Genomic DNA, 57,671 nt, shown 5'->3' on the forward strand with positions numbered 1-57,671 from the left:
TAACGTAGAAGTAGAACCATTATTCGAAGATATGGTTGACTTCGAAACATTCAGCAAATCAGATTTCCGTGCTGTTAAGGTAAAAGAATGTGAAGCAGTTCCAAAATCTAAGAAGCTTCTGAAATTCCTTCTTGACGATGGTTCAGGCGTAGATCGTGTGATTTTAAGCGGTATTCATGATTACTACGAACCAGAAGAGTTAGTAGGAAAGACATTACTTGCAATCACAAACCTTCCACCACGTAAGATGATGGGAATTGATTCTTGTGGTATGATCATCTCCGCTACACACCTTGTAGAAGGAAGAGAAGGACTCAATGTTTTGATTCTTGATGATAAGATTCCAGCAGGAGCAAAACTGTATTAAGAGAAGAGTTTAAGCAGAAAAGTAGTAAGTAAAAATGCTAAAAAAGTAAGCCTTTAAGCCAAACTTAAGCCAATTGATGTATGGAAATATGCATTATATTTAAGAAAACAGAAAAGGTGATATTTTATTATGTAGATGAGAGAGAATGTTTGAGGACATTCTCTCTTGTTTTATAGCGGCTTGATATATTGCGACACTTTTCGAAGAATAATACAGATATTTCCTTATATATAGGTGTAAGAAAACGAGGAGTTTCCCAAAAAAGGGATATTAAGAAATAACCTATGTTTACCTGCTTGCAAAAATATAATATTCCAATTAGGGAGAGATACTACGAGATTATCATAGTATCTCTTTTTGATGCAAAACCCTATTACACATAAAATATTGATTAAAGCTATTGTATAGAGCATTAAATTATTTTAATTTGTTTGAATGGAATATTCGATACTCTGTTGGTAAAACATCATAATATTCCTTAAAAGCTTTAGAAAATTTACTTTGGCTTTCATACCCTACTTCTTTCGCAATTTCCTTTATACTTTTTGTTGTCTTCATTAGCAAATGAGTTGCCATTTTCATTCGGTGTTCTTTTATATGTGAGGCAATAGAAGTACCGTATACAGCTTTAAAGACGGACTTTAATGTAGTAGGATTGATAAGATATTTGCGTGCTGTTTCATCTATTGTTATCCGTTGGCTTATGTTATCTAAAAGGTATTTGTGTATATTGCGAACAATTTCAATTTGTTCAGATTGATATTCAGACAATCGTTTTTCTGTATCGAACGATAATTTACTTAGATACAGTAAGAGTTCTATCACTTTTATTTGCCAATACGCAAGTTGAAATTCTTTTGGCTGATGATAGAATGATGAAAAGATAGCGTCTGTTTCTTCATTGCCAATAAAAGCTGAAAAATTTCCATCTTTACAAAATTTATCAAGTATACTATTTCCTGTAATCCCAGTATTTTTTAATAATTCGGGCGGTTCTTCAGAAAGGGTATTTAAGTCAATATAAATGCTAATCCCCTCATAGTATTCATTAGGTAAAGTTATTGTAGAGTTAGAGCAATATTCCATTGTATGTAATGAAAAATCATGTTCACCTAAGTAAACGCTATTTCCATTAGACATTTTCCACCCAATTCTTCCCTTATGACAGTAATTGATTTCTAAAATATTTCTTAATGGCTCATGCGTATCAGTATGTTTGTTGCCAGTTAATGACATAAAAGCAAGCTTTATACCTTCGTATAAATCATAACTAACTATAGGATATTTATGAGAAAGTTCTTGAATACATTTTTCTAATGATGTGATTTTTTTGCTCATAATAATATTTACTCCTTGTGTTCAGGGCAGGTAATCATCAAAATCCTTTCAATCATTTTATGCAATAATACACTCTGCTCTGTATTTGCTGATTTATAGTAAACTTCTTTTCCTACACGTCTGCTAGATACTAAATCTTTGTTTCGTAACTCTCTAAGATGATGGGATATGGCAGGACTTGTCATTTTCATCATTGCAGATAGATTTAGAACACATTCCTCACAATGACATAAAAGCCAAAATAAACGAACACGTGTAGGGTCACTTAATTGTTTAAATAATTCTGAAACTATTTGAAAGTGTTGAATATCATTAAGCTGTTCTAATAACTCAGTATTATCTATTTCGTTATGATGATTATGTGGTAATTTCATATAAGACATATACGATCTTCCTTTCATTTTGCTCTGTTTAGAAATGTGTTTCGCCCATTTAGTAGGTAATCACATATCTCTGTTGACTTTAGGTTATAAGAGAATTATACTGCAGTCATAACAGTTAAACAAGTACTTAATTGTTGAATGGAAATAACAATTATGAAAGGAGATATTATAATGAAAAAAACTTACAAAATCGAAGTTGACTGTGCAAACTGTGCAAATCTTATGGAGGATGCAGCAAAAAAGACAGCTGGAGTAGCAAATGCAACTGTAAACTTTATGACACAAAAAATGATTGTAGAGTTCGAAGATGGAACAGAACCAAAAGCAGTTATGAATGATGTTTTAAAGGCTTGCAAAAAGGTAGAGCCAGATTGTGAGATTGAACTTTAGAAAAACGCACCCCTAAATATAAAAGGGGTGCAAATTTAAAACAAATATATGAATGATTAAACATATATAAAATAAATAGGAGGAATGGACTGTGAATAAAAAGCAGAAAAAAATGTTGACAAGAATTATTATTGCGGCAGTTATGATTATTGCTTTGAATTTGATACAGATAACAGGAATTGCGCAACTATTACTTTACTTGGCAACATATTTAATAATCGGCTATGATATTTTAAAGAAAGCAGGCAAAGGAATTATAAACCGACAAGTTTTTGATGAAAACTTTTTAATGGCGGTGGCAACAGTGGGAGCTTTTGCGCTAGCAATTTACTCAGGAAGTGGGGATTACAATGAAGCAATCGCTGTTATGTTGTTTTATCAAATTGGAGAATTATTTCAAAGTTATGCAGTTGGAAAAAGCCGAAAAAATATTAGCGCGTTGATGGATATTCGTCCAGATTATGCAAATATAGAAATTAATGGGAAATTAGAAAAAGTAGATCCTGATGAAGTTGGTGTTGATAGTACAATTGTTGTGCAGCCAGGAGAAAAAGTTCCATTAGATGGTATTGTAATAGAGGGTTCGTCAAGCCTTAATACAAGTGCATTAACAGGTGAGAGTTTACCTCGTGATGTAAAACAGGGGGATGAAATCATCAGTGGCTGTATCAATATGACTGGTGTTTTAAAAATTCAAACAACAAAAGAGTTTGGTGAATCAACAGTTTCAAAAATTTTAGAGCTTGTGGAAAATTCAAGTTCAAGAAAATCCAAATCAGAAAACTTTATCTCTAAATTTGCAAAGGTATATACTCCTGCAGTATGTTATGGAGCATTGGCATTGGCGTTATTACCACCGTTGGTGCAAATGTTGTTTTTAGGCCAAACAGCACAATGGGGAGTATGGATTTACAGAGCTCTGACTTTCCTTGTAATTAGCTGTCCATGTGCATTGGTTATCAGTATCCCACTTAGTTTCTTTGCTGGTATCGGTGGTGCTAGTAAAGAAGGTGTGTTGATTAAAGGTTCTAATTATATGGAAACTTTGTCAAAAGCAAAGTATGTCGTGTTTGATAAAACAGGAACTTTGACACAAGGTGTATTTGAAGTAAGTGCTGTTCATCACAATAAACTGGAAGAAAAGAAACTTTTGGAATATGCTGCTTTGGCAGAATGTGCATCTTCTCACCCAATCAGCAAAAGTTTGCAAAAAGCTTACGGGAAGGAAATAGACCGTAGCAGAGTTTCTGATATAAAGGAAATCAGTGGACATGGAATTATCGCAAAAGTAGACGGCAATGAGGTGGCTGCTGGAAATAGCAAGCTTATGAAAAAAATAGGTGTAGAGTATCATGATTGTCATAGAGTTGGAACAATCATTCACATGGCAATTAACGGAAAATATGCGGGACATATTGTAATTTCTGATATATTAAAACCTCATTCAAAAGAAGTGATTGCGGAATTGAAAAAAGCTGGGGTAGAAAAAACAGTAATGCTTACAGGAGACGCAAAACGCGTGGCAGACCAAGTGGCACAATCACTTGGGATTGATGAAGTATATAGCGAATTACTTCCAGCAGATAAAGTGTCAAAAGTAGAAGAATTACTTTCCACAAAAGCAGAGAAAGATAAACTAGCCTTTGTTGGAGATGGAATTAATGATGCACCTGTATTGACTCGTGCTGATATTGGAATTGCAATGGGTGCAATGGGTTCTGATGCGGCAATTGAAGCTGCAGATGTAGTCCTTATGGATGATGATCCACTAAAAATTTCTAAAGCAATCAAGATTTCGAGAAAATGTCTTAGAATTGTATATCAGAATATTATTTTTGCATTGGTTATCAAATTTGCATGTCTTGGATTAGGTGCAATAGGTATTGCGAATATGTGGTTTGCTATTTTCGCAGATGTTGGTGTCATGATTATTGCAATATTAAATGCTATTAGAGCATTAAAAGTGCATAATTTATAATTTAGATGAAAATGCAAAAACTTATTATAGAAGATTGCTTGCAATTGGTGGAATTTTTCAAGACGCTGGGAGATTCTACAAGACTAAGGATAGTGCTTGAATTAAAGACAAAAAGATGTGTTGGAGAATTAGCGGAAGAATTAGAGATGTCTCAGTCAGCAGTCTCCCACCAATTAAATATATTAAAAGCTAATGGTATAGTAAAAAGTCAAAGACAAGGAAAATACATTTATTATATAGTGCAAGATGAATATGTACAAAATGCTATTGAAAGATGCAAAATGCTGTTTGATAAGGAGTATTGTTTGTAATATTTAAGATTAAACAAGATGGATATAAGAAATGAATAGAAAGATGGAGTGATCCAGACATGGCGGTGGGAAAATCTCTTAGATTTTTTCACCGTTTTTAGTGGCTGACTTACTTTGGTAGTTAAGCGAGCTTGCGAGAGAACATCAAGCTCTCGTTATCTAACGAGGGGGAAAAATAAGAGACAATAGATATTATTAATTGAAAAACGATGTATTTACAAGGCAAAATCGCTTTTGACAGGGTGTTAGTTGAGAGGAACTCATTTAACACATAAAAATTAAACAAGACATAGGAAAGACAGTTGATTTCAAATAAGAAACTGATTGCCTTATTTGTGGAAATGTAAGTATTGGCAATTATTCAAACTCTATAATTTGATTATTAAGAATTCTTTGCCTAAATTCCGGTACTCGATTGGCGGATTTGGAAACGCAATAACAAACTGATAAAAAGAATGGGAGTTTTCTCGCTTTAATCGTTTTCAATAGTTCTGTAATGTCAACATTTACTGTTAGCCCAACATATGGATATGCCAGACTGTTAAAGTATTCAAAATGGTTTTTTCTTTTGTAATTTTCCATATCTAAATATTTGTAATTCATTTTTACCCTACTCTCTTTTCAATCGTACGTTATCTAATGTGCTATTTCAATTCTATCATAATTCCGGAAGTGTGAAAATAGAGAAATTAATCTATGTTTAAATAGATAAGATACTTCCGACGGTACAAAAAGAACTGGCAGAAAGACGAGAAAGTTTAAATACAGCCTGGAACAGTTAATGAATAGAGGGAGATTTTGACAAGGGAAGAAAAGAATTTATTCTGCCCTTATCATCACCTGCGTAATGTAGTCATCTTTAGAGGAAATAACAAAATCATTTAACCCAAGTTCAAAAGCATAGCCTTTTAAAGTCAGGCGGTTTTCTTTGGCAAAAGCAATCATTTTTTCATACAGATGAGGAAGATTGTCCCAACTCCCTTTCAAATATCCGCAGAGATACCGTCCTTTTGGCTTTAGCAGAGTGTCTTCTGCAGAAACGTTTTGCGGAGCGGGAGTAAATAATCCGTCATAATATGCAAATTCTTTTCTGCGAATCTTTTCTAAACTAATATAACTTCCTATTCCCATTCTGCACTGCTCAATACCCCATACGTTTTTTATATAAGAAAAAATGTGAGATAAGTCATTTTCGGAAAAAGAAAATGGGGTTACATAAAAATACTCTTCTTCACATTCGACCAAACGTATTTCCTCATTAGAAATGTTTTCGCAGAGTTCTATAAAGTGCTTTTTCTGTTGCAGAATTTCTTTGGTTTTTTGGAGATGTGAAATTTGTTTTTCTACTTCCCCGATTTTTTGTTCGGCCATTTTGATGAAGTCAGCGGGATTTGGGTTTTGTACATATGTCTTAATTTCATTTATACTCATATTTAATTCTTTTAGCATACGAATATATTCAAAATCAATACTTTGACGGGAGTTATAATAGCGGTATTGATTTTCCGATTTTTCCCAAGGAGAAAATAAATCAATTTCATCATAATAATGGAGAGTGCGTTTATTGACTTCGTGTAGTTTGGCGAATTGGGATGTAGTAAGAAATGTTGCGTTTTCTTTCATATAATTACTCCTAATTTAATATTGCTATAGTTTATTATACATGATTTATGATATAATGGACTACAGTAAAATAAATATAAAGAGGGAGTAAGTATGGACGCAAAAGAAAAACGAAAATTACACAGACAAAAAATGAAAGAAGAAGGAAAATATCATAATCAAAATAAGAAACCTAAAAAGAAAAATTCTATTTTCAGCACAATTGTTTTAATCATTGCTATTTGTGTGTTTTGTTTCTCGGCTTTTCAACTGTATCAGATTTTTTCTTCTTATAAAAAAGGAAATGATGAATACGATAAAATCAAAAATTTGGCAATTACTGTAGAGAAAACAGAGAAAGGCGAAGAGAAGTTTAAAGTTGATTTTAACAAATTGTGGGACATCAATCCGGATACAATCGGATGGATTCGTTTTGAAGAACCGTCAAGAATTAATTATCCGGTCGTACACAGTCATAATAATAAAGAGTATTTGACAAAACTTTTTGGTACAGGAAAAAACACATACGGTACTTTGTTTGTGGACAAAGATAACTCCGGAGATTTTCAGGATAAAAACACGATTATTTACGGACATCGTATGAAGAGCGGTTCTATGTTCGGACAGTTGGAAAAATATATGGAAGAATCATTTTATAAAGAACATCCGTATTTCTATATTTATACTCCTGACGGAAAAGAATCAAAATATCAGGTGATTTCGGCAGCGGTTGTAAAAGATACATCGAGAACATATACGAAAACTTTTCAAAATGATGAAGAATTTATGGATTACATAGATTATGTACGTTCTATTTCAAATTATCAGACGGATGCTGAAGTAACGAAAGATTCTCATATCGTCAGTTTGTCTACTTGTACAATCGACAGTAATGAGGATAGATTTGTGTTACAGGCAGTAAAAATCAGTGAGAGATAGGAGGAAATATATTGGAAAAATTGGAATATGAGGTGGGCGATGTAGTCAGATTAAAGAAAAAGCATCCTTGCGGAAGTTTTGAGTGGGAGATACTTCGTGTAGGTGCGGACTTTCGTTTAAAATGTACGGGCTGCGGTCACCAAATTATGATAGCACGAAAAATTGTGGAGAAAAACACGAGAGAATTGAAAAAAGGCTTGAAATAAATTTTTAAATATGGTAGTATATGAAATTGTGATATATTATATAAAATCCTTGTTCTCGCAGACGAGGACCAAAAGACCATAAGGAGGTAAAGACATGAACAAATATGAATTAGCTGTTGTTGTCAGCGCAAAAATCGAAGATGACGCTAGAACAGAAACAATCGAAAAAGTAAAAGAAGTGATTGCTCGTTTCGGTGGTAACGTGACAGACGTTGATGAATGGGGTAAGAGAAGATTGGCTTACGAAATTCAGAAAATGAAAGAAGGATTTTACTACTTCATTCATTTTGAATCTGATTCAACTGTTCCGGCAGAAGTAGAAAGCAGACTTCGTATCATGGAAAACGTAATCAGATTTTTGTGCATCAGACAGGACGCATAGAAAGAAGAAAGAGGCAATCGTATGAATAAAGTAATTTTAATGGGACGTTTAACAAGAGATCCTGAAGTCAGATACTCGCAAGGTGCGAACGCAACTGCAGTTGCCAGATATTCGTTGGCAGTTGACCGTCGTTTTAAGCGTGACGGAGAACCGACAGCAGATTTTATTAACTGCGTTTCCTTTGGAAAAACAGCAGAATTTGCTGAGAAATATTTCCGTCAAGGATTAAAAGTAGTTGTAACGGGACGTATTCAGACAGGAAGTTACACGAATAAAGACGGAGTAAAAGTATATACAACAGACGTAGTTGTAGAAGAACAGGAATTTGCGGAAAGTAAAGCGGCAAGTGAGAACAGTGGTTATCAGGCGAGTCCTATGCCGTCACCAAGTGCAGACATTGGAGATGGATTCATGAATATTCCTGATGGAATTGATGAAGAATTACCATTCAGTTAAAGAACGATTTATTAACGTAGATATACATTACAGGGTAATGAGAAGAAATTAGGAGGTAAATAAAATGGCTTACGATAAAGGTAACAAAGCAGATTCTCCAATGAAGAGAAGAGGCGGACGCAGAAGAAAAAAAGTTTGTGTATTCTGTGGTAAAGAAAACAACGAAATCGACTACAAAGATGTAGCAAAATTAAGAAAATACATCTCTGAAAGAGGAAAAATTCTTCCTAGAAGAATCACAGGAAACTGTGCAAAACACCAGAGAGCGCTTACAGTGGCAATTAAGAGAGCAAGACATTTAGCATTAATGCCATACGTTCAGGACTAATTAAAGTATAGAGAGTTATGATAGAGAAATCTGTCATAGCTCTTTTTTAGAATTTAAAAAGACTCATCTTACCTTTTCCATAAAAGTATTGTAGAAAGGGTATAGAAAAAGAAGGGAGAGGAAGTATAATGAAAAAAGCAGTATTGATTTGGGAAATGCCTCTGATACCGGGAACGCCGAGTAATCCTATATCACATATTCTGTATCACAAAACGGCAGAAAGATATGCGGAGAGATTTACACAGTTCTGTAAAGAAAATAGTTTGGATTGGTGTATAATTTTAGATGAAACGCATGGAGATGTGGAGAAGTTACTCCAGAATGAAATAGATATGCTGGTTTTTGCACCGGGAAGAAGAAGCCGTTCTTTTGCATATAATAAGGAATTGAAGGAAACCTCTGTTCCTATTTATATGCTTACTGAAGAGGAATATCAGAATGGAAGGTTTGAGAAATGGTTAAATATTTAAAAAAGCGGAAACGAAAATACATTTTCGTGCAAAGTATAGATGAAAATATAAAGTTAAAAAAACTTTTTCATAAAAATGATAGTTTTTCTGTTCAAAAGCAGGAAACTATTGTATAATATAGCAAGGTATGACAACCTAACTTTAGGAGAGGAGAAAGAAAATGAACAAGTTTACAAAAGGAACAGCACGTTTTGGAGCAACTTTGCTCACAGCGGTGTTGACAATGTCTTGTTTCTCACCATTAGCTACAGCGAATGCAAGCATAGATGTGAGAACACAATCCCAGACGCAGATGAGTTCGGACAAAGAAGTTGTATATGTGAATACAGTGAACAATGCAACAGAACGTACACAGAACTTTGATGCAAACTGGAAATTTTATTTAGGTGATGCAGGAAGCGCACAGACAAGTAACTTTGATGACTCTAAGTGGAGAAATATTTCTTTACCACATGATTACAGTATCGAGCAGGAATATTCAAAGCAAATGGAAGCAGAGAGTGGATACCTTCCGGGAGGAACTGGTTGGTACCGTAAACACTTCACTGTAGGCAATGAATTAAAAGGTAAAGAAATCCGCCTTGACTTTGACGGTGTTTATATGAATTCAACTGTTTATATTAACGGTGAAGAATTAGGAACACACCCATACGGATACACACCATTCTCATTCGATTTGACAGACCACATCAAATTCGGTGAAGAAAATGTTATTGCAGTTAAGGTTGACCATAAAACACCTTCGAGCCGTTGGTATTCAGGAAGCGGTATTTACAGAAGCGTGAACTTAACAGTGACAGACGCTGTAAATGTTGCTTTAAACGGAACAAAGGTAGAAACACCTGAACTTGCAACAAATAAGACAACAGTAAAAACAACAGTAAAAACAACAGTGGAAAATGACGGAAAAGAAGCGAAAGACGTTGTTTTAACACACAAAGTTTTTGAAAAAGGTAAGCCATCTGCTGTTATTGGAGAAACAACAACACAAAAAACTACAGTTCAGCCGAATAACAAAGCAGATATTAATGCTGAATTTACTGTAAGCAACCCCAAATTATGGGACATTGAAAATCCAAATCTTTACACTGTACGCACAGAAGTAAAAGTGGGAGATAAAGTTGTTGATACATACGACACAGAATATGGTTTCCGTTACACAGAATTTAATAAGGATAGAGGATATTACTTAAATGGAAAACCTGTAAAATTAAAAGGTGTTTGTATGCACCATGACCAAGGCGCTTTAGGTGCAGTGGCAAACCGTCGTGCAATTGAACGTCAGGTTGAAATCTTACAGGAAATGGGATGTAACTCTATCCGTGTGACACACAATCCGGCTGCACAGCATTTAATTGATGTTTGTAATGAAAAAGGTATTTTAGTTGTGGAAGAAATCTTCGACGGATGGCACCATGCTAAAAACGGAAATACGGAAGACTTTGCAAAATACTTTAATAAGCAGATCGGTAAAACAGAACTTATTGGTGCAACATCTACTATGACATGGGCTGAGTTTTCTTTAAAAGCTACTTTAAAGAGAGATCAGAACGCACCATCTGTTATTATGTGGTCTTTAGGAAATGAGATTCAGGAAGGCGCTGGATATAGTGATTATGATGAAAAAGTACCTGATTTAATTAAATGGGCGCAGGATGTAGATACAACGAAAGAATTAACTATCGGAAGTAATCAAGTAAAAAATGAGCCGACTAATAGTGGGGATACAGAACATTCTAAAGTTGCTGATAAAATTACTGCAGCTGGCGGAAGTTCAGGAACAAACTATACTAAAGGAAATGGTTACAATGATTTAAGAAGGAAACATCCTGACTGGAAGATCTATGGTTCCGAAACTGCATCTTCTATTAACAGCCGTGGCGTATACCATACAAAAGGACAAGACAACAATACACAGGAATTAACTTCTTATGATAAATCAGCAGTTAGTTGGGGTGCATTGGCAAACGATGCTTGGTACGATGTAGTTACCCGTGACTTTGTTGCCGGAGAGTATGTGTGGACAGGATTTGATTATATCGGTGAACCGACTCCATGGAACGGTACAGATGCAGGGGCAAAAGGTAAATGGCCTTCACCAAAGAACTCATTCTTCGGTATTATTGATACAGCCGGAATGCCAAAAGACTCTTACTACTTATATCAGAGCCAGTGGAATGATAAAGTAAATACACTTCATGTATTACCTACATGGAATAGAGAAGAAATTCAATTAGACAATGGTAATGCGGAAGTAGTTGTTTACTCGGATGCTCCAAAGGTTGAATTATGGTTAACTCCAAAGGGAAGCACGGAAGCAAAAAAAGTTGGGGAAGAACAGACAATAACAAAGAAAACAACATCTGTTGGGCATAGTTATTATGAAAATGGAGATACAAAGAAACTTTATCGTACATGGAATGTAAAATACGAAGAAGGTACATTGGAAGCAAGAGCATTCGATGAAAAAGGAAATCGTATTACAGATACAAAGGGACGTGCTTCTGTAACAACAGCAGACAAAGAAGCAAAATTACAGGTAAAAGCAGACCGCAGTGAAATTAAAGCAAACGGAACTGATTTATCTTACTTACAGATTGATGTAGTAGATGCAAAAGGCAATATCGTTCCAAATGCAGACGATAAAGTAAAAGTTGAAGTAACAGGTGACGGAACTTTAGTTGGTTTGGACAACGGCTGGCAGACAGACCATGACTCTTACAAAGGAACAGAACGTAGAGTTTACAACGGTTCAGGAATTGCTATCGTACAGTCAACAAAGAATGCGGGAACAATCAATGTAAAAGTTTCGGCAGAAGGACTTGGAGAACAAACAGTTACTTTAAAAACAACAGCAGATACAACAGGCGGACAACAGCAGGTTGTTGTAGATAGTTTCTTTATGGAAAAGAATTACTATGTAAAAGTCGGAAATCAACCAAGTTTACCGGAAACAATCGAAGTGAGATATTCTGACGGAAAGAAAGAACAGAAAGCAGTTAAATGGGATACAATCACAGATGAACAGGTAAATAAAACAGGTGCATTTACAGTGAACGGAACTGTAGACGGCAAACATAAAGTATCTGTTAGAGTGAATATGATTGACGAAGTAGGCGGATTATTAAATTATTCTACAGCAGTACCTGTAGGAACTAAACCTGCATTACCGGAATCAAGAACAGCATATTTAAGTAACGGTGAAGTGATGGATGTTGCATTCCCTGTTAAATGGGAAGACAAAGACGCTTCTGTATATAATCAAGTTGGAACGGTTACCGTAAACGGAACAGCAAACGTATTAGGTAAAGAGGTAACAGTAACTGCAACAGTGCGTGTGGCTAATAAAGATGTTGCAATCGGAGACAGTGTTTCAGGACAGGCAAGTATTTTGAAACAGGATATTCCTGAAAATATGCAGTCAGATACTTTATCAGCGATCAAAGATGGCAAAATAGAAAAAGATGCTAACCTTGACGGCGGAAAAAATGAAAGTGTGTGGACAAACTTTAAAAACTCAAATGACGGAAATGATAATAAAGCTGAAATTACATTTGGATATGATACACAGCAGGTTATCGGAGAAATTGTAATTCATTTCTTTAAAGATAGTTACAGTGCAAGATTCCCAGATGCAAATACAACCAAAATTTCTGTTTCTGAAACAGAAAATGGTCCATGGATACCTGTAGAAACAACAGAGCAAATCGGCACAGAGAAAAATGATATTAAACCATACACATACAAATTAAATGCGCCGGTTTCAGCAACATTTGTGAAATTTGAAATAACAAATAAAGACGAGCAGTTAGAGGGACGTAAACCATGTACAGGTATTACAGAAATTGAATTAAAGAAAGCAACCACTTCCTTTAAGACAAATACGACTGCTGCATTAAGCAAATTAACAGTAAACGGTGTTGAGTTGACAAAACAACAACTTGCATCAGGAAAATATACAACATCTGCAATCTTAGCAGAAGTGAAAGCAGAAGCAAAAGATAACGCAGCCGTAACAGTTCTTCCAAAGAATACAGACAATCAGATTAAAATTATCATGGAATCAGAAGACCACAAAACAACAAATACATTTACAATCTTCTTAAATGATAAAGACCCTGATGTATATTATCCAAACGAAGACATTACACCATCAGCGCCGTTCTCATTACCAAGTCCGGATGCTCATGAAGGTGATGTTAGATATGTCTTGGATGGAGATGTAGATACGCACTGGCATACAAACTGGCGTAATGGTGCTACAGCAAGTGATATTAAGAATCGTGAAATTACATTAACATTAAAAGAAGCAACTACAATCGATGCAATGAATTATCATCCTCGTGTATATGGTGGTGGAAATGGTCGTGTGACAAAATATAAAGTTTTATATAGTGTGGACGGCACAACATTTAAAGACACAGACGTATGTGCAGAAGGAACAATTTCAAAAGATAAAGCAGACTGGACATTACTTACATTTACAAAACCGGTAAAAGCAAAAGCATTCAAATTAATCGGTGTTGAAACATATTCTGACCAAGCAAATGGTATGAATAAACATATGGCAGTTGCTGAGTTACGTTTAAGAATGCACAGAGAAACAACAGATATTTCTGATGCGGCAAACAAAGTAACAATCGACCCTATTGCAAAACAGAAAGTGGATGTTGTAGATGAAAAACATCCTGTAGAACCACAGGTAACTGTAAAACAGAATGGAAAAGCCTTAACATACGGTATTGATTACAAAGTAAGTTACGCAGATAATACAAAAGAAGGTACTGCAAAAGCAATTGTAACAGGTATTGGAAAATACTCAGGAACATTGGAAACTACTTTTGCAATCGAAAAGAACCCTGTAGTTTTAACAAGCATTGCAGTAAAAACATCACCAAAAACAGATTACCATGTAGGTGATACATTCAATCCGGAAGGATTAGTATTAAGTGTATTCTATAGTGACAATACATCATCAGAAGTTGCTTACACAGCAGAAACAAAAGATAAATTTACATTTGCACCTTCTTTGGAAACAGCCTTAAAAGAAACTGACGAAGTTGTAACAGTAACTTATGAAGGTAAAACAACAGAAGTTAAAGTAAATGTAACAGAAAAACAGGAATCTGCTGTAAGAAAAGCATTAGAAGAAAGAGTAAAATTTGCTCAGACAATTACTTCAAACGGATACACAGCAGATAGTTACAGTGCATTTAAAGCAGTATTAAAAGCAGCGGAAGAAACATTAGCAAATGAAAATGCTACAGACGCTCAGTTGCAGTCAGCATTAGATAACTTAAATGCCGGAATTAACGGATTAAAAGAGGAATCGGTAAAACCAAATCCTAATCCAAATCCAAATCCGGATGAAAATGGCGACCGCGATGAACTTCGTGCAAAATTGCAGAAATTCTATGATGAATGCTTAGCATACTATAAAGAAGGAAACTATTCTAAAGACAACTGGAAAGTTTACGAAGATGCAATGGCACAGGCTAAAGCAGTGCTGGATAACGAAAATGCAACAGAAAAAGAATTGAAAGATGCACTTTCAGACTTAATTAATGCAACAAAACGCTTAAATGATGAAGGAAAGGCTGAAGGACAAAATCCTCCAACACCACCGACAAGCATTGAAACAGGCGACCAGGCACCAATCACAATGATTGTTGTGTTAATGGTAGTTGCAGTTGTAGCAATCGTTGGTATCGTTGTTTACAAAAGAAAAAAGAGATAAGTTGTAAAAACTAGATAGAAAAATCCCGTTTCAGAAATGGAACGGGATTTTTTTTGAACAGTATTTGAAAAACATATAATCCTATGTTATAATCAGAACGTTATTTTCGCAAAAAGGAGGGAAGGGAAAAAGTAACTTATTAATTCAAATTTTAAAGACAACAAAAGGAGAAAAGCAAAATGAAATTTATGAAAAAATTACTTGCGGTAACACTTGCTTTCGGTATTGTTTTAAGCGGAGCAAGTCTTACTACTGGCGAGGCAGCAACAGTTAAGGCAGCAGAAGAACAGAACTTGAAAAGTGTTTTCTCAATCGATGCGGGAAGAAAATACTTTAGTGTAGACCAGTTAAAAACAATTATTAATAAAGCATACCAGAACGGTTACACAGACGTTCAAATTTTATTGGGAAATGATGCTCTTCGTTTTTATTTAGACGATATGTCATTAGAAGTAAATGGAACATCATATGCCAGCGATGCGGTGAAAAATGCTCTTACAGAAGGAAATAATGAGTATTACAAAGACCCTAATGGAAACGCACTTACACAGGCTGAAATGGATGAAGTTCTTGCATATGCAGAATACAGAGGATTAAATGTCATTCCGGTTATCAACAGCCCTGGACATATGGACTCTATCTTAACAGCAATGGAAAAATTAGGAATTGAAAATCCACAGTTTGACGGTTCTATCCGTACAGTAGATTTGAATAATGACAAAGCGATTGCATTTACAAAAGCATTAATCGGAAAATATGCAAAATATTTTGGCAATAAAGGCTGTGAAATTTTCAACTTAGGTTGTGATGAATATGCAAACGACAAAAACACAGGTGGCTGGGCAAACTTACAGAAAACAGGTTTGTATAGAAAATTTGTAACTTATGTAAATGATTTATCTGCTATGGTAAAAAAAGAAGGAATGAAACCAATGTGTTTCAATGACGGTGTTTACTACAAAAGTACAGAGGAATTTGGAACATTTGATAAGGACCTTATTATTTCATACTGGACTTCAGGATGGTGGGGATATGATGTAGCAAAACCAATTTATTTTGCAAATAAGGGTCACAAAATTTTAAATACAAATGATGGTTGGTACTGGGTAATTGGAAACTATGATAAAGCAGAGCATGGAAACGGATATATCTATGACAATGCGGTTAAAAATATCAAAGAAAAAGACTTTACTTCAGTAACTGGTGCAAAACCGGGAGAAAATATTGCAATCATCGGAAGTATGCAGGCTGTATGGTGTGATTATCCGGAAGAAGTTTACGAAGAAGATAAAGTTCTTGGACTTATGGATTTATTTTCTACAACACATGGAAAATATTTAGTTCGTCCAGCAGATTATACAAAAGTAGATGAAGCAATCGCTAAAATTCCTTCTGATTTAAGTGTATATACAGAAGAAACAGTAAATGCTCTTAACACAGCAAAAGATGCTGTTGTAAGAAATAAAAGAGTGACAGAACAGGAAGTTGTTGACGGATATGCAGATGCAATCTATGCAGCAATCGATGCTTTAGTTTACAAAACAGCAGATTATACAAAAGTAGATGAAGCAATCGCTAAAGCAGAAGCGTTAAATAAAGCGGATTACAAAGATTTCTCAGCAGTAGAGAAAGCAATCAAAGCAGTAAAACGTGATTTAGACATTACAAAACAAGCAGAAGTAGACGCTATGGCAAAAGCCATTGAAGATGCTATCGCAGCATTAGAGAAAAAAGCACCTACTACAAGCGGAACAACAAATGGGACAACAAACGGTGGAAATACAACAGATGGTACATCTGATACAATTAAAACAGGTGACACAACAAACATGACATTATGGTTCATGATGTTAGTTGTATCTGCAGGTTTAGCAGGAATGTTCTACGCAAGAAAACGCAAAGAAAATAGATAAATATTGAAAGGATGTAGTAAAAAATAACCAAATACTACGTCCTTTTTTTGTGTATTTTATCATATATCATATAGCGGTGATGTTTGATATAATCCATAGATAGTGAAAAGTTATGTAAAATAGAAAGAGAAAGGGAAAAGTATATGAAAAAGAAACAAGTAGTAAGTGGATTGCTATCAGCTGCCATGATTATGAATGTAGCATTGGTTGATATGGGACCTGTACAGGCAGCTACACAGATGAATTTAGCACGTGGTTGCTCAGTTGTGGCAAGTAATGTGGAAGATGCTAATCATGGGGCGGAAAAAGCCGTTGATGGGAAAATGGATACATGGTGGGGGACAGCAAAAGATAAACATTTAAATGAAAATATAGAGGTGACTCTGAAAAAACCTACAAAGGTAAAGCAAGTTAAGGTGTTTTTTGAGAGAACAGACTCAGAATCTAATATCAAAAAATTTAAGGTTGAGTTAAAAAAAGCGGATGGGACATATCAAGTTATAAAAGAAGATGTTGATGATGCAAAAGCAAAGCAAGAAATAACCATTGATATAGAGCAACCAGTAGAAACAACAAAAGTAAAAGTAACTGTAATGGAAGCAGACGGGGGAAAAAACAACTGGAAAAATATTGGCGTTAGGGAAATTGAAGTATATGGCGAAGAAAGTGATATTGAAGCGACAGAAAATAAAAACCATATGAAAACGGCTACAATAACAGTATCTTCACAGGAAACAAATGATTTGGGACCTGATAAACTTAAAGACGGAAAATTAGGAAAACCGAACCGCTGGGCAAGTGCAGCACATACATATCAGAATCAGTGGGTTAAAGCAGAACTTGCAAAACCGACAATGGTTAAAGAAGTAAAGTTTAACTTATTTGAACGAGATGTAAATCCAATGCCTTCTAATATTAAAGCATTTGATTTGAAATATACGGATTTAAATGATAAAGAACATACAGTAAGAATTAATAATACAAAAGAAAATAATAAAAAGGGATATACAACAGAACTTAAACATATCTTCACAGAGCCTGTTTGTATTAAAAAAATGGAACTCTCAGGATTTGATGTAGAAGTTGCTATTACGGGTGATAACGGTTACAACAACATTAGTATAGAAGAAATTGAATTATATTCAAATCAACAGACACAGCCTCCTACAGAAAACACATTAGACAGTGTTATTGCAGGATTAAAAGGCGGAACAGTTGAAAAAGATGCGACAAAGTTTACATTACCGACAGTACCAGAAGGATTTACAATTAAAATCAACGGTGCGGACTTTGAACAGATTATTGCAAAAGACGGTAAAGTACAGCATCCATTGACAGATAAGTTAGTGAAAGTTTCTTTTGAAGTTGCAGACAGCAAAGAAAATAAAAAAGTTACAGGTGATTATGATTACACTGTAAAAGGACTTCATGAAACTGTAGAAGGAAAGAACGCAAAACCGGTTGTAATTCCGGAAATCCAAGAATGGTATTCTAATTCAGACAAAAAAGTAAGCACAGATAAATTAACAAAAGTTGTTTACAACGATGAAAAGTTAAAACCGATTGTAGAAGAGTTTGTAAAAGACTACAAAGATTTCTCCGGAAAAACATTGACAGTTTCTAAAGGGGAAGGACAAGCAAACGCATTTAACTTTACGCTCAAAGCACCTGATGAACTTCTTGGAGAAGAAGGCTATAAAATGGACATCAAAGAAGACCGCATCAATGTGGATTCTGTAAGTGTCACAGGAAATATGTACGGTATGCAGACTGTTTTACAGATGTACAAAGAGAATAGCAAAGAATACAAAGTAGGACAGATGCGTGACTATCCTCGTTTCCAGACTCGTGGTTTGTTGCTTGACGTGGCTAGAAAACCGATTTCTTTAGAGATGATGAAAGAAATCACAAGAACAATGCGTTACTATAAAATGAATGACTTCCAAGCACATTTATCAGATAACTATATTTTCTTAGAAAATTATGGTAAACATGATAAGGAAAATGAAGCGTTTAAGGCGTATGAAGCATTCCGTTTGGAATCAAGTTTAACAAATGATAAAGGAGAATCTCCTACAGCAAAAGATTACTCTATTTCTAAGAAAGAATTTAGAGAATTTATTCAGGAAGAACGTGCGCTGGGAATGAAAGTCGTTCCGGAGATTGACGTACCTGCTCATGCTACATCCTTTACAAAAGTTTGGCCTGAATTAATGGTAAAAAATCAAGTTTCTTCATTGAATGCTAAGCGTCCGTTAATTGACCATTTTGATTTAACAAATCCAAAAGCGGTAGCTAAGATTGAAGAAATTTTCGATGATTATACAAAAGGGGAAAATCCGACATTTGATAAAGATACAACAGTACATATCGGTGCAGACGAATTTTTATACAACTATAAATCTTACCGTGACTTTGTAAACAAATTAGTTCCTCATGTGAAAGAAACGAATCCGGTTCGTATGTGGGGTGGTTTGACATGGATTAAAGACAATCCTGTAACACCGATTAAACCGGAAGCAATTGAAAATGTCGAAATGAACTTGTGGTCTAGTGATTGGGCAGACGGAATTGAAATGTATGACATGGGATATAAATTAATTAATACAATTGATAACTATGGTTATATGGTTCCGGACGGAAGTAAGACTAGAAAAGATGCTTACGGTGACTTACTAAATGTAAACAGAGTTTTTGACAGTTTTGAAGCGAGCAAAGTAAAAACAAAACGTAACGGTTATCAGTCTGTTCCTTCAGGGGATGACCAGATGTTAGGAGCGGCATTTGCAATTTGGAGTGATAACATTGATAAGAATGCTTCAGGTTTGACAGAGTCAGATTTATACTGGAGATTCTTTGACGCTTTACCATTCTATGCAGAAAAAACATGGGCAGCAACAGGTAAAGAAAAGGGAACTGCCGATAAATTAGCAAAACTTGCTCAGGATAAAGGAACAGGTCCTAATACAAATCCATATTATCAGGAAGATAAAAAAGGCGATAATTATGCAGAGTATAAATTTGAAGGAAATTTAAATGACTCTTCTGAAAACAAACGTAACCTTGAAAATGGTAAAAATGCGGAAGTAAAAGACGGAGCACTACATTTGAAAGATAAAGAAAGTTATGTAACATCTCCTATTGAACAGTTGGGAAATGGAAATGCACTTTCATTTGACATCAAATTAGATAAACCTTCAAAACCGGGCGATATTATTTTTGAAGAAACAGCGCCATACGGAACACATGATATTCGTGTGATGAACAATGGAAAACTTGGATTTACAAGAGAATTATATGATTACTACTTTGACTATGAACTTCCTGTTGGAAAACAGGTGAACATTCAGATTGTCGTTCGCCAGCAGAGTGCGAAATTGTATGTGGACGGACAATTTGTCAGCGATGCAAAAGGTAGATTCTTCCATAATAATATGGTAAAGAAAGATAATATTTCTCATGCAACATTTGCACTTCCATTGGAAAGAATCGGTTCAAAATCTGATTCAATTGAAGCAGAAATTGACAATGTTGTTGTGACAACAGCGCCGGAAGTAAAAGATGAGTACAACAAATCAGCATGGACAGGTAAGACAAACTCAGAAACATTAAATGGTGGCGATAAAGAAGGAGAAATCACAAAGGCATTTGATAAAAAAGCAAATACACACTGGCACTCAAACTGGAATGGTGCTACAGATAAAGTAGAAAACATTGACGGTAAAAAAGGAAACTTAAATGAAATCTGGGCAGAAATTGATTTCCATAAAGGTTACACAATCAATCAATTCTCATTCACACCGAGAACAGATACAAACAGCGGTTATGTAACAAGAGCGTCATTATATGTGAAAAATTCTGCTAATGGCGAATGGAAAGAAGTTGCCAAAGACCAGAAATTTGCAAATAATGGTTCAAAGAAAACATTTACATTCGATGAACAGGAAGTATTTGGAGTAAAATTTGTAGCAACACAGTCAAGTGATGGTTGGGTAACTGTATCAGAATTTGATATGGCAAATGCACCACAGAAAACATACACTGTGTTTGTACAGGCAGAAGAAGGCGGTAGAGTAGAAGGCGGCAAAGATGTTGCGGCAGGAGAAAATGTAACGGTAAAAGCAACTGCAAATGAAGGATACAGATTTGCAGGCTGGTACAATTCTTTAGGAACAAAAGTTTCTGATGTGGCAGAGTATACATTCAAAGTAACAGGAAACACTGCTTTAACAGCAAAATTTGAAAAAACAGATGCGCCTGTTGACCCTGTAGAAAAATATACAGTAACAGTACAGTCGGCAGACGAAACAATGGGAACAGTTTCCGGCGGCGGAGAATTTAACAAAGGCGAAAAGGCAACTGTAACAGCAGAAGCAAAAGAAGGATATAAATTTGTAAACTGGACAGTAAACGGAGTGGAAGTAAGCACAGATGCAGCGTACACATTTGAAGTAAAAGAAAAAGTGGACTTAACTGCAAACTTTAAAAAGGTAGAAGAACAAAAACCGGAAAAACCTTCAAAAGATGCTTTGCATGATGCTTTGGCAGCAGCAGGAAAACTGAATGAAAAGGATTATACAGCGGACAGTTGGAAAGTATTTGCGGATGCATTAAAAGACGCACAGAAAGTATATGATAATGAAAATGCAACAGAAAAAGAAATTGCAGATGCATTAAAGGCGTTAAAAGATGCACAGGATAAACTTGTAAAGGCGGATACAGAAAAACCGGAAAATCCACAGAATCCACAAAACCCACAAAATCCGGAAACACCTGATAATAAACCAAATCAGAAACCGAATACAAAACCAAATAAACCTGTGAAAACAGGAGATGAAGCGCCAATTCTTCCGTTGACAGCAACAATTGCGGGACTTGGAGCAGCAATAGCACTTCTGTTTAAGAAGAGAAGATAGTTTGAGGAGAAAAGGATGAAAAATCGAGTATTTAAAACAATATTATGCTCGGTGCTTGCGTTTGGGTTAGTTAGCCCGAACGCATTTCCTGTTTATGCTGAGAAACCAGTAAAAACGGATTTGGCTACCGGGTTAAAAGATTATTGGAATTTTGATTCCCTAACAAGTAGTAAAGGCGATAAAACAACTGCAACATTACATGGAAATGTAAAAGTTGTAGAAAGTGGAGATGCGGTTTTCGGAAAGGTTCTTCGCTTCGGAGCCGGAACAGATAATTATTTGAGATTGAACGATTATATTAATACGGGAAGCGGTTCGACATCTTTCTCTATGTGGTATCGTTATGATACATCTATTACGGGAGATGATGCGAATAAGTCAGCGGTTCTATTACAGCATGAGGGAGAGGGACGTTCCGTTTTAACTCTTAAAGGAGATGGAAAATATAATACATATCTTAATGGACAGGATGTTTCATCGAAAAAATCGGTGGCAAAGGGACAGTGGCAGCATATTACCGTAACATTTGACCAGAAAGCGAAAAAAGTTAAATATTACATTAACGGTGAGTTGGCTGGAGAACAGAATTTAGGAAATAATTCGGTTAATAAAGTTCTTTCATTAAGATTAGGTTCTCATAAGAATGAAGCAAGTATAGACCCACACCCAATGCGTGGAGATGTAGACGAATTTTGTGTATACAATAAAGTCTTAACGGATGAGGAAGCAAAAGCGTTATATAATGAAAAAGCACAAGAATTAAATAAAGTTAGTTTAACAGTAAACTTAGATGAAGTAAATCGTACAATTGAGCCGGACTCTATTTTTGGTATTAACCACCGTTATGCTTTCAACGGATATGGAACATTTGACTCTAAGACAATGAAAATAAAAGAAGATTTCAAAGAGTTATATGAAAATGCAGGATTTGGTTCAATTCGTTATCCGGGAGGAACGATTTCAAACTTATTCAATTGGAAAACCACTTTAGGTCCAAAGGAAAGCCGTAAAAAACAGATTCATGGATTTTACAATTCGGGAAGTCAAGCAGGTATTGAGGCAAACTTTGGAATTAAAGAAATCGCAGACTTTGCAGATGACGTAAATTCAGAAATTGTATATGTATACAGTTTAGGACGTGGAGGTAAAATGGATGCCGCTGATTTAGTAGAATACTTAAATGCTAAAGTAGGAACAAACCCAAATGGCGGTATCGACTGGGCAAAGGTTCGTGCGAATAACGGACATGAAAAACCATACAATGTACGTTATTTTGAAATCGGAAACGAAATGCAGCAGGCATTTGGCAAGGATAATGATGGAAAAACATCTCAAGGATATTGGACGGATTATGTGGAAGGCGGATCAGAGAAAGCCTACACAGAAGGCGGAACCGCAAGTTTTGTACAGAGATACGCTGTTGATGAAGAAAACTGGAATAAAGTTGCATCAAGAACAGACGGAAAACCGAATTTAGTTAGGTATTTAAGATATGCAAATGTAAATCCAGGAAAAATGGAAAACGGAAAAATTGTTGCCGACCCTGATTTTAAAGCGGTAAATGACGGAGTAAAAGTCTTTGTAGGAGTAGATGGAAATTTACAACCATGGACTGTTGTAGATTCTTTTGCAAATTCGGGAGCAAATGATAAACACTGTGTTGTTGATTACAGTACAGGAGCAATTCGCTTTGGTGACGGAAAACACGGTAAAATTCCGGAAGCAAACCAGAATGTGTATGCTACATACAGCGTGGAACGAGATGGATTCATTGATGTATCAAAGGCGATTAAAAATACAACAGATAAAATCAATGAAATCGAAGGTACATCACACGAGGCAAAAGTTTATACAAGTTATGAATCCAAAGGTTTTATTACTCGTATGAATAACTTAAATGCAAATGATTGGTATGACGGAATGACTATACATCCGTATTCAAGTACTGTACAGGGAAATACTTCTGAAGCATTTTATGATGATGCCATGAAGAAAGCAGAAACAAATGGTATTCATCATGTGGAGAACTATGTAAATATGTTACCAAAAGGTAAAGTGCCGGTTATTAGTGAATATGGTATTTTCAGAAATACACAGCCACAAGTTCGCTCACAAACTCATGCTGTATACATTGCAAAAGTTTTGATGGAATATGTGCGTTTAGGAAGCCCTTATATTCAGAAACACTGTTTGTCAGACTGGTATAGTGATGGGGGAGATTTACTTGGACCAACACAGCAGGCTGTTATTCAGGTTGTTCCTCAGGCTGGGGCAGATACAAAAACAGGAGAAGGAGAATTTAAGTTCTTCTCTACACCATCGGCTCATGTATTTGAAATGTTAAATGCAGGATTTGGAGAAAACATCGTAGATGCTCAGTTTAATCGTGTGCCAACAATGAACAATGGAGTAAAAACTTTATCTGCTCTTGCAAGTAAAGACGCTTCTGGAAATGTTTATGTGGCTATGGTAAACGTTGACCGCCAAAATGACAGAAAAGTTACTTTGAATATACCGAACTACGACTTAACAGGACGTAAAGTTGAGTTACAGACATTAAGTTCAAAAACAATTACAGACGAAAATTCATTGGAAAAACCAGACAATGTAAAAATTAACAAAACAGAAATGGTATTGGAAGAAAACCAGAGTATTACGTTACCAAAACATTCATTTGTTGTGGCAAAAATCTGTAATAATGTAGATAAAACAAATTTACAGAATAAAGTTGATGAAATTAATGGTTTGAATAAAGATAACTATATTAATTTTGAATCTATCGAAGAAACTTTAAATAAAGCAGAAACTGTTTTAAATGATATGTTTGCTACTCAGACAGAAGTTGATGAAGTTCTTAAAGAATTAACAGATGCTCAGAATAAACTTGTTTTGAAAAAAGCAGATTATACAAAGGTAGATGAAGCAATCAGCAAAGCGGATGCTTTGAATAAAGATGAGTATGTTGATTTCAGCGAGGTAGAACAAGCGATTAAAGCGGTTGTCCGTGATTTAGATATTACAAAACAGGCAGAAGTAGATAAAATGGCAGAAGCAATTGAAACAGCCATTAAAAACTTGAAACGTAAACCGGACAATAAACCGGATGATAAGCCGGATAACAAACCTGATGTTAAACCAGATGATAAACCGGATGGTAAACCTCAGCAAAAACCAAGCAACAAACCGAATACAAAACCAGATACAACTAATAAACCTGTGAAAACAGGAGATGAAGCACCGATTCTTCCGTTTGCAGTAACAATTGCGGGAGCAGGAGCAGTTATAGCACTTCTACTTAAGAAGAGGAAATAATTAATTGGGGACGTAGTGATTTTATAAATCACTACGTCCCCAATTACAATTTACCGTGTCCCTAATCTCTGGAAGCCCTGTCCCTTTTCTAGATTAAGTGGGAAAAGCCTGTAAAACTGTAGGTTTTCCGTTCTGCTTAAAAATAACATAAATAACTTGAATAATTTCTTCTGATTTAAAACATATTTCCAAGGGTTTTGTGTGGTTGGAGAAGAAGATATATAGATTTATAGTTAAAAAGGGACGGGGGATTTTTAGAAAAGGGACGGGGGTAATCGTGAAAGGGGACGTAGTAAAATCTGATTTTACTACGTCCCCTTTCACAGTTTCTACAAAAATCTTCTTATCGGAAGAACTACAATTCTAAGTATACCATAGAAAATTTTCTTTCCAATTCCTAAATCTTTTTTCTTATAATTATCGCCATAAATATATTTTCCGTCTTTCCCCATTGTTTTGCTGTAAGTTTTATCTTTTTCGGCTTCCTTTCGGATAATTGCATTTAATTCAGGAGAATCAACAGCGAGCATCAATTCTGTATCCTGATAAGTGCTTCGCATATCGAAATTATATGAACCGACAATACTCATGCGGTCATCAAGCAAAAGTGCTTTCGTATGACAGGAATATTCGCCCATAAATTCGTATACTTTCACTCCCGTTTTCCAAATTTTTTCTTTTTGATTTAGGTAGTCCGTACAGCCCCAAGGGTTTGCACCACTTGCGACATCGTTTGTGATGATTTCCACGGGAATATTTTTGGCTTTTAAATCTTCAAGCCCTTGATACATTTCTTTTCCGCAAATAATGTACGGAGTATAAATCGTAACATTTTTTGATTCAAGCATTAATTGTTGTAAAGAATACCAAAGAAGAGGTTCTTTGTTCTCTGTTTCAATTGGATTGCTTAGAAGAGTGATTTTATTAGTAGGCATAGTCAGTTCTTCAAAGTCCCACTCACAATATGCTTTTTCATAAGTTTTTCGTAAATAATTATATCTGTCTTCCAAAACATTTTTTGCTTTTATTACATTGTCAGTTTCTTTCTGACAAAGGTAATCTTTGCTGTCCGGCAATGCCCATACACTCTCGAAATAAGTGCGTAACTGGGAAAGAGAAGAATTTTTATCTTCCTTTGTATTGTAGACGAACAGTTCGCGGTCAATGTTTTTTGAAGAGGAGTAATCTCCTAAAAATAAGTTTGTTGTATTTCGTCCGCCGAGCAGATACATTTTGTTATCAATAATTACATATTTGTCATGGAGGCGTGCCTGCATATCATACGGTTTTAGCAAATTGATTGTGTTATAAATACGAACGGAAATGTTTGGATAAGAGGAGAGTGCCTGAAAATAGTCATTTCCATATAGATCGATAAATCCGCTAGTACCGTCAACGATAATACGGACAGAAACTCCACGTTTTGATGCCTGAATGAGAGAAGCCATTATATCTTTTCCGGATTCGGAAGGATTGAAATCAAAAGTGGATAGAATAATTTCTTCTTTTGCATTTTCAATCATATGAAGTCGGTAAAGAAGAGCATCGTTATTATCGTTGATATAGGCAACCCGTTCGTTTCCTGTGCTATCGCTATAAAGGGAATTGGGGTTGAAATTCTCGCGATAAGAAGAGGGAACTTTTTTGTGTGAAATGTAAGGGACGACTAAAAGTGCAACATAAATAAGAAATAAAAACAACAAAATTTTTCCGACAGATAAATGTTTAAATAGCATAAATTTTTTTTCTTCCATAAATATATTCATTCTCCTTTGTATTCCCAACTTTAAGTGATTAAAACATTATAAGTCTAATAGAATGGAAAGTAAACAGGGAGTTCTGAATTTTTTGTTGACATATGATGCACCTAGAGTTAGAATAAACTAACAAAAAGTAGTTTCGAATTACTTAAGGAGGCGGAAATGAAAATTATTTGGATTACTATCGGTTTTGTAACAATGGCAATCGGCGGCGTGGGTGTTATTCTTCCGGTTTTACCGACAACACCGTTTCTTCTCGTGTCATCTTTTTGTTTTGCTAAAGGTTCTAAACGTTTTCACAAATGGTTTACGGGAACACACTTATATAAGAAACATTTGGATAGTTTTGTTAAAGAGAGAAGTATGACATTAAAAACAAAGTGGTGCATTTTACTGCCGGTATCATTTATGCTCGTTATAGCCATGATAATGATGCAAAATATATATGGTAGAATTTGTATTATTATTTTGATAGGCTGTAAGTACATTTATTTCTTTACAAAAATTCAGACAAAAGAAGAAAAAATATAGGGGAAATGCCTAGGGAAAACCAAGAATAAGACTTGACGGACATTCATCTGTATGATAAACTAAACAAGCGAATGGAAGTAGGTCTTTTTTTTATGCCTAAAATTAGGTAGTCTCGCAAACTACCGGTAACTATGAAATTAAGAACAGAAAAAGCGAGGTGGAAGTTGTGCGCACAAGAATCACATTGGCATGTACAGAATGTAAACAACGTAACTACAATATGACAAAGGATAAGAAAACACATCCTGATCGTATGGAAACAAAGAAATACTGCAAGTTCTGTAGAACACACACATTACACAAAGAAACGAAATAATCGTTTGTGAAAGGACGTGACAGTATGGGCGAAAAGTCTAGTAAGGAAAAGGCTCAGAAGAAGAGCTGGTTCAAAGGTCTTAAAGCAGAATTTAAGAAAATCATTTGGCCGGATAAGAAGACACTTGCAAAAGAAACAACAGCAGTTGTTACTGTTTCACTATTGTTGGCAGCATTAATTTCGGTAGTTGATGTAATCGTAAAATACGGAGTCGATTTCTTAATTAAATAATAACTGTTAATAATAATGAAAGGTGAGTTTTTATGTCAGAGGCAAAATGGTATGTAGTTCATACTTATTCAGGGTATGAAAACAAAGTAAAAGCAAACATTGATAAGACAATTGAAAACAGACACCTGGAAGACCAGATCTTAGAAGTAAGAGTTCCAATGCAAGATGTAGTGGAATTGAAAAACGGAGTACAGAAAGCGGTTTCTAAAAAAATGTTTCCGGGATACGTTATGATTCATATGGTGATGAATGATGATACATGGTATGTCGTAAGAAACACAAGAGGAGTAACGGGATTTGTTGGCCCAGGGTCAAAACCGGTTCCGCTTACAGATGAAGAGATGGCTCCGTTAGGTATCCAGAAAGAAGAAATTGTTGTTGACTTTGAAGAAGGTGATACAGTTACTGTTGTCGCTGGAGCATGGGAAGGAACAGTCGGAGTAATTCAGACAATGAATACTCAGAAACAGAGTTTGACTATCAATGTTGAATTATTTGGTCGTGAAACACCAGTAGAAATTAGTTTTAAAGAAGTTAAGAAAATGTAACAAGAATAAGTGGGAGGGAAATCCCCGCAAATACCACAAGGAGGTACACAAAAATGGCAAAAAAAGTACAAGGTTATATTAAATTGCAGATTCCTGCTGGAAAGGCAACTCCAGCACCACCTGTTGGTCCTGCTTTAGGTCAGCACGGTGTAAATATCGTTGAATTTACAAAACAGTTCAATGCAAAAACAGCAGATCAGGGTGATTTAATTATCCCTGTTGTTATCACAGTTTACAATGACAGAAGTTTTAGTTTTGTAACAAAAACACCACCTGCAGCAGTTCTTATCAAAAAGGCTTGCAATATTAAATCAGGTTCAGGTGTTCCAAATAAAAACAAAGTTGCTACAATTACAAAAGCACAGGTACAGGAAATCGCTGAGATGAAAATGCCGGACTTAAATGCTGCTACAGTTGAAGCTGCAATGAGCATGGTAGAAGGTACTTGTAGAAGTATGGGTGTAAAAGTAACAGAATAATTGTAAACATAGAATGTGGGAGGGCTCGCTCCCGATATTACCACTAGGAGGTTATTTGAAATGAAAAGAGGAAAGAAATATACAGAAGCTGCTAAATTAATCGATAGAGGAAATCTTTATGATAAAGAAGAAGCTATCGCATTAGTAAAAAAATCAGCAGTTGCAAAATTCGATGAGACAATCGAAGCACACATCAGAACAGGTTGTGATGGGCGTCACGCAGACCAGCAGATTCGTGGTGCTGTAGTATTACCACACGGAACAGGTAAAACAGTTCGTATCTTAGTATTTGCTAAAGATGCTAAAGCAGAAGAAGCAAAAGCAGCAGGAGCAGACTATGTAGGAGCAGAAGATTTAATTCCGAAAATCCAGAACGAAAACTGGTTTGAATTTGACGTAGTAGTTGCTACACCGGACATGATGGGTGTTGTAGGTCGTCTTGGACGTGTACTTGGACCAAAAGGTTTAATGCCAAACCCAAAAGCAGGTACAGTTACAATGGATGTTACAAAAGCAATCAACGATATCAAAGCAGGTAAGATTGAGTACAGATTGGACAAAACAAACATTATCCACGTGCCAGTTGGAAAAGCTTCTTTCACAGAAGAACAATTAGCGGACAACTTCCAGACGCTTATCGATGCAATCAACAAAGCAAAACCAGCAGCTGTTAAAGGACAGTACTTAAGAAGTGTAACTTTAACATCTACAATGGGACCTGGAGTAAAATTAAATCCGGTTAAACTGTAAGAAATTACATCGAGAAATAAATAGAACGAAAAAGAACTATTGCGGCTATTTCGGTATCGCAATAGTTCTTTTTTGTGAAAAAAGTGTGAAAGGGGACGTAGTATTTTTAGGTTTTACTACGTCCCCTTTCACACTTTATTTCCAACAATCCGTATTTTTCAATCCGATATTTTCGGCTTTGAAAACAGGATCAATTCCCTGTTTTTTCTGTTTCATATAATCATCAAGTGCCTTGAAAGCGATGCCGCCTAGCACAAAGATAACAAGGATATTTTCGATTGCCATAAATCCCATCAGTACATCCGCAAGATTCCAAACTGTACCGAAATCTGCCTGTGCTCCGAGAAAGATTGCAATTAGGCAAGTTACACGGAAAAGATTTAATAAAATTTTGTTGTCTTTAATAAAAAGAATATTTGATTCTGCATAATAATAATTTCCAACTAAACTTGTAAATGCAAAAGCGAAAATTGAAAAGGTAATAAAATGGATACCTATTTCTCCGACATTTGCTTGAAGAGCCGCCTGTACATAAGGAATACCGTCTAGTTTTCCGGAAACGCCCTCCACATTAGAGAGGAGTAAAATGAAAGCGGTTGTTGTACAAATTAAAAGTGTATCAATAAATACTGAGATAACCTGCACCATTCCTTGTTTTACAGGGTGAGAAACATCTGCGGTTGCAGAAGCATTTGGAGCGCTACCCATTCCCGCTTCGTTTGAGAAAAGTCCTCGCTTAATACCGATTAGAATTGTGCTTCCGGCAAATCCCCCGAAAATTGCCTTGAAATTAAATGCACCTTCTAAAATATGCGAAAACATTTCGGGAATCTGATTGAGGTTCATTAATGTAATTACAATTCCCATAATAATGTAAATTCCAGCCATAACAGGCACAACAACGGAAGTGATAAAACTGATACGGTGTACTCCGCCGAAGATAACAAAAGCAGTTGCGATTGCAATTATCAGTCCGACAATGGCAGGTAAAATTGTTTTACTGTAATTTGGAATGTAATATTCCAAAGCAGACGACATATTATATGTCTGTAAGCCGTTAAATCCGTAGGCGAAGCAGGCAATCAGCAGTATGGAAAATAATACGCCGAGCCAACGTTTTCCCAATGCCCGTTCAATATAATAAGAAGGGCCGCCACGGAAATCCTTCCCATCTTTTACTTTATAAATCTGAGCTAGCGTACTTTCTATAAATGCGGATGCTCCGCCGATAAGCGCCATAACCCACATCCAGAATACAGCTCCGGAACCTCCGGCAACGATGGCGGTTGCAATTCCGGCAATGTTTCCTGTTCCGACACGGGAAGCAGTGGAAATCATAAGTGCCTGAAATGAAGATACAGATTTTTTGTTTCCACTATTTTCCGACTTTTCTTTAAGCGCATGAATGGCGTCTTTGAATAATCGGAATTGTACAAATTTTGTACGAAAAGAAAAATAAAGACCTGCTAAGACAAGCAGAAAAATAAGAATGTAACTGTAAAGAAAGTCATTCAGACTTGATAAAAATTGATTAAACAAAATATTGTCCTCCTTAGTTTTTGTTATCCAGAGTGATAGCATGGTAAAGGGGGATATTCACTTAAGAAAGTAATTTGTTCATTCCATACTTTCTCTGAAAATATGTTCAAGTGTAATATAAAGCGAAAATAAAGTCAAGAAAATTATTTTTAACAGTTGACATGAAGAAGAAAATATGTTAAATTATCATAGTAACTGCCGAAGACAGTAGGTGCCGTAAGGCATAAGTTGGAAACGCCTACCGAGGAGATATGAATTCTTACATTGAATTTACACAATCTCTTTGTCTGAGGATAAAGAGATTTTTTTTATTATCGGCGGTGCAAACAAAATCTATAAGGAGGTGCACCATTCGTGGCAAAAGTTGAATTAAAACAACCAATCGTACAGGCAATCGCAGAAGACATCGCAGGAGCTCAGTCAGCAGTATTAGTTGACTATCGTGGTTTAACTGTAGCAGAAGATACAGAATTACGTAAACAGTTGAGAGAAGCAGGTGTTATCTACAAAGTTTGCAAAAACACAATGATGAAAAGAGCTTTTGAAGGAACTGAATTTGCAGGTCTTGAAGAATACTTAGAAGGACCAAGTGCTTTAGCAATTTCTAAAGACGATGCAACAGCGCCTGCAAGAATTCTTTGCAAATTTGCAAAAGACGCTAAAGCGTTAGAAGTAAAAGGTGGTGTTGTTGAAGGAACAGTTTATGATGTTGCTGGTATTCAGGAATTATCAAAAATCCCTTCAAGAGAAGAATTACTTTCAAAATTACTTGGAAGTATCCAGTCACCAATTACAAACTTTGCTCGTGTTATTAAACAAATCGCTGAACAGGGTGGAGAAACAGTAGAAGTTCCGGCTGAAGAAGCAGCAGAGGCTCCGGTTGAGGAGTAATCAACAATTTTAAAGAAAATAAGGATTAGTGGAGGAAAATCAAATGGCAAAATTAACAACAGCTGAAATGATTGAAGCAATCAAAGAATTATCAGTATTAGAATTAAATGAATTAGTAAAAGCATGTGAAGAAGAATTCGGTGTATCTGCAGCAGCAGGTGTAGTAGTTGCAGCAGCAGGTGGAGATGCAGCAGGAGCAGCAGAAGAAAAAGACGAATTTGACGTTGAATTAGTATCTGCAGGAGCATCTAAAGTTAAAGTAATCAAAGTTGTTCGTGAAATCACAGGACTTGGATTAAAAGAAGCTAAAGAAGTTGTAGACGGAGCACCAAAAGTACTTAAAGAAGGTGTTACTAAAGCAGAAGCTGAAGAAATCAAAACAAAATTAGAAGCAGAAGGAGCAGAAGTTAATTTAAAATAATTTCTGTCGGAAAGGGACGCCTGAGAACTTGTTCTCAGGTGTCTTTTTAGTATATAAAAATTTATTCTTATATATATTCCTGTTTACTCTACGGGGATATGTGATAATGGTTTATAAAAAAAGTGAAAAGTTATGTTTTTTACTTCTATAATCTCCTTGCTTTTTATAAATATAAGAATATATAAAATATATTCTCTTGACTTATCATGTAGGATGTTATAAAATACATTAAAAATGAATAAAAATACATGATAATTCATGAAAGTGGTGGAAAAATAAAAAACTTTCGCGATTTCACTTGACTTCTCGTTGAAGTTCTACTATAATGCCACTTTAAAGAGGTAAAGGAAAAAGGAGGAGAAAATTATGAAAATGAAAAAACTCGTAGCATTATGTCTCGCAGGTGCAATGGCGCTTTCAGTTGTTGCCTGTGGCGGCGGAAACAAGGGCGGAGATTCTAAAAAAGCAGGAGCTTTCCCGGGGACAAAAGACAAAGATATGGTAACTGTTGATGTTAGAACAGAGCCAGCTGAATTGAACTCGATTAAGACATCCGATGTACCTTCAGGTGATATTTTAAGAATGGTTATTTCAGGTTTATACAAACTTGATAAAGATGACAAACCGGTTCCGGATCTTGCAGAAGATACAAAGGTAAGTGAAGATGGAAAAACTTACACATTAAAAATCAGACAGGATGCAAAATGGTCTAACGGAGAACCTGTAACAGCACACGATTTCGTGTTTGCATATCAGACAATTTCTAAAAAAGATACAGGTTCTGTTTATGGATTTATCGTATACCAGAACTTATTAAATGGTCAGGAAGTATTTGATGGCAAGAAAGACCCTTCAGAATTAGGTGTAAAAGCATTAGATGATTACACATTGGAAGTAACATTTGTTAATCCAATCCCATATGCATTACACTTATTCTCATTCTCATCTTTCTATCCAATGAACCAGAAAGGTTATGAAGAAATCGGCGCTGAAAACTACGCAAAAGATGCTGATAAGATCGTTACAAACGGTGCTTACAAAATCGAAGAGTGGGTACACGATGATCACATCACATTAGCAAAAAATGATGAACACTATAATGCGAAGAATGTAAGTATTCCAAAAGTTAAATACTTAATGTTAAGAGATGGAAATGCTCGTATGAATGCTTTTAAAGCAGGACAGATTGACAGTATCAACATTGCTGGTGAACAGTTGGAACAGGCTAAAAAAGAAGGCATGAAATTAACAACATATGTTGATAACAGTAACTGGTACTTACAGTTCAATACACAGAAAAAAGAATTAAGTAATCCAAAGATTCGTCAGGCACTTGGAATGGCACTTGATACAGATTCTGTTTGTAAAAATGTAATTAAAACAGGTGCTGAACCTGCAACAGGCATTGTACCGACATCTATCGCAGGAGCAGATGGAAACAGTTACGCAAAAACACTTGGTGATATTACAGAATACAATCCTGAAAAAGCAAAACAGTTATTTGATGAAGGATTAAAAGAAATCGGAATGAAAGCAGAAGACTTCAAGATTTCATACACAACAGAAGATAGTGCAGGAGCTCAGAAAGAAGGAGCTTTCTATCAGGAACAGTGGAAAAAAGCATTAGGAATTCAGGTAGAAATCAAACCAATGCCATTTAAAGCAAAATTAGCAGCAATGGATGCAGGTGAATTTGATATCGTATTTGCAGGTTGGTCACCAGACTACAATGACCCAATGACATACTTAGATATGTTTGCAACAGGAAATGGTAACAACTATGGTAAATATTCAAGCCCTGAATATGACAAATTAATTGCAGATGCAACTAAAGAAGTTGATAAAGTAAAACGTCAGGAAATGTTAATGGCTGCAGAAAAATTAGTATGCCAGACAGACGCGGCAGTATTCCCAGTATACTTCCAGTCAGTAACATACACAGTATCTGATAAACTTGAAGGAATGACTCGTACAGGATTCCAGGAATTTGACTTTACAGATGGTGCTAAGATTAAATAATTTTTAATCTTACTAAAGTGAATATAGGATAGGAAAAAAAGAGGGAGTTGTTCCCCGTTAAAAAGAGGGAACAACTCCTCTTTATTCCGAAAAGCCGTACCTGTACACTTATAACGGTTATTAAAGTGACATGAAGAACCATGCAAGTTCTTCCTGTTGCTTATGTAAAGTACAAAGAACGGCAATAGAAAGGTACAGGAAGATACTTTGTACCTTACATAAGCAATAAGAAAAAGAAATGAAGGAGATGAAACAGGTGTCGAATCGGGTTAAATTTATATTAAAAAGAATTGTATATTCGTTCATTACAATTGTTGTTCTGATTGGATTCACATTTACATTGATGCATATGTTACCGGGAGATCCTTTCTCAGGCGGTAAGGCTATTCCGGAGGCAACAAAAGCAGCGTTATTTGAAAAGTATGGTTTGGATAAACCGGTACTTGTTCAATTTTTTATTTACTTAGGAAATGTATTTAAAGGAGATTTAGGAGTTTCTCTTCCTGACGGACGTCAGGTTACAGATATTATTGCACAGGCGTTTCCGGTATCATTTGAACTTGGTATGCGTGCTTTAATTTTTGCATTTATTATGGGTATTTTATTAGGAGTAGTTGCGGCTGTAAAACGAGGAACATTTTGGGATAGTGCTTCAATGTTCTTTGCTCTTGTAGGTGTATCTGTTCCGTCATTTATTATTGGTTCGGTATTACAGTATTTCTTAGGGTTAAAGTTATATGAAGTTACAGGTGTAGAAGTATTTGCAATCTTAGGTTGGGGTTCGGAGAATTCTAAAATTCTTCCGGCGTTTGCGTTGGCGTTTGGTTCAATGGCAACGATAAGCCGTTTGATGCGTACAAGTATGCTTGATGTATTGAATTCAGATTATATTAAGACAGCGAAAGCAAAAGGGTTAAGTCAGAAAGCAATTATTTGGAAACACGCAGTTCGTAATGCGATTATGCCTGTCATTACAGTAATGGGACCATTGGTTGCTTCTGTATTAACAGGTGCGTTCGTTGCAGAAAATATTTTTGCTATTCCGGGTCTTGGAAAATACTTCGTACAGTGTGTACAGACAAATAACTACCCAGTCATTGCCGGTACTACGATTTTCTATGGTACATTCTTAATTTTAGCAAACCTTGTCGTAGATTTAATTTACGGTTTCATTGACCCAAGAGTAAAATTGACTGGTGGAAAGGAGTAGTACAATGAGAGTGAAAAAAGAAAAGGCATTGGAAGTAGCACAGATGCCACGTAAAGCATATGATGTCAGCGGGAAAATTCCTGCAGAAGCGTTTGAACATATCGGAACAGATGCAGAGAGCATGGAATCCATTGCACGTCCGTCTGTTAGTTTTTGGAAAGATGCGTTTAATCGTGTAAAGAAAAGTAAAGTGGCTGTTGTCTGTCTTATACTTTTATTATTGTTATTACTTGGATCTATTTTTATTCCAATGATTAGCCCGTTTGATTATTCATCACAGAATGTTGCATTTGCAAATCAACCGATAATGAGCGAAGATCCTGTAACAGGGCAGACACACATTTTTGGAACAGACGCTCTTGGTCGTGATGTATTTGTCCGTGTTTGGATGGGTGCGAGAGTTTCTCTTACAGTTGCGATTGTCGTAGCGTTGATTGACTGTTTTATCGGTGTTATTTATGGTGGTATTTCAGGTTACTTCGGAGGAGCAGTTGATAATGTGATGATGCGTATTGTGGAAATCATCAGTGGTATTCCATATTTGATTATCGTTATTCTCTTGATGACGGTATTACCTCGAGGAATCGGAACGATTATCGTTGCCTACTCTCTGACGGGGTGGACCGGTATGGCAAGACTTGTTCGTGGGCAGGTAGTGAGCCTTGGAGAACAGGAATTTGTTATCGCTGCCAAATCAATGGGAGCAAAACCGGCTAGAATTATTTCTAAACATTTAGTACCGAATATTTTAAGTGTTATTATCGTAAATATTACATTGGATATTCCGGCAGTTATCTTTACAGAAGCCTTCTTGTCTATGTTAGGTCTTGGTATTGCACCGCCGAAAGCTTCATGGGGAATTATGGCGAATGATGGTATTTTGACATTCCAGATGTATCCGAGTCTTTTGATAGTTCCTGCGATATTCATCTGTATTACGATGCTTTCGTTCAACTTGTTGGGTGACCAGTTAAGAGATGCATTTGACCCTAAATTAAGGAGGTAACTAGAAATGGAACATATTTTAAATATAGAAGATTTGCACGTTTCCTTTGATACATATGCAGGAGAAGTTCATGCAGTCAGAGGTGTTTCCCTTCATGTAGATGAGGGGGAAGTGCTTGCAGTCGTTGGAGAAAGTGGTTGCGGTAAGAGTGTAACTGCTCAGACAATTATGAAATTAAATCCAATGCCACCTGCAAGAATTAAAGAAGGAAGCATTGATTTATGCGGAAAAGATATTGTTGCAATGAGCGACAAAGAAATGCAGGAAATTCGCGGACAGTTAGTCAGCATGATTTTCCAGGATCCGATGACTTGTTTAAATCCGACAATGAAAGTTGGAAAACAGTTGACGGAAACATTGAAGAAACATAAAAAAATTTCTAAAGAAGAAGAAAAGGCGGAAGCAATTAAACTGTTGAACATGGTACAGATTCCTAATGCGGAAGAACGTGTAAATCAGTATCCGCATGAATTTTCAGGTGGTATGCGTCAGCGTGCTATGATTGCAATGGCTTTAGCTTGTAAACCGAAGTTATTGATTGCTGATGAGCCGACAACTGCGTTGGACGTAACAATTCAGGCTCAGATTATGAAATTACTTGCAGAGTTAGGAAAAGAAACAAAGACAGCAGTTATTTTGATTACGCATGACTTAGGTGTTGTGGCTAATCTTGCTGACCGTGTATCTGTTATGTATGCAGGTAAAGTTGTGGAAGAAGGAACAGTGGGTGATATTTTCTATCGCTATGCTCATCCATATACAGAAGCATTGTTAAAGAGTCTTCCTACGGTAGATACAAAGAAAGATGAAGAACTTGTTTCTATTCCGGGAACACCACCGGATTTATATGCTCCGCCACAGGGGTGTGCTTTTGCAAGCCGTTGTGAAAAATGTATGAAGATTTGTAAGAAAAACCAGCCTCCTGTATTTGACTTGGGAGAAGGTCATAAGGCTTCATGCTGGCGTTTGCATCCGGATTTTCCAGATAAAAAGGAGGAAAATTAGCAATGGAGAAATTAATCACACTAGAAAACGTATCAAAACATTTCCATGTGGGACGTAAACAGACATTGGTTGCGGTAAATAACGTAAGCATGGATATTTATAAAGGAGAAACTCTCGGTGTCGTAGGTGAATCGGGGTGTGGAAAATCTACACTTGGACGTACGGTAATGGGGATATATAGTGCAACTTCAGGAAAAATTACTTATAACGGTGAGGAAGTAAGCGTAAAAAGAACAAAAGACCGTTATGAATATTCTAAGAAAGCACAGATTATTTTCCAAGACCCATATGCTTCATTAAATCCTCGTATGACAGTAGGAAGCATTATTGAAGAGGGTATGGAAATTCATAATATGTATACGAAGGAGAAACGACGTGAACGTGTATACGAATTACTTGAAACAGTTGGACTGAACAGAGAACACGCTAACCGTTTCCCTCATGAATTCTCAGGTGGACAAAGACAACGTATCGGGATTGCCCGTGCATTAGCGGTAGAACCTGAATTTATCGTTTGTGATGAGCCGATTTCTGCTCTTGACGTTTCTATCCAGAGCCAGATCATTAACTTGTTAAAAAATCTTCAGGAAGAGCATGGATTTACTTATATGTTTATCGCTCATGACTTGAACATTGTAAAATATATTTCAGACAGAATCGCTGTTATGTATCTTGGCAACCTCGTGGAACTCGCAGATAGTGATGAAATCTACGAGCACACGTTGCACCCATATAGTCAGGCGTTATTGGATGCGGTACCAATACCGGATCCGGAAAAGGAGTCTTCGAAGGAAAGAAAACTTTTGTCGGGAGATGTACCAAGTCCAATTAACCCTAAACCAGGATGTCCGTTCGCCGGACGTTGTCCAAAGGCAACTGAAGCCTGCAGGACGACATCGCCTGAATTGAAAGAGGTAAGACCAAATCATTTCGTGGCATGTCACTTATACTAAAGGAATAGAGAAATAAATAAAAACAGAGTTACTTATTTTGGTAACTCTGTTTTTTGTTGCCGTTTCATTGAAAAGTGGGAAAAATATTTCTGAATGATGAAAACTCCGATAATAATTTCATAAATATATAGAAAATATTGAGATAAAGTGTTAAGATGAACAAAATAGTTTGCGTTTGGTTACAAAAAATATGCACTATTCACAAAAAAGGAGGGAACGAAATGAAAAAGAGAAATCGGATCGTATCATTGCTTTTGACAGGTGCGTTAGTTGTGACTCCGATGCTTAGCATGGATGGATTGGGATTAGAAGTTAAGGCAGCGGATAATCAATTTAAAGGCGAAGAGTGGTACGACCAAATCGAAACTGTTGAGGTTAACCGTGAAGCCGCTAGAGCGGCATTTACACCTTATGAATCGGCAGACAAGGCTTTGCAGAATGAGAAATCTGCTTTGGACGAAGCGGATGAAGCAGACTCCAAGTGGTATAGAACATTGAACGGAGAATGGAACTTTAAGTATGCAGAGAAACCTGCCGATAGATTAAACACAGAACGTGGTAAAGAAGCTAAGAATTATAAAGAAAACTGGAATACGGAAGGTTGGGATAAAATCCAAGTTCCAAGCAATATTCAAACCCAAAAAGATGAAAAAGGCAATTTTAAGTACGACACACCAATTTATGTAAACCAAACATATCCGTGGGCGAATTATGAAAAAGTCCAATATCACACAAACGGATTGAATAAACCTGTTGCACCGACAGTGAAAAACAGTGTCGGACAGTACAAAAGAACTTTTGAAATACCGGAAGATTGGGACGGTCGTGAAGTGTTTGTATCTTTTCAAGGTGTAGAATCAGCGTTCTATCTCTATGTAAATGGAGAGCGAGTAGGATATGCCGAGGATAGTTATACGGTAGACGAGTTCAACATTACGGATTATCTAAAAGAAGGAGAAAATACAATTGCGGTGGAAGTTTACCGCTGGTCAACCGGAAGTTACCTTGAGAATCAGGACTTTATCCGTCTAAGCGGTATATTCCGAGATGTATATTTATACTCTAAAGACAAGGTGGAAATCCGTGATTTCTTTGTGAAGACAGACCTTGACGAGAATTATGAAAACGCAACGTTAACATTAGATGCGGACATCAGAAGTCTTGATAAAAATGTATCGGGCAAATATACGGTTAAGGCAGATTTGTACGAGATGGACAGTGATAAGAAAGTTTGGGATGCCCCTCTTTCTTTCGATGTAGATGTAAAAGCGGGCAAATCTACGGTTGAAGAACAGGCAGATGACAAAGGACAAAGAGGAACCGGTTCTAAAGAAGTTGTAAATCCAAAGAAATGGTTTGCGGATACACCGAACTTGTATCGTCTTTTAATTCAACTTGTAGACAAGGACGGCAAAGTAGTTGAAACTGTATGTCAGAGAGTAGGCTTCCGTGAAATAGGTAAAGTGGACATCAATGATGCAGGTCAGGAACAGGCACAGATTAACGGCAAGAAAATTATGTTCCGTGGAACAAACCGTCATGAAACAGACCATATTAACGGACGTGCTTTGACAAAAGAAGATATTCGCACAGACTTAATGACAATGAAACAGTTTAATGTCAATGCAATCCGTACTTCACACTATCCAAATCATCCATACACATATGCGTTGGCGGATGAACTTGGAATTATGATGTGTGATGAAGCGAATATTGAATCACATAAAGGTTCTTTTGATGGTGGTGCAGACATTCCTTCAGGCGAACCGGCTTGGAACAATGCTGTTATGGACAGAACGATGAATATGGTAGAGAGAGATAAAAACCATGCTTCCGTTGTGATTTGGTCGCTTGGAAATGAATCCACATATAAAAACCACACAATGAATGAGAGATATTGTTTCAATAATTCAACAAAATGGATTTTACAACGTGACCCTTCAAGATTGAGGAAATATGAACGTGATAACCGTTATACAAAGGGTGAACGTGAAAATTCTATGGTAGATATTTATTCTTCACAGTACTGGGCGGTTTCAGGCGTGGAAGGACATGTGACAAATACGGCAAACAAAGCGCCTTACATTCAGTCTGAATATGCACATGCAATGGGAAATGCTCTCGGTAACTTCAAAGAATATTGGGATGTATTCCGTAAATATGAAAATGCACAGGGCGGATTTATTTGGGACTGGATGGATCAGTCTATTCAGACAAACGCAGTTAATAAGACAGATTACTATGTGAAAAATGATGACGGAAGTAAAACCGCAATTAAAGGAACGCTGGTAGACGGTCAGAAAGATAAAGCACTTGATGGATATGTACTTGTTCCTAATAAATCTGCGAACGGCAGAGAGATTACTTTAGGAGCATGGGTGAAATATAACGGAGGTAACGGAAGCGATCAGGCAATTATTTCCAAAGGTGACTCAGGTTATAACTTGAAAATTACAAAGGCAAATGATCAAATTGAATTTTTCGTAGACGGTTGGAATGCCGGAACATTGACAGCGTCATTCCCTCAAGATAAAATCGGCAAATGGACATATATTGCAGGAACTTATGAGAATGGAAAATATACTTTATATGCTGACGGAGAAAAACTTGGTGAGAAAGCAATTACTAAGGGAGAGAATGTAGATAGTGCATCATACAGAATAGGTATTGGTGAAGACCCTGAATATTCGGGAAGAAGATTTAATGGTCTGATTGACGGTGTCCGTGTTTTAAATGTTGCAAATGCAGAACCGGATTATCGGCCAAAAGAGAATGAAGTTGTGTATTCTATGGATTTTAAGGATGACCAAATTGTCGCAGAAGGAACGAACTATCCTGAAGGAACAACTTACTTTGGATACGGCGGTGACTGGGGCGAAAAGGTAACAGACAGAGATTTCTGCTGTAATGGTTTGATGAATGCGGACAGAACGCCTTCGCCGGAATTATATGAAGTGAAGAAAGTACATCAAGAAGTTTCTTTCTATGATGACGGCGAAGCAAAAGACGGTAAAGTTCGTATTGTAAATGAATTTTTGAATACAAACTTAAAAGAATATGATATTACATGGAAGTTATTGAAAGATAATGGTATTATAAAACAAGGCATACTTACGGATGAAGAGAAAAATATCGAAGCCGGAGCGGAAAAAGTTATCGAATTAAAAGATTTCCCTGAAATCAAAGCGGTAGAAGGCTCTGATTATATTTTGGAATTTGACGTAACATTGAAGGAAAATCAGAACTGGGCAGGAACATACGGTGGAAAGAAAGGAAGCGAGATTGCGTTTGAACAGTTAGAACTTTCTTGTGAAGACGAAACACCACGCCCAACAATTAATGTAAACGATGCAAACAACATTCAGGTTACAGACGGCGAAAAAGACCTTGTTCTCAGCGGAAGTGAAAAAGACGGGGACAAATTCTCTGTAACAATCGACAAGACAACAGGTTATATCACAAACTATACAGTAAATGATGAAGTTCTCCTAAAAGACGGACCAAAACCGGATTACTGGAGAGCGAGAGTAAGCAATGACCCGAACTTTAAAGACGGAATGAAAAATGCAGCGAAAAACTTTAAAGTAGCAAAATGTGAAGTGGACGCAAAAGACAAAGTGGTAAATGTTCATGTAGAAGGGACGATTGAGGGCATTAACTCTCCAAATACAATCAACTATCAGATTTATGCAAACGGAGATATTGTTGTAACAAATAGTTTCACTCCTGCAAATAATGACACAGTAGGTGACATTGCAAAAGTCGGAATGAGAATGATTGTGCCTGCAGGATATGAAAACGTAACTTATTACGGAAGAGGACCACAGGAAAACTATGTGGACAGAAAGACAGGAGCAAGAGTAAGTATTTATAAAGACACTGTCACAAATATGTTTGAGGACAAATATGTAAGACCGCAGGAAAATGGAAGCAGAAGCGACGTAAGATGGACCGCATTGACAAAAGGTGAAAACGGTACAGGCGTTATGATTGCTGCGGAAAATATGATGAATATGAGTGCGTTGCATTACAAATCGGAAGATATTCATAAAGTATGGAATGGTTTCGGACATCCGCATCAGGTTCCGAAAACAGAAGATGTTATTCTTTCTGTAGATACTGCACAAAGAGGACTTGGAAATGCAAGTTGTGGTCCGGGACCTTTAGGACAGTATACTTTACAGAAAGGTCAGACATATACACAGACATTTAGAATTACACCAATTACAAAAGCGGCGGCAGATGCGAATACATTTGTTAAAGAAAGAATGGAAAATAGTAAACTGGATGTCAACTCTACAATGCCGATTAAGAACATCACATTAGATGGTAAAGCGTTGGACGGTTTTGATGCATCTCAGACAGAATATACACATCAACTCTTTAATAAAGAGAATGTGAAACTTCCTGTGGTAGATGTTGTTAAAAACGGGGAAGACGTAAATGTTCAAATTGAACAGCCGACACAGGAGAAACCTGTAGCGACAATTCGTGCGACATCAGGATATGGAATTGAAAAAGTATATACAGTCAACTTTGAACTTGTAGATCAGATGTACATCAGTGATATGAATTGGTTGGTTGATAAAGCAGGATATAGTGCGAATATGCGTGATAAATGTACTTGCGGTGCGGAATTAGGCGTATGGGTTGATGGAAAGGCAACTAAATTTGACAAAGGTGTAGGTTCACATGCACCTTCAGAAGTAACCGTAAATGTGGAAAACTTGGATGCGACAACATTTAAAGCGGTTGCGGGTATCGGTAAGGAACAGAAAAACAATGGAGAAGTGAACTTTGTTGTCAAAGTAGACGGTAAAGAAGTGTTCCGCAAAGACGGTGTGAAATTTAAGACATCAGTTCTTGTAAGTGTAGATATTAGAGGAGCAAAAACAGTTTCTCTTATTACCGAAACCAATGGTTCAGACGGTAATGACCATGCGACATGGGCAGACGCAAAACTTGTTCACGAAGTTGTCTTTACTGAATTGGAAAAGGCAATTAAAGAGTATGAAACAATCGCAGAACACAGTGCAGACTACTCTAAGAAAACTTTTGCTGATTACACAGCGGCATATGAAAGCGGAAAGGCAATTCTTGAAAAAGAAAATGTAAAACAGGAAGAAGTAGATAAGGCGGTAGTAGCGCTCAATGAGGCAAAATCTGCGCTTGCAAATGTAGCGGAATTACGCAGGAAGGCAGAAGAATATAAAGTATTAGATGCTAATCTCTATCTGAAAGACAGTTATGATGCACTTCAGAAGGTTGTTACAGATGCAATTACACTTGCGGATGATGAAAATGCAACAGCAGAACAGGTAAATGCAATGATGAAATCTTTGGAAGACGCATTTGCGAAATTAATTCCATTAGATGAAAATCGTCAGAAACTGATTGACGCAATCAAAAAATTTGAAGAACTGGCTAAAAAACAGGAAGCAGAACACTGTTATACAGAAGGAAGTTGGAACGCGTACAAAGATTTAATTGATGATGCAAAAGAAATGCTAAACAACGCGGAAGCAACAGGAGAAGATGTTACAGACCTCGTTGATAAAATCAATCAGGCAAAAGACGCTCTCGTTGATATTAGCGTATTAAGAAAAGTTGTCGCTGAATTAAATTGCGATGAAGTAAACTATACGGCAAAATCTTATGCGGAATATGAAGCGTTTGTAAAAGTTGCGGAAGACGTTCTTACAAAAGCAGATGCAACTCAGGAAGAAGTAGATAAAGCCATTGAAGACCTTAGCAAAGAAAACGTGGAAAATATTCTTGTAGACATTTCTGCGTTAAAGAGTCTGGTAACTGAAGCAGAAAACCTTAAAAAAGATGACTATGAAGAGGATGCATGGCAGACACTTCAGAATGAAATGAGCAAAGCAAAAGTTTTATATCAGGAGGCGACAAAAGAACAGGTTGCAGAACAGTTGAAAGCATTGCAGGCGGCAATGGAGAATGTGAAAGAACCTGATAAACCGATCGATCCTGATCCGGAACCACCAGTTGATCCGAACCCTGAGCCACCGATTGATAATGGTAATGGTAATGGAAACGGAAATGGTAGCGGTAATGGAAACGGAAACAGTAGTGGAAATGGCAATGGAAATAACAATGGAAATAGCGGTGGAAGCGGAAACAACAGTGGAAATAATACTTCCGGAGGAACACATGGAACAGCGAAGACGGGAGATACAACTCCAATTGCCCTTTGGGGTGCGCTATTCGTAGCAGCGTCAGCAGGAATCGCTTGTATTTTTGTTAAGAGAAGAAAAGACAGATAAATAATAAGGCGGTCGGTTATGATACCGGCCGTCTTGTTCGTGCGTATTCATACAATATTTTATCAGTTATAAAAAACCTCTTGACAAGCCCGAAACCGTATGATACAGTTAAAAATGCACTATTGTGGAAAATCATGCCCACATAATGCGATGAAAATCGGTGGAAAAGCCGTTTTTCATTGTATATTACGAGGAAAATAACATGAGAGCCAAATAAATATACAAGGAGTGAAACGTCAATGGAGAAAAACAGAATTCGTCCCATCACAAATGGAAAAAGTTCTCGCATGAGCTATTCTAGACAAAAAGAAGTGCTTCAGATGCCTAACTTAATCGAAGTTCAGAAAGATTCATATCAGTGGTTTCTTGATGCTGGATTAAAAGAAGTATTTGAAGATATTTCTCCGATCGCTGATTATAGCGGTCACTTGAGTTTGGAATTTGTTGATTTTACATTATGCGAAGATGATGTAAAGTACACAATTGAGGAATGCAAAGAACGTGATGCAACATATGCGGCACCGCTTAAGGTGAGAGTAAGACTTTATAATAAAGAAACAGATGAGATTAACGAACATGAGATTTTCATGGGAGATTTACCGCTGATGACAAAGACAGGTACATTTGTTATCAACGGAGCAGAACGTGTTATCGTAAGTCAGTTAGTGCGTTCACCGGGGATTTACTATGCGATTGCTCATGATAAGATTGGGAAAGAATTATATTCTTCCACAGTAATTCCAAATCGTGGAGCGTGGTTAGAATATGAAACAGACTCCAATGACGTTTTCTATGTACGTGTAGATAGAACGAGAAAAGTACCTATCACAGTGCTTATTCGTGCATTGGGATATGGTACAAATGCGGAAATCTTAGAATTATTCGGTGAAGAACCTAAGATTCAGGCAAGTTTTCAGAAAGATACGGCAGAAAGTTATCAGGAAGGTCTTTTGGAGTTATATAAGAAGATTCGTCCGGGCGAACCGCTTGCAGTGGACAGTGCAGAAAGTTTAATCACAAGTATGTTCTTTGATGCAAGACGTTATGATTTAGCGAAGGTAGGCCGTTATAAATTTAATAAAAAATTAGCGTTGAAAAACCGTATTACAGGTCAGGTTGCAGCAGAAGATATTGCAAGTGCAATTACAGGTGAAGTGATTGTAGAAGAAGGACAGGTAATTACAAGAGAACTAGCAGAAGCAATTCAGAATGGAGCCGTTCCGTTTGTATGGGTAAAAGGTGAAGAGCGTAACATTAAAATTCTTTCTAATATGATGGTAGATTTAGAAAGTGTAGTAGATGTAGATGCAAAAGAATTAGGAATTGCTGAATTAGTATACTATCCTGTATTAGCGGATCTTTTGGAAGAAACAGGCGGTGACATTGACGAATTAAAGGAAGAAATCCGTAGAAATATTCACGAATTGATTCCGAAACATATTACAAAAGAAGATATTTTAGCATCAATCAACTACAATATCCATTTGGAATATGGTATCGGAACAGATGATGATATCGACCATTTAGGAAACAGACGTATCCGTGCGGTTGGTGAATTGTTACAGAACCAGTACAGAATTGGTTTATCAAGATTGGAAAGAGTTGTTCGTGAAAGAATGACAACTCAGGATTTGGAAGGAATTTCTCCGCAGTCACTCATTAATATCAAACCTGTAACGGCAGCAGTGAAAGAATTCTTCGGTTCTTCTCAGTTGTCGCAGTTCATGGATCAGAATAACCCACTCGGGGAGTTGACACATAAAAGACGTTTGTCAGCACTTGGTCCTGGTGGTCTTTCAAGAGATAGAGCTGGATTTGAGGTTCGAGATGTTCACTATTCACACTATGGAAGAATGTGTCCGATCGAAACTCCTGAAGGTCCTAATATCGGTTTGATCAACTCTCTTGCTTGTTATGCAAGAATTAATGAGTACGGATTTGTGGAAGCGCCATACCGTAAGATTGATAAAACAGATCCGAAAAATCCTGTTGTAACAGAAGAAGTTGTTTACATGACAGCAGACGAAGAAGATAACTATCATGTAGCACAGGCGAATGAGCCTCTTGATGCAGAAGGACACTTCATTCACAAGAACGTATCAGGTCGTTATCGTGAAGAAACACAGGAATATGAAAAGACAGCATTTGACTACATGGATGTATCACCTAAGATGGTATTTTCTGTAGCGACTGCACTTATTCCTTTCCTTGAAAATGATGACCCGACTCGTGCGTTAATGGGATCAAACATGCAGCGTCAGGCAGTACCTCTTCTTATGACGGAGGCACCGGTTGTCGGCACAGGTATGGAAACAAAAGCCGCTGTCGATTCAGGTGTTTGTATTGTTGCTGAGCAGGCAGGTGTTATCGAACGTTCTACATCAAAAGAAATTGTTGTAAAACAGGATGATGGAACAAGAAAAACATATAAATTAACAAAATTCTTACGTAGTAACCAGAGTAACTGCTACAACCAAAGACCAATTGTTGTCAAAGGTGAAAGAGTAGAAGAAGGTCAGGTGATCGCAGACGGACCATCTACATCAAATGGTGAAATGGCACTTGGTAAAAACCCACTTATCGGATTTATGACATGGGAAGGTTACAACTACGAAGATGCTGTTTTATTAAGTGAAAGATTAGTACAGGATGATGTTTATACATCAATCCATATCGAAGAATATGAAGCAGAAGCGCGTGATACAAAACTCGGACCTGAAGAAATCACAAGAGATATTCCGGGTGTAGGTGACGATGCGTTGAAAGACCTTGATGACAGAGGGATTATCCGTATCGGTGCTGAAGTTCGTGCAGGCGACATTTTAGTTGGTAAAGTTACTCCTAAGGGAGAAACAGAACTGACAGCAGAGGAAAGATTACTTCGTGCAATCTTCGGTGAGAAAGCGAGAGAAGTAAGAGATACTTCACTTAAAGTACCTCATGGAGAATATGGTATTGTTGTAGATGCGAAAGTATTTACAAGAGAAAATGGCGATGAATTGTCACCTGGTGTAAATCAGGCAGTTCGCATTTACATTGCACAGAAGAGAAAAATTTCCGTAGGAGATAAAATGGCGGGTCGTCACGGTAACAAGGGTGTTGTTTCCCGTGTATTACCTGTAGAAGATATGCCATTCTTACCAAACGGTCGTCCTTTGGACATCGTATTGAACCCACTTGGTGTGCCTTCTCGTATGAATATCGGACAGGTGCTTGAAATCCACTTGAGTCTTGCAGCAAAAGCATTAGGATTTAACATTGCAACACCTGTATTTGACGGTGCGAACGAGGTTGACATTATGGATACACTTGATTTAGCAAACGATTATGTCAACTTAGAGTGGGAAGAATTTGAAGCAAAACATAAAGATGAGTTATTACCGGAAGTTTTGGAATATTTGTCAGAGAACAGAGAACACAGAAAATTATGGAAAGGTGTTCCTCTTTCAAGAGATGGTAAAGTAAGACTCCGTGACGGTAGAACAGGGGAATATTTTGACAGTCCTGTAACTATCGGACATATGCACTATTTGAAATTGCATCACTTAGTAGATGATAAGATTCATGCACGTTCAACTGGTCCTTACTCATTAGTAACTCAGCAGCCCCTCGGTGGTAAAGCACAGTTTGGTGGACAGAGATTCGGTGAGATGGAAGTTTGGGCATTGGAGGCTTATGGTGCATCTTATACATTGCAGGAAATCTTGACAGTAAAATCTGATGATGTTGTAGGTCGTGTAAAAACATACGAAGCAATCATCAAAGGTGAAAATATTCCTGAACCAAGTATTCCTGAATCCTTCAAGGTACTTCTGAAAGAGTTACAGTCACTCGGACTTGATGTAAGAGTACTTCGTGATGACAATACAGAAGTAGAAATTATGGAAACAATAGATTATGGTGAAACGGATTTACACTCAATTATTGAGGGAGATAGAACTTATGCTCCGGAAGATGAATCTTACGGAGAACACGGTTTTAGCCAAAAAGAATTTAAAGGCGATGAGTTAATAGATATTGAAGAAGAACCTGAAAATATCGAATTTGATGAAATTCTTGACGAAGAATAGAAGGGAGTGCCTATATGTCAGCAACAAATAATGAAGCAACATACCAGCCAATGACTTTTGATGCTATTAAGATTGGTTTGGCATCACCTGAAAAGATTTTAGAATGGTCAAGAGGTGAAGTAACAAAACCGGAAACAATTAACTATAGAACATTGAAACCGGAAAAAGACGGTCTTTTCTGCGAAAGAATTTTCGGACCAAGCAAGGACTGGGAGTGTCACTGTGGAAAATATAAGAAGATCCGCTATAAAGGGGTTGTCTGTGACCGTTGTGGAGTAGAAGTAACAAAAGCAAGCGTTCGCCGTGAGCGTATGGGTCATATTGACCTTGCCGCTCCGGTATCACACATTTGGTACTTCAAAGGAATTCCAAGCCGTATGGGCTTAATCCTTGACATTTCTCCAAGAACATTGGAAAAAGTATTATACTTCGCATCTTACATTGTATTAGATAAAGGTGAAACAGATTTACAGTATAAACAGGTATTATCTGAACAGGAATATCAGGAAGCAAGAGAAAAATGGGGAAGCGCTTTCCGTGTAGGTATGGGAGCTGAGTCTATTCAGGAATTGTTACATGATATTGACTTAGATAAAGAATACGATGAATTACAGGGCGGATTAAAAGGAGCAACAGGACAGAAACGTGCAAGAATCGTTAAACGTTTAGAAGTTGTTGAGGCTTTCCGTGAGTCAGGAAACAAACCGGAATGGATGATTTTAAATGCAATTCCGGTACTTCCACCGGATTTACGTCCGATGGTACAGTTAGACGGCGGACGTTTTGCCACATCTGACTTAAATGATTTGTATAGAAGAATTATTAACAGAAATAACCGTTTGAGAAGACTTCTTGAATTAGGCGCTCCGGACATTATCGTTCGCAACGAAAAGAGAATGCTTCAGGAAGCGGTAGATGCTTTGATTGATAACGGACGCCGTGGACGTCCGGTAACAGGTCCTGGAAACCGTCCATTAAAATCTTTATCAGATATGTTAAAAGGTAAATCAGGACGTTTCCGTCAGAACTTACTTGGTAAACGTGTTGACTATTCAGGACGTTCAGTTATCGTAGTAGGACCTGAACTTAAAATTTACCAGTGTGGTCTTCCGAAAGAAATGGCTATCGAGTTATTCAAACCTTTCGTTATGAAAGAACTTGTGGCAAACGGAACGGCGCATAATATTAAAAATGCTAAAAAAATGGTCGAAAGACTTCAGACAGAGGTTTGGGACGTATTAGAAGATGTTATTAAAGAACATCCGGTTATGTTAAACCGTGCCCCTACTCTTCATAGACTTGGTATTCAGGCGTTTGAACCAATCCTTGTAGAAGGTAAAGCGATTAAACTTCATCCGCTTGTATGTACAGCGTTTAACGCCGACTTCGATGGTGATCAGATGGCGGTGCATCTTCCATTGTCAGTAGAAGCGCAGGCAGAATGCCGTTTCTTACTTTTATCTCCAAACAACCTTCTGAAACCTTCAGATGGTGGTCCGGTAGCCGTTCCTTCACAGGATATGGTACTTGGTATTTACTATTTAACTCAAGAAAGACCAGGAGTAAAAGGTGAAGGTAAATTCTTCAAGAACTTAAACGAAGCAATTTTAGCATACGAAAATGAAGTAATCACACTTCATTCAAGAATTACAGTCCGCGTGACAAAAACACTTCCGGACGGAAGAACAATGAGCGGAAATGTAGAATCTACATTGGGACGTTTCTTGTTTAACGAAATCATCCCACAGGATTTAGGATTTGTTGACAGAAGTATTCCGGGAAATGAACTTCTTCTTGAGGTTGACTTCCTTGTAGGAAAGAAACAGAACAAACAGATTCTTGAAAAAGTTATCAACACACACGGTGCAACAGTTACAGCGGAAGTGTTAGATAAGATTAAAGCAACAGGATATAAGTATTCCACAAGAGCAGCGATGACTGTATCCATTTCAGAGATGACTGTGCCACCACAGAAACCGGAAATGATTCAGCAGGCTCAGGATACTGTGGATAGAATTACAAAGAACTTTAAACGTGGTTTAATCACAGAAGAAGAGCGTTATAAAGAAGTTGTAGAAACATGGAAAAACACTGATGATGCTTTGACAAAAGCGCTGTTAGACGGTTTGGACAAATACAACAACATCTTTATGATGGCTGACTCAGGAGCCCGTGGTTCTGATAAACAGATTAAACAGTTGGCAGGTATGCGTGGTTTGATGGCTGATACAACAGGTCGTACAATCGAACTCCCTATCAAGTCAAACTTCCGTGAAGGTCTTGACGTATTGGAATACTTTATGTCTGCCCATGGAGCAAGAAAAGGTCTTTCCGATACTGCTCTTCGTACAGCCGATTCAGGATACTTAACAAGACGTCTTGTTGACGTATCACAGGACTTAATTATCCGAGAAACTGACTGTGTGGAAAAAGGTGCAGAAATTCCGGGTATGTATGTAAAAGCATTCATGGATGGAAATGAAGAAATTGAAAGTTTACAGGAACGTATCACAGGACGTTATGTATGCGAAACAATTTATGATAAAGACGGAAATGTTATTGTAAAAGCAAACCATATGGTTACGCCAAAACGTGCAGAAAACGTTATGAAATATGGTGTAAATAAAGATGGCGGTCCTATTACAGAAGTAAAAATCCGTACAATTTTAACTTGTAAATCACACATCGGTGTTTGTGCAAAATGTTATGGAGCAAACATGGCAACAGGAGAACCTGTTCAGGTTGGTGAGGCAGTAGGTATTATTGCCGCTCAGTCTATCGGAGAGCCGGGTACACAGTTGACTATGCGTACATTCCATACAGGTGGTGTAGCCGGTGGAGATATTACACAGGGTCTTCCTCGTGTCGAGGAACTTTTCGAGGCAAGAAAGCCAAAGGGACTTGCAATTATTACAGAGTTCGGCGGAACTGCCACAATTAATGATACAAAGAAAAAACGTGAGATTATCGTTACGAACAATGAAACAGGTGAATCAAAAGCATATTTAATTCCATACGGTTCAAGAATTAAAATTCAGGACGGAGCAGTATTGGGAGCAGGAGATGAACTTACAGAAGGTAGTGTAAATCCTCACGATATTCTGAAGATTAAAGGATTACGTGCCGTACAGGATTATATGATTCAGGAAGTACAGCGTGTATATCGTCTTCAGGGTGTAGAAATCAATGACAAACATATCGAAGTTGTTGTTCGTCAGATGTTGAAGAAAATCCGTATTGAAGAAAGCGGAGATTCCGATTTCTTACCTGGAACAATGGTAGATGTACTTGACTTTGAAGATGTGAATGAAAAATTAATTGAAGAAGGAAAAGAGGTAGCAACAGGAGAACCGATTATGCTCGGTATTACGAAAGCTTCTCTCGCAACAAATTCATTCTTATCAGCCGCTTCCTTCCAGGAAACAACAAAAGTCCTTACAGAAGCAGCAATTAAAGGTAAAGTTGACCCATTGATTGGTCTGAAAGAAAATGTTCTTATCGGTAAACTGATTCCGGCAGGTACAGGTATGAGAAAATACCGTGATGTAACTTTGGATACCGGAAAGAAACCGGAAGAGGAAGTTGAGTTAGAAGAAGCAGAAGACTTTGAAGACTTTGACATGATAGAAAACATGGAAGAAGTTGAAGAGTCAGCAGAAGAACTTGAAACAATAGAGGAATAAAAAACAGGGCCAAGTGATTCACTTGGCTCTTTTTAAAGTAAAGGGAGGAAACAGATGAAAGAACAACAGAAAAAAGAAGTCTGTGTTGAAAACATTTATAAACTGGATGGAAGAGTTCCTGTTTCAAAAGCCATTCCGTTTGGTTTGCAACATATTTTAGCCATGTTTGTGGCGAACCTGACTCCGATTATTCTGATTGCAACTGCATCGGGAGTAGGTGAAAAACAGCAGGCACTTTTATTACAGAATGCCATGTTTATGGCGGGAATTGCAACATTGATTCAATTATATCCGCTTGGCAGGGTAGGGGCAAGACTTCCTATCGTAATGGGTGTCAGTTTTACTTTTGTTACTTTATTGTCTTATATTGGTACAGAGTATGGGTATGCAACGGTAGTCGGTTCGGTTATCGTAGGCGGTGTTTTAGAAGGTATATTGGGACTTTTGGCAAAATATTGGAGAAAAATTATTACGCCTCTTGTGGCGGGAATTGTAGTTACAACGATTGGATATTCTCTTTTATCGGTAGGAGTTCGCTCTTTTGGCGGAGGTTATACAGAAGACTTTGGTTCTGCGAAAAATCTTATTATCGGAACAGTGACATTGGTTGCCTGTCTTTTGTTCAATATTGTGGCTAAATCATTTTGGAAACAGTTATCCGTATTATTCGGGCTTGTGGTCGGATATATTTTATCCCTCTGTCTTGGAGTAGTTGATTTATCAGGAATTTTTGATGGCGGAATGATTGCTATTCCGAAATTTCTTCCGGTTACGCCTGAATTTAATGTGAATGCGATTGTTGCAGTATTTATTATTTTCATGGTATCTGCGGCAGAAACAATCGGAGATACATCGGCGGTTGTAGCAACAGGACTTGGACGGGAAGTAACGGAAAAAGAGATTTCAGGTTCTCTTGCCTGTGACGGTTTTCTAAGTTCGGTAACAGGACTCTTTGGATGTCCGCCGATTACGTCTTTCAGTCAGAATGTGGGACTTGTTGCGATGACAAAAGTTGTCAACAGATTTACCATTATGATGGGTGCAATTTGTATGATTTTAGCAGGATTTTTCCCACCGATTGCAAACTTCTTTTCATCACTTCCTGAGTCCGTTTTGGGTGGTTGCACGATTATGATGTTTGGTACAATTATGGTAAGCGGTGTACAGATGCTTGCAAGGGCAGGATTTTCACAGAGAAATGTTATTATTACGGCTATTTCACTTGCTATCGGAATTGGATTTACAACGGCAAGTGAGGCTGATATTTGGAGAATTTTTCCTCAGATTGTGAGAGATATTTTCGGAGGAAACTGTGTAGCCATTGTATTTGTTGTTTCAATCTTGTTAAGTCTTTTGCTTCCGCAGAATATGGAGGTAGAGAAACTGGGGCAGTAGGAAAAAGGAAGTGTAAAAATGAAAAAGCAGATGTCGGAATCAATCAGATTAGGAGTTGTCCTTGCTATAGCAGGTGGATTTATGGACGCCTATTCCTATATGTGCAGAGGCAAGGTGTTTGCAAATGCACAGACAGGAAATATTTTATTACTTGGTATTCATTTGTCGGAAAAAGAGTGGAATGTTACGCTAAGATACGCTGTTCCGGTTATTGCCTTTGCAGTGGGAATTGCCCTTTCTGATATGATTAGAATTAGATTGAAGGAGAAAAGCCTTTTACACTGGCGACAAATTTCTATTTTAATTGAGGCGGCTGTACTGGCGGGGGTATGTTTTATTCCACAGAAATATAATCTTCCTGCCAACAGCCTTACTTCCTTTGCCTGTGGCATACAGGTGGAAAGTTTTCGGAAGATTCACGGAAACGGAATTGCGACAACCATGTGTATCGGTAATTTGCGAAGTGCAACTCAAAATATGTGCGAATATTGGCACACAAAAGAAAAGAAAAAATTGAGAAAAGGTTTTCTCTACTATGGAGTCATATTCTGTTTTGTATTTGGAGCAATATTAGGAAATGTGTGTGTCGAGGCATTACAGGAAAAAGCAATAGTGATATGTTCGGGGATATTATTTATTGGATTTATTATGATGTTCGTAGATTGGGAGAAAAGTAGATAGAAAAAACTGTCGGAGTGTTGTCCGACAGTTTTTTGACTATTTCCATTTGTTTTTCATAAGCTATTCGTTTACTTGCTCTAAATTGTCAGGAAAGACTGAAAATGTTTTTGTAAAATCTTCGGTTGTGTTTTCAGAAAATGCGAAAAGTACGGTTTCAGAGTTTCCTGTAATATCAATAGAGTGCAATTCTTTTGCGGGAATACCCAGCAAAAAGTTTTTAAGATTTCCGGTAAACGCTACAAGAGTAGAAGGAGAAGAAGTGGTATCTTCAATGGAGATATATTTTCTTTTAAGATTAAGGCTGTAGAAGTCAGTAGTATAAATCTCTTTTTGTGCATATGAAACAGTTATTTTACCTTGTATGGATGTTTCCTTATTGTGAAAAGGATATGTTGCCATTTCAAAATCAATAGTTGCTGTTACAGGTAAATGTTCTTGCTTTTTATCTGTTAGTAAAAAGCCATATAAGGTATGTGATTTCTTCTCGTTCTTCGGAGTTTTAAAGGAATGATATATGAAGTGGACAGCACATAAAACTCCGACAATTAAAAGAATAGAAAAGAAAATAATAATAAATTTTTTAAAGGATTTTTTCATATACATTCCCCTATTCCTTACTATTAATGTACGTGTTTTTTAATTGCCTCAAAACTTTCTTTGCTGATAACGTGTTCCATTTTGCAGGCATCTTCAGATGCAATTTCTTCCGACACACCAAGTTTGACAAGCCATGCAGTAAGTAATTCGTGACGTTCATAAATCATCTCTGCAATTTCACGTCCGGCATCTGTAAGATAAATGAAACCGGCGTCTGTAACCGTAATCTGATTTTTCTCCCGAAGATTTTTCATTGCTACACTTACGCTGGATTTCTTAAAGCCTAGTTCGTTTGCTATATCTACAGAACGAACAACGGGAAGTGATTTGCTTAATATTAATATGGTTTCAAGATAGTTTTCAGCAGATTCATTCATTGCTGTTTTCATCAATAAAATTCTCCTTTATCTATAAATAATTTACATCAATTTGTGTTTATAAGTATAACATATAAATAAGGAAAAGACAAATTGACAAAAAGTTATTGACAGTGTACTAGAGTTAGTATATACTAACATTAAATGAAAATGTTTATCAAAATCAGAAAGAAGAGGGTGTAATGATGCCATTATCAATGATGACTACAGGCAAGGAAACAGTAATAAAAAAAGTTGGGGGAAAAGAAGAAACAAAAAGATTTTTAGAAAATCTTGGTTTTGTCACCGGAGGAGCAGTGACAGTTATATCGGAGATGGGAGGGAATTTGATTGTAAATGTAAAAAATTCCAGAGTTGCCATTGGAAGAGATATGGCAAATAAAATTATGGTGTAGGAAGGAAAGAGAGTATGAAAACATTGAAACAGATACCTTGTCAGACGACAGTACGAGTGAAAAAATTACATGGAGAAGGTCCTGTGAAAAGAAGAATTATGGATATGGGAATTACAAAAGGAGTAGAAATTTTTGTAAGAAAAGTTGCTCCATTAGGCGATCCTGTGGAAATTACGGTTAGAGGATATGAGTTATCCATACGAAAAGCAGATGCCGAAATGATAGAAGTAGAATAATTTTTTTAATCTACGGTTAGTAAAAACTAACAAAAAGAAGAATAAACAAACTTAAAGGAGAAAAGAGATGGCAATAAAGATAGCACTTGCCGGAAACCCAAACTGTGGAAAAACGACTTTATTTAATGCGTTGACAGGGTCAAATCAGTTTGTAGGAAACTGGCCGGGAGTAACGGTAGAAAAAAAAGAAGGAAAATTAAAAGGGCATAAAGATGTAGTGATAATGGACTTACCCGGAATTTATTCCCTTTCCCCATATACATTGGAAGAAGTTGTGGCAAGGAATTATTTGGTGGGGGAAAGACCTGACGCTATATTAAATATTATAGATGGAACAAATATGGAAAGAAATTTATATTTGTCCACACAGTTAATGGAATTGGGAATACCAGTTATTATGGCGGTGAATATGATGGACATCGTTGAAAAAAATGGCGATAAAATTCATATAAATAAATTAGGTGAAAAATTAGGATGTGAAGTAGTAGAAATTTCTGCTTTGAAAGGTACAGGAATTCGAAAAGCGGCAGAAAAAGCTGTTGGAATTGCTCAAGCAAAGAAAACTGCTGAAAGAAAACATGAATTTTCAAAAGAAGCAGAGGAGATTATTGAAAAAGTAGAAAGTAAATTAATCGGAATTGTTCCGCAGGAGCAAGAGAGGTTTTTCGCAATCAAATTATTGGAAAAAGATGACAAGATTTTAGAAATCATGTCAGACACTCTTGATGTATCAGAAGAAATCAAGGAAATGGAAGACCGATTTGATGATGATACAGAAAGTATTATTACGAATGAGCGATATACATATATTTCTTCTATTATAAAAGAGTGTCTTACAAAAACGAAAAAAAGAGAAATGACTACGTCAGATAAAATTGACCATATCGTTACAAATCGTTGGCTTGCTTTACCGATTTTTGCGGCGGTTATGTTTTTTGTTTACTATATTTCCGTTACAACAGTAGGAGATTGGGCAACTTCATGGGCGAATGACGGGGTATTTGGAGAAGGCTGGCATCTTTTCGGGATAAAATCCATTACAGTACCTAGTATTCCTGCTTTAGTAGAAAGTGGATTAACTGCAATCGGGTGTGCAGATTGGTTACAGGGACTTATTTTAGATGGGATTGTGGCAGGTGTCGGAGCGGTTCTTGGGTTTGTTCCACAGATGCTTGTACTATTTCTTTTCTTAGCCTTTTTGGAAGCCTGTGGCTATATGTCGAGAGTTGCTTTTATTATGGATAGAATTTTCCGTAAATTTGGTCT

Annotated in this window: 42 protein-coding genes, 1 pseudogene and 1 other annotated feature (2 of these 44 cut by a window edge); of the genes and pseudogenes, 35 read left to right on the forward strand and 8 right to left on the reverse strand. The window is 36.8% G+C overall.

What is annotated here, in order from left to right; genetic code table 11:
- A pseudogene (locus tag ACYPXO_RS01020) lies at window positions 1-367 on the forward strand (lysine--tRNA ligase) (its annotated part extends 131 nt beyond the left edge of the window); the annotation flags it as partial.
- Window positions 368-784: 417 nt separating this feature from the next.
- Here ACYPXO_RS01020 and ACYPXO_RS01025 read toward each other — a convergent pair.
- Both ACYPXO_RS01025 and ACYPXO_RS01030 read right to left on the reverse strand, forming a co-directional pair.
- Entirely contained in the window at window positions 785-1,705 is a 921-nt protein-coding gene (locus tag ACYPXO_RS01025) for a helix-turn-helix transcriptional regulator (protein WP_101879990.1), read from the reverse strand.
- Window positions 1,706-1,713: 8 nt separating this feature from the next.
- Window positions 1,714-2,088, reverse strand: coding sequence for an ArsR/SmtB family transcription factor (locus ACYPXO_RS01030; protein ID WP_173815003.1), 375 nt, complete (start codon window positions 2,086-2,088; stop codon window positions 1,714-1,716).
- 171 nt (window positions 2,089-2,259) lie between these two features.
- Between ACYPXO_RS01030 and ACYPXO_RS01035 the strand changes: the two genes are divergently transcribed.
- The 3 genes from ACYPXO_RS01035 (at window position 2,260) to ACYPXO_RS01045 (ending at window position 4,767) form a co-directional block, all read left to right on the forward strand.
- On the forward strand, window positions 2,260-2,478 hold the full coding sequence (locus tag ACYPXO_RS01035) for a cation transporter (RefSeq protein WP_101695140.1): 219 nt from the start codon (window positions 2,260-2,262) through the stop codon (window positions 2,476-2,478).
- A 91-nt stretch (window positions 2,479-2,569) separates the two neighbouring features.
- Complete coding sequence (locus ACYPXO_RS01040) at window positions 2,570-4,456, forward strand: heavy metal translocating P-type ATPase (protein WP_459638876.1); 1,887 nt, start codon at window positions 2,570-2,572, stop codon at window positions 4,454-4,456.
- Window positions 4,457-4,467: 11 nt separating this feature from the next.
- Window positions 4,468-4,767, forward strand: a complete 300-nt coding sequence (locus ACYPXO_RS01045; RefSeq protein WP_418755958.1) for an ArsR/SmtB family transcription factor — start codon at window positions 4,468-4,470, stop codon at window positions 4,765-4,767.
- A gap of 357 nt (window positions 4,768-5,124) precedes the next feature.
- On the opposite strand, the gene ACYPXO_RS01050 is transcribed toward ACYPXO_RS01045, so the two are convergent.
- Both ACYPXO_RS01050 and ACYPXO_RS01055 read right to left on the reverse strand, forming a co-directional pair.
- A complete protein-coding gene (locus ACYPXO_RS01050) occupies window positions 5,125-5,370 on the reverse strand; it encodes a CatA-like O-acetyltransferase (protein WP_459638877.1) in 246 nt (81 codons plus the stop codon).
- Window positions 5,371-5,586: 216 nt separating this feature from the next.
- Window positions 5,587-6,390 (reverse strand): MerR family transcriptional regulator, encoded by an 804-nt coding sequence (locus tag ACYPXO_RS01055; RefSeq protein WP_459638878.1) that lies wholly within the window; start codon window positions 6,388-6,390, stop codon window positions 5,587-5,589.
- Window positions 6,391-6,483: 93 nt separating this feature from the next.
- On the opposite strand from ACYPXO_RS01055, the gene srtB reads away from it, so the two are divergent.
- From srtB to ACYPXO_RS01105, 10 genes are all read left to right on the forward strand, one after another.
- Window positions 6,484-7,308 carry a class B sortase gene (srtB, locus tag ACYPXO_RS01060; protein WP_459638879.1) on the forward strand — a complete coding sequence of 275 codons (825 nt, stop codon included), beginning with the start codon at window positions 6,484-6,486 and terminating at the stop codon, window positions 7,306-7,308.
- 8 nt (window positions 7,309-7,316) lie between these two features.
- Window positions 7,317-7,514, forward strand: a complete 198-nt coding sequence (locus tag ACYPXO_RS01065; protein WP_459638916.1) for a DUF951 domain-containing protein — start codon at window positions 7,317-7,319, stop codon at window positions 7,512-7,514.
- Between the two features lie 94 nt (window positions 7,515-7,608).
- Complete coding sequence (gene rpsF / locus ACYPXO_RS01070; RefSeq protein WP_459638880.1) at window positions 7,609-7,896, forward strand: 30S ribosomal protein S6; 288 nt, start codon at window positions 7,609-7,611, stop codon at window positions 7,894-7,896.
- A 21-nt stretch (window positions 7,897-7,917) separates the two neighbouring features.
- Complete coding sequence (locus ACYPXO_RS01075) at window positions 7,918-8,352, forward strand: single-stranded DNA-binding protein (RefSeq protein ID WP_459638881.1); 435 nt, start codon at window positions 7,918-7,920, stop codon at window positions 8,350-8,352.
- A 64-nt stretch (window positions 8,353-8,416) separates the two neighbouring features.
- On the forward strand, window positions 8,417-8,680 hold the full coding sequence (gene rpsR, locus ACYPXO_RS01080; RefSeq protein ID WP_009461627.1) for a 30S ribosomal protein S18: 264 nt from the start codon (window positions 8,417-8,419) through the stop codon (window positions 8,678-8,680).
- A gap of 128 nt (window positions 8,681-8,808) precedes the next feature.
- A complete protein-coding gene (locus tag ACYPXO_RS01085; RefSeq protein ID WP_459638882.1) occupies window positions 8,809-9,150 on the forward strand; it encodes a hypothetical protein in 342 nt (113 codons plus the stop codon).
- A 160-nt stretch (window positions 9,151-9,310) separates the two neighbouring features.
- On the forward strand, window positions 9,311-14,887 hold the full coding sequence (locus ACYPXO_RS01090) for a sugar-binding domain-containing protein (RefSeq protein ID WP_459638883.1): 5,577 nt from the start codon (window positions 9,311-9,313) through the stop codon (window positions 14,885-14,887).
- Window positions 14,888-15,066: 179 nt separating this feature from the next.
- The gene (locus tag ACYPXO_RS01095) at window positions 15,067-16,800 is read left to right on the forward strand and encodes a family 20 glycosylhydrolase (RefSeq protein ID WP_459638884.1); all 1,734 of its coding nucleotides are present in this window, start codon (window positions 15,067-15,069) and stop codon (window positions 16,798-16,800) included.
- A gap of 143 nt (window positions 16,801-16,943) precedes the next feature.
- Window positions 16,944-21,716, forward strand: coding sequence for a discoidin domain-containing protein (locus tag ACYPXO_RS01100; protein WP_459638885.1), 4,773 nt, complete (start codon window positions 16,944-16,946; stop codon window positions 21,714-21,716).
- Window positions 21,717-21,731: 15 nt separating this feature from the next.
- The gene (locus tag ACYPXO_RS01105) at window positions 21,732-25,028 is read left to right on the forward strand and encodes a LamG-like jellyroll fold domain-containing protein (RefSeq protein ID WP_459638886.1); all 3,297 of its coding nucleotides are present in this window, start codon (window positions 21,732-21,734) and stop codon (window positions 25,026-25,028) included.
- Between the two features lie 329 nt (window positions 25,029-25,357).
- Here the strand turns inward: ACYPXO_RS01105 and ACYPXO_RS01110 are convergent, their stop codons facing one another.
- A complete protein-coding gene (locus ACYPXO_RS01110; protein ID WP_459638887.1) occupies window positions 25,358-26,782 on the reverse strand; it encodes a phospholipase D-like domain-containing protein in 1,425 nt (474 codons plus the stop codon).
- Between the two features lie 168 nt (window positions 26,783-26,950).
- Here ACYPXO_RS01110 and ACYPXO_RS01115 point away from each other — a divergent pair, with 168 nt between their 5' ends.
- From ACYPXO_RS01115 to rplA, 6 genes are all read left to right on the forward strand, one after another.
- A complete protein-coding gene (locus ACYPXO_RS01115) occupies window positions 26,951-27,319 on the forward strand; it encodes a YbaN family protein (protein WP_459638888.1) in 369 nt (122 codons plus the stop codon).
- Between the two features lie 166 nt (window positions 27,320-27,485).
- Window positions 27,486-27,635, forward strand: coding sequence for a 50S ribosomal protein L33 (gene rpmG, locus ACYPXO_RS01120; protein ID WP_084667662.1), 150 nt, complete (start codon window positions 27,486-27,488; stop codon window positions 27,633-27,635).
- 24 nt (window positions 27,636-27,659) lie between these two features.
- Window positions 27,660-27,866, forward strand: coding sequence for a preprotein translocase subunit SecE (secE, locus tag ACYPXO_RS01125; RefSeq protein WP_459638889.1), 207 nt, complete (start codon window positions 27,660-27,662; stop codon window positions 27,864-27,866).
- A gap of 32 nt (window positions 27,867-27,898) precedes the next feature.
- Window positions 27,899-28,414, forward strand: coding sequence for a transcription termination/antitermination protein NusG (nusG, locus tag ACYPXO_RS01130; RefSeq protein ID WP_459638890.1), 516 nt, complete (start codon window positions 27,899-27,901; stop codon window positions 28,412-28,414).
- Between the two features lie 53 nt (window positions 28,415-28,467).
- Window positions 28,468-28,893, forward strand: coding sequence for a 50S ribosomal protein L11 (rplK, locus tag ACYPXO_RS01135; protein WP_459638891.1), 426 nt, complete (start codon window positions 28,468-28,470; stop codon window positions 28,891-28,893).
- 60 nt (window positions 28,894-28,953) lie between these two features.
- Entirely contained in the window at window positions 28,954-29,643 is a 690-nt protein-coding gene (gene rplA / locus ACYPXO_RS01140) for a 50S ribosomal protein L1 (RefSeq protein ID WP_009461614.1), read from the forward strand.
- A 135-nt stretch (window positions 29,644-29,778) separates the two neighbouring features.
- Here rplA and ACYPXO_RS01145 read toward each other — a convergent pair whose 3' ends face one another.
- A complete protein-coding gene (locus ACYPXO_RS01145; protein WP_459638892.1) occupies window positions 29,779-31,224 on the reverse strand; it encodes an alanine/glycine:cation symporter family protein in 1,446 nt (481 codons plus the stop codon).
- A 138-nt stretch (window positions 31,225-31,362) separates the two neighbouring features.
- Window positions 31,363-31,499: a sequence feature (ribosomal protein L10 leader region), on the forward strand.
- Window positions 31,500-31,536: 37 nt separating this feature from the next.
- On the opposite strand from ACYPXO_RS01145, the gene rplJ reads away from it, so the two are divergent.
- The 12 genes from rplJ (at window position 31,537) to ACYPXO_RS01205 (ending at window position 54,800) form a co-directional block, all read left to right on the forward strand.
- Window positions 31,537-32,073: a 50S ribosomal protein L10 gene (rplJ, locus tag ACYPXO_RS01150; protein ID WP_459638893.1), complete on the forward strand. Its 537-nt coding sequence runs from the start codon at window positions 31,537-31,539 to the stop codon at window positions 32,071-32,073.
- A gap of 43 nt (window positions 32,074-32,116) precedes the next feature.
- The gene (gene rplL, locus ACYPXO_RS01155; protein WP_009461611.1) at window positions 32,117-32,494 is read left to right on the forward strand and encodes a 50S ribosomal protein L7/L12; all 378 of its coding nucleotides are present in this window, start codon (window positions 32,117-32,119) and stop codon (window positions 32,492-32,494) included.
- Between the two features lie 366 nt (window positions 32,495-32,860).
- Window positions 32,861-34,513: a peptide ABC transporter substrate-binding protein gene (locus tag ACYPXO_RS01160; protein ID WP_459638894.1), complete on the forward strand. Its 1,653-nt coding sequence runs from the start codon at window positions 32,861-32,863 to the stop codon at window positions 34,511-34,513.
- A gap of 247 nt (window positions 34,514-34,760) precedes the next feature.
- Entirely contained in the window at window positions 34,761-35,723 is a 963-nt protein-coding gene (locus tag ACYPXO_RS01165) for an ABC transporter permease (protein WP_459638917.1), read from the forward strand.
- Window positions 35,724-35,727: 4 nt separating this feature from the next.
- A complete protein-coding gene (locus tag ACYPXO_RS01170) occupies window positions 35,728-36,729 on the forward strand; it encodes an ABC transporter permease (protein WP_009461608.1) in 1,002 nt (333 codons plus the stop codon).
- A gap of 6 nt (window positions 36,730-36,735) precedes the next feature.
- Window positions 36,736-37,734, forward strand: a complete 999-nt coding sequence (locus ACYPXO_RS01175; protein WP_009461607.1) for an ABC transporter ATP-binding protein — start codon at window positions 36,736-36,738, stop codon at window positions 37,732-37,734.
- Window positions 37,735-37,736: 2 nt separating this feature from the next.
- Window positions 37,737-38,687 carry an ABC transporter ATP-binding protein gene (locus tag ACYPXO_RS01180; RefSeq protein ID WP_459638895.1) on the forward strand — a complete coding sequence of 317 codons (951 nt, stop codon included), beginning with the start codon at window positions 37,737-37,739 and terminating at the stop codon, window positions 38,685-38,687.
- Window positions 38,688-38,908: 221 nt separating this feature from the next.
- A complete protein-coding gene (locus ACYPXO_RS01185; RefSeq protein WP_459638896.1) occupies window positions 38,909-44,971 on the forward strand; it encodes a glycoside hydrolase family 2 TIM barrel-domain containing protein in 6,063 nt (2,020 codons plus the stop codon).
- A gap of 239 nt (window positions 44,972-45,210) precedes the next feature.
- A complete protein-coding gene (gene rpoB / locus ACYPXO_RS01190) occupies window positions 45,211-49,041 on the forward strand; it encodes a DNA-directed RNA polymerase subunit beta (protein WP_459638897.1) in 3,831 nt (1,276 codons plus the stop codon).
- Between the two features lie 14 nt (window positions 49,042-49,055).
- Window positions 49,056-52,724, forward strand: a complete 3,669-nt coding sequence (gene rpoC / locus ACYPXO_RS01195) for a DNA-directed RNA polymerase subunit beta' (RefSeq protein ID WP_459638898.1) — start codon at window positions 49,056-49,058, stop codon at window positions 52,722-52,724.
- Window positions 52,725-52,778: 54 nt separating this feature from the next.
- A complete protein-coding gene (locus ACYPXO_RS01200; RefSeq protein WP_459638899.1) occupies window positions 52,779-54,119 on the forward strand; it encodes a uracil-xanthine permease family protein in 1,341 nt (446 codons plus the stop codon).
- An 18-nt stretch (window positions 54,120-54,137) separates the two neighbouring features.
- Complete coding sequence (locus tag ACYPXO_RS01205) at window positions 54,138-54,800, forward strand: YoaK family protein (protein WP_459638900.1); 663 nt, start codon at window positions 54,138-54,140, stop codon at window positions 54,798-54,800.
- A gap of 60 nt (window positions 54,801-54,860) precedes the next feature.
- Here the strand turns inward: ACYPXO_RS01205 and ACYPXO_RS01210 are convergent, their stop codons facing one another.
- Complete coding sequence (locus tag ACYPXO_RS01210; RefSeq protein WP_459638901.1) at window positions 54,861-55,403, reverse strand: hypothetical protein; 543 nt, start codon at window positions 55,401-55,403, stop codon at window positions 54,861-54,863.
- A 17-nt stretch (window positions 55,404-55,420) separates the two neighbouring features.
- Window positions 55,421-55,786 carry a metal-dependent transcriptional regulator gene (locus ACYPXO_RS01215; protein ID WP_459638902.1) on the reverse strand — a complete coding sequence of 122 codons (366 nt, stop codon included), beginning with the start codon at window positions 55,784-55,786 and terminating at the stop codon, window positions 55,421-55,423.
- Window positions 55,787-55,956: 170 nt separating this feature from the next.
- On the opposite strand from ACYPXO_RS01215, the gene ACYPXO_RS01220 reads away from it, so the two are divergent.
- The 3 genes from ACYPXO_RS01220 to feoB all read left to right on the forward strand — a co-directional run.
- The gene (locus ACYPXO_RS01220; RefSeq protein WP_459638903.1) at window positions 55,957-56,169 is read left to right on the forward strand and encodes a FeoA family protein; all 213 of its coding nucleotides are present in this window, start codon (window positions 55,957-55,959) and stop codon (window positions 56,167-56,169) included.
- A 14-nt stretch (window positions 56,170-56,183) separates the two neighbouring features.
- Window positions 56,184-56,405 carry a FeoA family protein gene (locus ACYPXO_RS01225; protein ID WP_459638904.1) on the forward strand — a complete coding sequence of 74 codons (222 nt, stop codon included), beginning with the start codon at window positions 56,184-56,186 and terminating at the stop codon, window positions 56,403-56,405.
- Between the two features lie 67 nt (window positions 56,406-56,472).
- Window positions 56,473-57,671: the 5' portion of a ferrous iron transport protein B gene (feoB, locus tag ACYPXO_RS01230; protein ID WP_459638905.1), read on the forward strand. 961 nt of this gene lie beyond the right edge of the window; 1,199 of the gene's 2,160 nt are visible here — the first part of the coding sequence; the start codon lies at window positions 56,473-56,475; its stop codon lies off the right edge, out of view.

Source organism: Faecalimonas canis (assembly GCF_054601575.1).

What these genes read in the sequence shown, in the direction of transcription:
- ACYPXO_RS01025 (WP_101879990.1), bottom strand. Translation starts at nt 1,705, where the DNA reads ATGAGCAAAAAAATCACATCATTAGAAAAATGTATTCAAGAACTTTCT.
- ACYPXO_RS01030 (WP_173815003.1), bottom strand. Translation starts at nt 2,088, where the DNA reads ATGTCTTATATGAAATTACCACATAATCATCATAACGAAATAGATAAT.
- ACYPXO_RS01035 (WP_101695140.1), top strand. Translation starts at nt 2,260, where the DNA reads ATGAAAAAAACTTACAAAATCGAAGTTGACTGTGCAAACTGTGCAAAT.
- ACYPXO_RS01045 (WP_418755958.1), top strand. Translation starts at nt 4,468, where the DNA reads ATGCAAAAACTTATTATAGAAGATTGCTTGCAATTGGTGGAATTTTTC.
- ACYPXO_RS01050 (WP_459638877.1), bottom strand. Translation starts at nt 5,370, where the DNA reads ATGAATTACAAATATTTAGATATGGAAAATTACAAAAGAAAAAACCAT.
- ACYPXO_RS01055 (WP_459638878.1), bottom strand. Translation starts at nt 6,390, where the DNA reads ATGAAAGAAAACGCAACATTTCTTACTACATCCCAATTCGCCAAACTA.
- srtB (WP_459638879.1), top strand. Translation starts at nt 6,484, where the DNA reads ATGGACGCAAAAGAAAAACGAAAATTACACAGACAAAAAATGAAAGAA.
- rpsF (WP_459638880.1), top strand. Translation starts at nt 7,609, where the DNA reads ATGAACAAATATGAATTAGCTGTTGTTGTCAGCGCAAAAATCGAAGAT.
- ACYPXO_RS01075 (WP_459638881.1), top strand. Translation starts at nt 7,918, where the DNA reads ATGAATAAAGTAATTTTAATGGGACGTTTAACAAGAGATCCTGAAGTC.
- rpsR (WP_009461627.1), top strand. Translation starts at nt 8,417, where the DNA reads ATGGCTTACGATAAAGGTAACAAAGCAGATTCTCCAATGAAGAGAAGA.
- ACYPXO_RS01085 (WP_459638882.1), top strand. Translation starts at nt 8,809, where the DNA reads ATGAAAAAAGCAGTATTGATTTGGGAAATGCCTCTGATACCGGGAACG.
- ACYPXO_RS01090 (WP_459638883.1), top strand. Translation starts at nt 9,311, where the DNA reads ATGAACAAGTTTACAAAAGGAACAGCACGTTTTGGAGCAACTTTGCTC.
- ACYPXO_RS01095 (WP_459638884.1), top strand. Translation starts at nt 15,067, where the DNA reads ATGAAATTTATGAAAAAATTACTTGCGGTAACACTTGCTTTCGGTATT.
- ACYPXO_RS01100 (WP_459638885.1), top strand. Translation starts at nt 16,944, where the DNA reads ATGAAAAAGAAACAAGTAGTAAGTGGATTGCTATCAGCTGCCATGATT.
- ACYPXO_RS01105 (WP_459638886.1), top strand. Translation starts at nt 21,732, where the DNA reads ATGAAAAATCGAGTATTTAAAACAATATTATGCTCGGTGCTTGCGTTT.
- ACYPXO_RS01110 (WP_459638887.1), bottom strand. Translation starts at nt 26,782, where the DNA reads ATGGAAGAAAAAAAATTTATGCTATTTAAACATTTATCTGTCGGAAAA.
- ACYPXO_RS01115 (WP_459638888.1), top strand. Translation starts at nt 26,951, where the DNA reads ATGAAAATTATTTGGATTACTATCGGTTTTGTAACAATGGCAATCGGC.
- secE (WP_459638889.1), top strand. Translation starts at nt 27,660, where the DNA reads ATGGGCGAAAAGTCTAGTAAGGAAAAGGCTCAGAAGAAGAGCTGGTTC.
- nusG (WP_459638890.1), top strand. Translation starts at nt 27,899, where the DNA reads ATGTCAGAGGCAAAATGGTATGTAGTTCATACTTATTCAGGGTATGAA.
- rplK (WP_459638891.1), top strand. Translation starts at nt 28,468, where the DNA reads ATGGCAAAAAAAGTACAAGGTTATATTAAATTGCAGATTCCTGCTGGA.
- rplA (WP_009461614.1), top strand. Translation starts at nt 28,954, where the DNA reads ATGAAAAGAGGAAAGAAATATACAGAAGCTGCTAAATTAATCGATAGA.
- ACYPXO_RS01145 (WP_459638892.1), bottom strand. Translation starts at nt 31,224, where the DNA reads ATGCTATCACTCTGGATAACAAAAACTAAGGAGGACAATATTTTGTTT.
- rplL (WP_009461611.1), top strand. Translation starts at nt 32,117, where the DNA reads ATGGCAAAATTAACAACAGCTGAAATGATTGAAGCAATCAAAGAATTA.
- ACYPXO_RS01160 (WP_459638894.1), top strand. Translation starts at nt 32,861, where the DNA reads ATGAAAATGAAAAAACTCGTAGCATTATGTCTCGCAGGTGCAATGGCG.
- ACYPXO_RS01165 (WP_459638917.1), top strand. Translation starts at nt 34,761, where the DNA reads ATGAAACAGGTGTCGAATCGGGTTAAATTTATATTAAAAAGAATTGTA.
- ACYPXO_RS01170 (WP_009461608.1), top strand. Translation starts at nt 35,728, where the DNA reads ATGAGAGTGAAAAAAGAAAAGGCATTGGAAGTAGCACAGATGCCACGT.
- ACYPXO_RS01175 (WP_009461607.1), top strand. Translation starts at nt 36,736, where the DNA reads ATGGAACATATTTTAAATATAGAAGATTTGCACGTTTCCTTTGATACA.
- ACYPXO_RS01180 (WP_459638895.1), top strand. Translation starts at nt 37,737, where the DNA reads ATGGAGAAATTAATCACACTAGAAAACGTATCAAAACATTTCCATGTG.
- ACYPXO_RS01185 (WP_459638896.1), top strand. Translation starts at nt 38,909, where the DNA reads ATGAAAAAGAGAAATCGGATCGTATCATTGCTTTTGACAGGTGCGTTA.
- rpoB (WP_459638897.1), top strand. Translation starts at nt 45,211, where the DNA reads ATGGAGAAAAACAGAATTCGTCCCATCACAAATGGAAAAAGTTCTCGC.
- rpoC (WP_459638898.1), top strand. Translation starts at nt 49,056, where the DNA reads ATGTCAGCAACAAATAATGAAGCAACATACCAGCCAATGACTTTTGAT.
- ACYPXO_RS01200 (WP_459638899.1), top strand. Translation starts at nt 52,779, where the DNA reads ATGAAAGAACAACAGAAAAAAGAAGTCTGTGTTGAAAACATTTATAAA.
- ACYPXO_RS01205 (WP_459638900.1), top strand. Translation starts at nt 54,138, where the DNA reads ATGAAAAAGCAGATGTCGGAATCAATCAGATTAGGAGTTGTCCTTGCT.
- ACYPXO_RS01210 (WP_459638901.1), bottom strand. Translation starts at nt 55,403, where the DNA reads ATGTATATGAAAAAATCCTTTAAAAAATTTATTATTATTTTCTTTTCT.
- ACYPXO_RS01215 (WP_459638902.1), bottom strand. Translation starts at nt 55,786, where the DNA reads ATGAAAACAGCAATGAATGAATCTGCTGAAAACTATCTTGAAACCATA.
- ACYPXO_RS01220 (WP_459638903.1), top strand. Translation starts at nt 55,957, where the DNA reads ATGATGCCATTATCAATGATGACTACAGGCAAGGAAACAGTAATAAAA.
- ACYPXO_RS01225 (WP_459638904.1), top strand. Translation starts at nt 56,184, where the DNA reads ATGAAAACATTGAAACAGATACCTTGTCAGACGACAGTACGAGTGAAA.